This window comes from Micromonospora sp. MH33, from assembly GCF_003013775.1.
Classification (GTDB): Bacteria; Actinomycetota; Actinomycetes; order Mycobacteriales; family Micromonosporaceae; genus Micromonospora; species Micromonospora fulviviridis.
The window spans coordinates 1-48,326 of record NZ_MUYZ01000017.1 but is presented as its reverse complement, the minus strand read 5'-3'; the positions used below and the strand labels follow the sequence as shown (position 1 = coordinate 48,326).

Sequence of the window (48,326 nt, the reverse complement as noted above, 5' to 3'; positions counted from 1 at the left end):
CGCGGGGTGACCTCGACCGCGGCCGGGGCGACGGCAGCCGCCAGCCCGTCCGGCGGACAGCCACCCTCGGCAGGCTGTGATCCGTGGCGCAGCTTCATGTCGGTCGGCTCCTTCCGTTCCGGTGACGCTGATGGGGTGTGGGTGAGGTGATGACGGTGTCGGGGGCCGCGAGACCGCCGGGACGAGGCGGCCGGTAGGGGTCAGCGGCCGCGGCGAGCGCCGCGGTGACCGCCGGCCCGTCGAGGGCGCGGGTGGTGACGCCGAGACCGGCCAGGGCGCGGACCGTGTCGTCAGCGCGCCGTCGAGCCGTGTGCTCGCCACGCTCACCGGCGCTCGTGCCGGTGACGATGAGGACCTGCCGGCGCAGCGGATCCTTGCGCGCCGCGAGGTCGTCGAGGAAGCGGGCGTGGCCTCTGGCCGCGTCGGTCAGCGCCGGGTGCGGCAGCCGCATGGCCGCGTGGGCGAGGCTGCGGGCGGCCGAGTGCAGGTCCACCGGCTGCGCCGACACCACGATCTGCGTCGGGGTCGACAGGGAGTTCAGCCAGCGACCGAAGGTGTCGACCAGGGCCGCCTGCTCATCGCCGGTGCGCAGCGCAAGGTTGACGTTCGTCGTGGCGACCATCGCCGCTCGCGCGGCGCCGAGTCGGATCTCCCCTCCATCGTCGATGGCGTCGGCGGGCAGCTTCAGCGGCGCCGGCAGCATCACCCTCGTCGTCGGCGCCTGCACCCAGTCCGGCGTCTTCGACGTCGTGTCAGTTGTCGACAGCGCCCGCGGAGCCCGCGCGTGACGGACGGCGGCGAGCAGCCACCCGTCCAGCGGCAGGCCGTCGCGCCGGCCGACCGCGACACCGAAAACCAGGCCGCCGCCGACAACGGCGGCGCCGACGAGCACCGGCGCGGGCACGACCTGATGCAGGGCCCGCCCGACGCCGTAGAAGGCCAGGGCGGCGACGGCGAGGATCGCCAGCTGCCGGAACGTCAGCCCGTAGAGCACTTTGTCAGCAGCCTCGACGTCAGCGGGCATCCGCACCCTGCCTGGGTCGGCGTGGTCGTCGTGGCGGCTCATCGGCCGACCGCCTTCACTCCGCGGCCGAGGCCGGGAACGGCGCGGGTGGCCTGCTGCACGACGATGACCCGCACGGCGGCGCCGAGCATGTTCACGCCGCGGCCGCTGTTGCCCGTGACCACGTAGCGGCGCATCAGGGACGGCACGCGCAGCGTCGTCCAGAGCATGACCATGACCACGAACAGGTTGATCGCGCCGCCCGGATCCACCGGCAGCCCCAGCACGGGCAGCAGGTGCTCGGGGTCGGTGAGCATCCACTGGCCGGCGTAGAGAGTGAAGCCCTGCACCACGGGCACGGCGAGGATGCCGGTGTAGGACCGCCACCACATGCGGGCTACCGGCTCGGTCTGCGGCACGGCGTGGCAGGCGAGGGCCAGCGGCGCGAACGCGGTCAGGACGATGACGACGGCGAAGCGGACGATCACGCTGAACGCCGTGCCCGCGAGCAGGACGGCGATGATCGCCACGCAGATCACGAACAGCAGCACCGCCGTGGCGTCCTGCCCGGCGAGGATGTGCGACTTGATGGCGCGCAGCGCGCCGTCGCTGTCGCCCTCGGGTGTGGTGAGCGCGCCGGTCAGGGCGTTGGCCAGGTCGATGAGCATGCCGCACCACAGCTGCGAGAAGTGCGCGGCGACGAACCCGACGACCAGCCTCGGAACGAGGTCCTTGGCGGTGTAGCGGGTGGTTTCACTGCCGCCGGCGGTCATGGTGAGCACCCCGGCGGCCACGAAGGCGAGGACGAAGACGGTGTCGACGACGAGCACCGAACGGCCCGTCAGGGCCTGCACCTGCGGCAGGGCGGTGACCTTCGGGGTGATCAGCAGCGCGCTGCTGATCACCCCGAACAGCGCGTCCAGGCTCGCGAGGATCGCCGCCGCCAGCCAGTCCAGGATCTGGTCGAGTAGCCAGCTCATGGTCAGCCCCCGACGATGCCCTGGACGACCTGCAGCAGGACAGGGGCGAGGACGGCCAGGCCGTAGCCGACGAGGGCGTTTTTCAGTGCGCCCTTGGCCCGCTCGACCTGCGTCGGGTCACCCCCGGCGGTGGCCCAGTAGACGCCAGCCAGGACGAGGAACAAGGTGGCCAGCGCGGCGAGGATGCCGATCAGCCAGGCCCGCAGATTGGCGATGACAACCGGCAGCGAGTTCACCGCCACGATCGCCGGCGCACCAGGATCGGCGTGCGCGGCGGCCGGCGCCGCCACGACCAGGACGACAGTGACGGCCACCGTGACGAGGCGGCGGAGGAAGTGGGCGTTGGTGAGAGCACGAAGACGTGCCGAAATGCAGGACATGACTCTTTCACCTCCGGCCCCGCCGCCGTCCGGGGACGCGGCGGGGTGCTAGCGGATGGACACGGGAGACCGCCGCCGGGCCCGCAGACGGCACGCGCACGAACCAGACCGTCCCCGGGAGGAGCCCTTCCTCCCTTGTCGGGTAGCGGGTGTTCGATGAGGTGTCAGCGCACCAAGCACTGCGCGGCACCCGAGGCGGCCGGCACGGCGGGCGGCCCGACTAGGTGCAGACCCGGCGGCGGGCGGGATCCTCGCCACGCCGTGGGCGACGAGAAGTCCCGTACCCCCAAACCGCCGGTTGTGTGCTCTGGCGAACGCCCCCGGTTATCACCGCCACTCACAGCGGCACACAGCAACTCCATCTCGCGCCGATTGGGCTCCGCCTCGATGTGATGGCGGATGTCGGCCAGGGCGACCGACGCGCGACACCTGGTCGAGTCGTGGCGATGTCAGGCGCGGCTGTCAGACACGACGCACCACTGAAGGCCGCCCAAGTTAGCGATAGGCGCCGATGACACGGCGCGGACGACACCTCCTGTGACCATCGCCGCCGATGTCACCGATGCTTAGCCATCCTGCCGCTGACATGACCTCAGGTCTCGGTGTCAGACCGGCCTTGTGACGTCCTGGTGGCACTGACGTCGACGCCGCGTCGCGCCAGACGCGGCACCGGTGACATCGTCGTGGTCGCCCGATGTCACAGGTGCCGGGATGTGAGTCGTTGTGAGCGGCCGTGGGCGGCGGTGAGTGTCACCTCCGGCCGGCGGCAACCCCGTCGCGATCCATCCGGTTGTCGATGGCTCTGCCGTCGGCGGCCGGTGGCATCAGCGCCTGGCTTGTGTCACAGCCCAGCTCAACGGCACTGACAAATCCCAACGCCGACGACATGGCTCGATGTCGCGGGTTGCCTGCCTGTGGCGGTGTCAGAAGTGCCGGCGCCGCCCCGCAGGGCCGTGGCCTGCGCTGTGAGCGGGTTGTGTGACGGCCGTGGCCCAATCGGTGCCGCCGCGCCGCCGCGCCGCCGTGACATCGCGGCCTTGCCGAACCGGCGGTCATCTTCGACAGGGGGAGTTGTGACATGAGCGTGCCCGCCGCAACCGACTGGCCAACCTCGCCTCTCGCAGCCGCAGACGCCGCCTTCACCGCGCTGACCGGCGAGCCAGCACCCTTGACGCTCGACATCGGCGCCTGCGGCGTGCCCAACGCCGCCGGGTCGGGTGTCATGACACTGCCGGCGCTGCGCGACTGGCTTCTGCGTCACCCTCATGCATACGCGCTACGCGACGGCGTGTGGCGGGAGCTGATCCGCCGTGCCCGCTTGGACGGGCCGGGGTGGGTGATCGCCGCGGTCGGGATGGCCATGCCCGCCCTGCGCCGCTACGCCGGCCAGTTGTGCGCCGGCTACGACGGCGACCCCGACGATATCGACGCCGAGATCCTCACCGGCTTCCTCACCGCCTTGCGCGACCGCGTCGACCTGACCCGCGACGCCCCGTACGCGGCGCTGTGCCGGGCGGCGTGGCGCGCCGGGCGCCGGCTGCGCCTGCAGGCAGGCGAGTACACTTCGATCGCCGACGTCGACCACCTGCCCGGCCCCCGCACCCCCAAGGTGCCCTACGGACACCCCGACGTGCTCGTGCGCCGCGCCGTCGGCCTGGGCATCCTCGACCCGGACGACGAACAGCCCTACATCGACGTGCGGCTCGGGCGGCGGGCGATCGAGCCGATCGCCGCCGGACTCGGCATCACCGTCGACGCCCTACGCATGCGTCTGGGCCGCATCGACACCCGCATCGCCGACGCACTGCACAGGGGCCTGCTCACCGGCATCGCCTCCCCGCACGCCGCCGCCACCCTCGCGGCGCAAGCCGAACACCGAGCAGCCACTCGCGCCAGCCGGGCCACCACCAGCCGACCACACCTCGTGTCTGAAGCCGCGGCGGCCGCCTGAGGCGTCCACCGGCACGGCCCTGCCTGACCGACCCGAACCCGCAACACCCGGCGGCGCCCTCACCCTCTTCAGGTGAGGGCGCCGTCGCATGTCCCACCGCACAGCAGCCGAACGTGCGCCCCGCCCAGCTCGGGCTGAGCGGGGCGCACGCCACTGGAGCCAAAAGACGGGGCGCTCGCGAGCCCCTCACCAGCCCAGTACGGCTATACCGCCGCTGACCTGCGATGTGAGCGCAACGAACGCCTGACCGTGAGCGCTTGCGAGCCGCTGTGAGAACCGGGGGCGTTCGTCGGAGCACACAACCGCCGGTTTGGGGGTGTCAGCGCACTACCCGCGCGGCGCGGAGCCGACATCCAGATGAGCGAGCACACGCCGCAGCACCACGACCCCGCCCACCCCGTCGACCCGCATGTCGACCCGACCCTCATCGACCTGGTGGCCGGTGACCCGCCGGTCCCGATCACCGTGTGGCGCACCGGCCGCACCGACGCCGACACCGGTCGCGCGATCGGCGCCCGGCTGGCCTACCGGCTCGTGGCCGCCTACAGCCGCCCCGGCGACGCGGTCATCGACCTCACCACCGACCACGCCCTCACCAGCGCCTGCACCACGGGCGGGCGCCGACACCACCCCGGCTGGTTCACCGACGCGTCCAGCCTGATCATCGGCCCGCCGACCCGCACCGACCCGGCCGCCCAGTCCGACAACAGCGACCTGCCGGACACGGGCGCCTGGTTCGGTGACGACCTCACCGACGCCAACCTGCCCCCGTCCAGCAACCCGGCTGTCCCTGTACCCGACGGCGCGTCCCTGGCGGAGGCGACCAGCCTGGTCGTGGCCTGCTGGCCCCTCGACACCGTCGACGCGACCAACCGCATCCGACTGGCGTGGCTGTTGACCGCGTCCGCGCGGCTGCTGCGCCCCGGCGGCTGCCTGATCCTCGTGGTCACCGCCCCGGCCAGCGCGGCAGCCCCGCAGGACTTCACCCCCGTCGTGCAGGCGGCCGCCGCCGTCGGGCTGGGCTACCTGCAGCACATCGTCGCCGTCACCGCCGACACGTGCGGCGATGCCTTCGTCTACCACGTCACCGACGAGGAACTCCTTGCCCTCGCCACGCAGGCCGAGAAGCCGTGGGCGGTGGCGCACCTGCAGGTGCACGCGGACCTGCTGGTGTTCACCCATCACCAGTCCGCCAACGCCCAGCGGAACCCACGCTCGGAAGGCGGTCGCCGTGGCTGAGCACCTGCCCTTTCCCGCCGACCCGAACCAGCCGGCAAACCCGGCCGAGGACGCCCACCACGGCCAGCACCGCCTCTACGAGGGCCGCCACCGCGACACCGGCGGACGCCACCGCGCGCCGGGCGGACCGGAGGGCCTGTCGGTGTGGGCGACCGCCCAGCGGACCGGGCCGGTGCAGCGCCGCGGCCGCTACGTGCCCGAGTCTGTCAAACACCCTGCCCGGATGCTGCCCGCGATCGCCGCACACGCCATCGCCGCCTACACCCAGCCCGGCGACCTGGTCCTCGACCCGATGTGCGGGATCGGCACCACCCTGGTCGAAGCGATCCACGTGGGCCGCGACGCGATCGGGGTGGAGTACGAGCCGCGATGGTCGAACATCGCGGATGCCAACATCACCCACGCCCAGCACCAGGGTGCCGGCGGCCGGGCCTCCGTGGTCCGCGGCGACGCCACCCGCCTGCGATCGCTGCTGCCCGCCGCCCTCGCCGGGCAGGTCGCCCTGGTCGTCACCTCACCGCCGTACGGGCCCACCGTGCACGGCCTCGTCCGACCCGGCGCCGACGGGGTGGCGAAGTTCGACAACGCCTACAACGACGGCACCGACCGCGGGAACCTCGCCTACCGGGACCTCACCGGTCTCACTGATGGGTTCGAGCAGATCCTGTCCGGGTGCGCGGTGCTGCTGCGCCCCGGCGGCACCGTGGTGGTCACCGCCCGTCCGTGGCGCAAGAACGGCCAGCTCGTCGACCTGCCCAGCGCGGTCATCGCCGCTGGTGTCCGGGCGGGCCTCATCCCGACCGAGCGGTGCGTCGCGCTCCTCGCCGCGGTCCGCGACGGGCGGCTCGTCGCCCGACCGTCGTTCTTCCAACTTCAAGCCGTGCGCAAGGCCCGCACCGCCGGCACCCCGCTGCACCTGATCACCCACGAGGACGTGCTGATCTTCCGCCGGCCGGAACTACCCGCGGAGGTCGCCGATGACTGACGACCCCCGCTGGGCGCCAACGTCCGCACCGGCGCGTGGGAGGTGGCGTGAGTGACCACGTTCCCGGGCCGCGGATCGGATCCCTCTGCACCGGATACGGCGGCCTCGACTTGGCCGTCGAACTGGTGCTCGGCGGCCAGCTCCTCTGGTACGCCGAAACCGACCGGCACGCCCGCACCGTCTGCGCCCACCACTGGCCGCACGTTCCCAACCTCGGCGACATCCGCACCATCGACTGGGCGCGCGTGCCACCCGTCGACGTCCTCACCGCAGGCTTCCCCTGCCAGGACATCTCCAACGCCGGCAAACGCGCCGGCATCACCGGACCCCACTCCAGCCTCTGGCACCACATCACCACAGCCCTTCGCGTCCTTCGACCGCCACACGTGTTCGTGGAGAACGTTGCCGCGCTGCGCAGGCGCGGACTCGACGTCCCGGGACAACGGGGCTCCCACGGTGACCTCACCCTGCCGTCCGCTGCCCTGCGTTGTGCAACGCCTGCCCTACCGACGCCCCGGACCTCCGACGCGCGAGGCCCCGGACACCACGGCGACGGCGGCCCCGACCTACGCACCACCGTCGCCCAGCTCACCACCAGCAGCCTGGGAACACCCGATCAGGCGACCTGGGGGATCTACGCACCGGCGATCGCACGCTGGGAGCTTCTGATCAGCCGGCCCGTTCCCGCTCCCACCCAACCCGGCCAGCACGGCAAGCCCGTGCTCGCACCGCCGTTCGTGGAATGGCTCATGGGCCTACCCGCCCACTGGGTCACCGACCCCACCCTCAATCTCCCACGCACCGGCGCGTTACGCGTCCTCGGTAACGGCGTCGTCCCCGCCCAAGCGGCCACCGCCCTGCGTCTCCTGCTCTGCCGCCACCGCTGACAGCCACACCACGCGGAACTCTTCGCGGGCGGCCCCATGCGGCCGCCCGCGAAGAGCCGGCATCAGTCGTGGCCACCTCACCCAACGCTCATGGGAGCCATCGATGCCTTCAAACCATTCGCGGTCCCGGCACCGCCTACCGCCGCCCGCACCTCCAGCTGCCCACGGCGGCGATCAGTCCGACGATCAAGCCCCGCACCTCTACACCCCCGCGGAAGCCGCGGCGCTGCTGCGCGTCCCCGAATCATGGCTGCGCCGCCGCGCCGGCCGCCGCCAGATCCCCCGCACCTTCCTCGGCAAGCACCTGCGATTCTCCGCCGCCGACCTCGCCGCCATCATCGCCGCCGCCGCCGAACCCGCCACCGGCCGGCGACGGGCCAGGCGGCCGCGCCCACCGTCCACCGCCGACTTGACCCAGCCCCGAAGTCACGCGCCAATCACCGCCGCACCGCAACCGAACCGATCGGAGTAACCCATGGCCTGGGTGGAAAAGCGCGGCACCAAGTTCCGCGTCCGCCTCCGCATGCCCGACGGCACCGTCACCACCGACTCCACCCACGAACACCGCGCCGACGCCACCATCCGCGCCAAGGAAATCGACGTGGAAGTCTCCCGCGACACCTTCATCGACCCGCGCGGCGGACGCATCCCCCTCAGCGACTGGGTACCGATCTGGGAACAGACCCACCAGGCATCGCCCGCCACCTGGGCCGCCTACCGCAGCCACCTGCGGCTGCACATCCTGCCTGCCCTCGGTCCGCTGCCCCTGGTCGACATCCGCCGTCAACACGTCAAGGCCCTCGCCGTTGCCCTCGGCAAACGCCTGGCACCCCGATCCGTCACCGACGTGATCATGGTGCTCTCCATGATCCTGCAAGAGGCGGTCGAAGACCGACGGATCCCCTTCAACCCATGCCGAGGAATCCGCATCCCCAAAGGCATCCGCGCCGAACGACCCCACGCCACCGCCGAACAGGTCGCCGCCATCGTCGCCCGCCAAGCCCGTCCCACCGACGGACTGATGATCCTCACCGCCGCCTACACCGGCATGCGATGGGGCGAACTCGCCGGTCTCCACCGCGACAACCTCGACCTCAACCTCGGCAGCATCTACGTCCACCCCGACTTCGGCGCCCTCCACGAAGTCGAAGGCAAGCTATACCTCGGCCCACCCAAAACCAATGACTCCGTCCGCCACATCCGCCTACCCCGCTTCCTCACCAACCTCCTCGCCACCCACCTCGCCAACCACCCCCACGACACCGTCTTCCCCGGCGCCCGCGGCTACCACCAACGCCGCTCCAACTTCAACCGCCGCGCATGGACCCCGGCCGTCGCAGGCGACCCGAAACGCGGGATCCCGCCGATCCTGCCCGGGATGCACTTCCACGACCTGCGCCACACCCACAAGACCTGGCTCATCGAAGACGGCATCCCCGAAATTGCTCAGGCCCGACGGCTCGGACACCGCCTCGCCGGCGTCAGAGGCGTCTACAGCCACGTCACCGAACCCATGATCACCAACCTGATCGACGCGCTACAGCGCCGATGGGAAACCACCCAACGCCACGGCCCCGACACGACCGTCCACCGGCTGCGCCCCGCCGCGAACCACGCGCAACACTCCCACAGACACTCAGCAGCGGGGTCAGGCTGGTCGCAGCCGCTTCTCTAGCACCCGGCCACCCCCACCTGCGACACCTTGCTACCGCCCATCGCTGTGGCCAGCGGCAGCGGGTCCCGAGATCAACCGGCGTAGCTGGTCATTAAGCGGTGATGAGCCCTGCGGCGTTTGCCCCTGGAGATCGTGCCTTCACGTCGGCCGTTCCACCGCTGTTTGCCGCGCTGGTGCCGGCACGGAACCTCCCCATCGCCGGAGTCCGATGGAGGCCTTGGCGTGTACGCCGAGCTGACTCTGGCGTTCGCCCTACAGCCCGCGGGCGCCAACTTGCTCCTAGGGCGGCCGCTCCTCCTCCCCACTGAGTTGATCGACCAGGACGCGTCGCTGGCGCAGCACGTCGCCGCAGTAGCCGGGCACGGGCAGTCGCGCGACGCGGCGTTCTAGCGATATGTCCTTGACCACGAATCGGCCCGATCCCCGCGAGCATCGTGCGCAGTGCTCGCTCGGAATCAGAGCAGACTCGCCTACATTGAGGTCAACCAGGAGACGCTCATCGCCGCACGAGATTCGGCATGCGGGCGCGCGGACGTTGCTCTCCCGGTACATGCCGTGAAACCGTTGGCGGCGAGAACTGTATGTGATCTTGCGCGAGTTGAGTTGAGAGAGCGTCGGTTCTGTACGCTGGCCGCGGCTCTGGAGGTGGCTTGCGAATGGCGATGTCCGCCCTGCCCGACGACAGTTGGTGGGTCGACGACCCCATCGACGAGCAGACCGAGGACCTGTTCGGGCGCGGCCCGTTCGTGACGCGAGCGGTCACCCTACTCAATCAGATCGGTTCCCGGCCGAGCAGCACGGTGGTCGGGTTGGTCGGGCCATGGGGTAGCGGTAAGACCAGCACGATCCGGATGATCGTGGCGGGCCTCAATTCTGACCAATGGGGCGTCACTTGGATCAACCCGTGGGCCTTGTCCGGCCCCGACGCGGTCGTCACCGAGCTACTCAGCGCGATTCGCGCCGCAGTGCCCAAGAAGACAACGGCCGGCGCACGGGCTCGGCGACAGCTCTCCCGATACGGTGCCCTCGCCACGCCGGCACTATCGATAGTGCCAGTGGTCGGTAGTGCCGCGAGTTCGATGGCCAACGAAGCCATAAGGCGGCTTAACGACCAGGGAGCGACCCTCGAGGATCAGGCGGAACAAGTCCGTGAAGCGTTGCACGCGCTGGCCCGTCCGACGCTAGTCGTTCTCGACGATGTCGACCGGCTACAGCCCGAGCAACTCCTGGCGGTGTTCCGGGCGGTGCGGGTGCTGGGCCGACTGCCGTACGTGCACTACATCCTCGCCTACGACCAGGAAACCATCCTCGACGTGCTGTCTACGACCCCGATCGCCGACAAGCAGGGCGCCCGTGCCGTCGCGTTCCTGGAGAAGATCGTCACGTTACGCCTCGAGCAGCCGCCGGTCCGCCTAGAGCACGCTGAGACGCTGTTCAACATCGGCTGCGCTGGCGCATTCAGGCGGGCGTCCGCATCGGTGAGCGAGGACGCCCAACGCCGCCTGGTCGAAGAACGTGAAGCTCTGCTGCTGCGAGTCCTGACCGAGCCACGCAGCGTGGCTAGGCTGCTCACCCAGGTCGACATCTACCTGCCACTGATCGGTGCTGCCGAGGTTGATGTCGTCGACTTCATCACCCTGACATTCCTGCGCATCACCTATCCCCGCCTGTACCAGGCGTTGGCCATGCGCCGCAGCGCCCTAGTGGAAACCACAGCCCTCGTCGACAGCACCGACCTAGCCGACCTACGCACCGAATTCGACGAGCAGGCACTGGCCAGACTCGACGTCCCAGCGCCGCACACCCGCCGGGTCGCGGAAGCCCTGCGACGGCTCTTCCCGCGTCTGACAACCGACCCAGTGAGATCAGCGGTAGCCCAGCACCAGCGGCGCGGGCAGCGGCGGATCAGCGACCCCGACTACACCGAGCGGTACTTCGCCCTGACATCAATCACAGGTGAGGTCAGCGACGATAGCCTCGTCCGGGCCATTCGAGAGTTGGCTGACGGACGCCCTGGCATGGCGGCCGAAGACCTCACATTGGCGTTGCGACCCGACCTCACCGACGCCCAGGCGCGCGAACGGGCAGCCCGAACGCTCCGTCGGGCCGCATCGCTGTGCACAGAGCTGTCCGGCAGCGAGGCCGCCGCGATAATCCCCTACGTGTTCGACCAGATCGATCACCTCCGCGATCCGGCAGCGGGCGGGTTCGGTCCCGACGAGGAAGCCACCGTCTGGCTTGCGACGCTGATGCACCGAGCCGATAAGGAACCGCTGCCGGCCGCCGCACTGGGCGATCCCGTTCTGCTGCCGTACCTAATGAATGCGATCCGACTCGCGGTCCCCGAGCCGGCCGACGCCACCATTGCGCATCTCGCCACCCAATCTTCCGGGTCGTCGTGGCTCGCGGACGCGGTTCAAGCCACGTACGATACGGTTTGGGCTCGAGTCCAGGAGCACACGCGTCTTGGCGATAGCGCACCCATCGAGCCGGTGCGCCTGTACGTCGCCCGGCTGGAGTCGGCCTTCGGCGACGAGGACGTCAACCGGCGGATCAGAGCCGCCGTCAACGGTGGCCTCCCAATCGCGGATCTCGCGGCCCGCCTGGTCGACGTCGAGAATGTGTTCACGTCCACCGGCCCCCGCACCCGCATCGCTGGGTTCGACGCGACGGCATTCCTGCGGCGAATTGGACGCCAACGTGCCTCCGCGACGCGAGCGGACCTGGACAGCGCCGCGGCGGGCACTCGACCAGGCGCTCTCGACCTCGCCGACGTGTCGTGGGCGAACCGGCGCCGATACGCCGCAGGCACCCTCATTGAGGCACTCGATGCTGGCACCACCGAACCGGGATTGCTCCTGCCAACCCCGCCTGAGGAACAAGGGCATCCCTTCACTAACCACCGTCCGTCGTTGATCAGCGAGGGAGGCGAACCGTTCGACCTGACGCTGCAGGTCGCCGTGCTGTTGCCCGCGGGCGATGAACTCCCCGCACGCGTTCACAGCGGATGGGGCCCGCCGGCCGGGACACGCGAAGAAGCCCTGACCGCTGCGATGCGAAGCTCACCGATCAGCGATTGGATCCGGGCACGCCACTCCGACTGGGGCATAGCCATCGAATCCTGGACCATCACCGACCCCGACGGCCGGTACTACACCACCGCTCAGTCCGGGGCCCGGGCCGCTAAGCCCGGCGCGCTTGGCCTGCGTCAGGCATTGCCGCTCAGGGTCGGCGCCCAGCTCATCACCGGCCACACGGCGCAAAGCCCGAACCAGCAGTCGCTGCTGCTCACCGTCGGTATCGGATTCCACCTGGCCGAGCTCGACGAAAAGCACGAACCTGCGGAAGCGCGGTCTCGCACTGTGCCCCTCCCTGCAGCGTTCACCCTGCATGCCCTGTTCGAGCTCACCGACGCGCTCGTCGGCTGCGCGCAGACGGCGAAAGCGCTGTGGACGCAACTCGACGACCAGGCACCTCCACCCGAAACCGCGCTCCTGAACCTGTCACTGACCACGTCTGAAGGGCTTTCCGCCGTCGTCGATCTCACCACCTACCCGCGGCACGGCACTGCCGTCCGTAGCCAGTACTCCAAGGTCTACCAGTACCGGTCAGGGTCAAGTGATATCGCAGCTGCCGCACTACGGGACTGGCTGAGCGAGACCGGGTACCGGCGACATGAGCAGGCGATCCTGGACATGTGGGACCCAGCCCTTCAAGTGTGAATTGGCCGTTCTTACGAGCGAGACAGTCGAGGTCGTGGGCTGGCTTGGCATCGCTGATGACTGCCTGCAAACGACACGCGCCGAAGGTGGTTGTGTCGCTGCCAACGATGGTCCTGATCTTGGCACTGGCGCAGGGCGGCGGCGTGGCCGCGCTCTGTGATCAGCGCGAAGCGGGCCTGACCGAAGCGGCGGTCGAGCGGGCTGCCGTGACACCAGAGAGCGAGATCGTTCCCTTGTGGAGGTTCGGCAACTCGCCGTGAGGCACAATCACGTTATGGACCTCACTATGGTTGAACTCAATCGTCCACTGGGCGAGCGGCTTTGGTTCCCGTTCACGTACGAGGAGGCGGGCCTCGGGTTCAACGATCGATGGTGGTACAACAGTCCCGTCTATCCCGACTCCAAGAGCCTTTTTCTGCGAGTCCTACAGAACAACATCGAGGTCGCGCGGGTTCACCTCGATAACGAGGTCGCGATTGACCACTACGCCGACGTTCCGCCGCTGGGAGCCACCGCACTCGAGATCCAGCTCGTTGAGGTGCACAACGATCACCGCGGTCGCGGCATTGGCCGCACTGTCGTCAGTCTCCTCCACAACCGCTACCCAGACCGTAGACTCGTGGCCTTTTCCGAGGGCGCCGACGGCTTCTGGTCATCTCTCGGTTGGCGTCGGCACCTTCACGCGGACCCCGAAGAGGCGTCGTCCTTTCGACCGCTCTTCATCCAGCCGGAGGCGTAACGCATTGCCGTCGCGCGGACGAGGCTCCCGGTAGCTACCGGGCCTCATCGGCTCCCGCTGCCCCTGGGGTGCTCGGGCCGCGCTAGCGCGTGAGGATCCTGTACGTAGGCCGACGGCCCTCGTTGCCAGCGCTGGGCGGGATCACGCTGGGAGCGGCTTGGAGCACAGACGGCGATGAACAAAACCTGTATTCATGGCTGGATCCGAACTTTCCGCAGTTCGGGATCGTGTTTCTCGCTCCTCCTGCTTGACTGACCTCTTCGGGAAGACCGAAGACCTCAGCAGCCGGCGTCGTCGGTCAACTGGCAGTGCCCTCTCACGCGGTGGTCTTGAGTCCATCACTCCAGGTGATGCCGTTGCCGGACACCTCTCGTACTGCCCGTTTCGTCCTCTCAAGTTGTAACTGATCTTTACAGCCGATCATCGGGGCTTCTACAGTTCGGCCACTCATCGGATGTGATCAACGGGGGCCTTGGGTGGTTGCTGCATGTCTTCGCTCCGACGCTGGTGCGGGCGGGCGCGGTAGACGTCGAGTTCGGCTTGGGTCATTCCTAGCCGTGATGCTCTGGGCGGGTGCCGGCGCGGTCGCGCCGTTGACGGCGACGCCGGGTCCTGCCGCCGCAGCCGCTGCGGATTGTTCGGCGGCGGGTCTTGAGGATGTTCGGGCGGCGGCGCGGCTCGCGGTGGATTGTGGCAAGAGTGTCGAGGTGCTCGGCGAGCGGTCGGAGACCACGCAGGTCTTCGTGAACGCCTCGGGAGTGGGCCGGTTGGAGTCGGCGGCGGTGCCGCAGCGCGTGCACCGGGCGGACGGCAGCTGGGCAGCCATTGACCTGGCGTTGCGGTCGGTTGCAGGGGGGTTCGCTCCGGTCGCCTCGACGGCGGACATGACGTTCTCCGGTGGTGGCACGAGCCCGCTGGTGACGTGGCGCGAGGGCGATTCGACCTTCAAGCTGACGTGGCCGGGTGTGCTGCCTGCGCCACGGATCGACGGTGACACGGCCATCTATGACGACGTGCTGCCGGATGTGAATCTGCATGTCACCGCTGGTCGGTCTGGCTTCCGGCATGTTCTCGAGGTGTTGACGCCCGAGGCGGCAGCTAATCCGGCGGTGCGGCAGATCCGCTACGGGCTCGGCGGGACTATGCGGCCTACGCGTACTGCCGACGGTGGGCTGAATTTGGCGGATGCGGCCGGCACGGTGCTCGTGCAGGCATCCCCGGCGGTGATGTGGGACTCCTCGATCTCGCCAGATGCGATCCAGCCCGCTCCGCTGCCCACGTCTCAGAAGGCTACGGCCACCACTTTTGGAAGTGACGCGACGAGCGTGGGGGACGGCGGCGGTGGCTCGCTGGACGTGACGGACCTGGTCTCGAACGCGCAGCGCCCGGGTGAGTTGGCGTCGTCGGCTCAGGTCGGGGTGGCGGTGTCCGGGGATGATCTGGTGTTGACGCCGGATGCGCAGATGCTTTCGGCGCCTTCTTCGGCGTTCCCCCTGTTCATCGATCCCGCGTTCAACCGGGGGCGGTCGCAGTGGGCATACGCGACGAGCAACGGTGAGAACAACGACACGACCACGGCCCGTGTCGGTCTCAACCCCGAGACGGGTGCCCGGTACCGGTCGTATTTCAGCTTCAACACCTCAGCCATCAGTGACACGACCGTCCTGACGGCGGAGATCCAGATGAAGCTCGACCACTCTTACTCGTGCGACCCCACGTGGGTACACCTGTACCGGACGCCAACCTGGTCCACGACCAGCGGCCGGATCAGCTGGACGACAGCGCCCTTGGGCTCGGCGGCCACCTGGCTGGATTCATGGGAGGGAAACGCCAACCAGGCCGGCGGTTGCGGAGCAACTCAGCAGAACGCGGACGCGGTGTTCGAGGGTTCGTCGCTGCTCACCGATCTTCAATCGCAGGTGCAGTCGACCAGTTCGTACTGGGTGGGGCTGTGCGCCTGCAACCCGGATAACCAGTACGAGACGGACCAGCAGCGGTGGAAGAAGTTTTTCACCGACCAGACATACCTCATCGCCACCTACGACGTTGCTCCCGTCCCGCCGGTAGGTCTGGCCTTCACCACCACCACGGACTGTTACAAGCAGTGTGCATCTCCGGCGGTATTGCGGAGTTTCACCCCGACGCTGCAGGCGCAGGTGCAGGACCGGTTCGGCGGCGTGCTGGAAACGGCGTTCGAGATCCGCACGTCGGCAAGCCTCACCGGGACGATCGCGGTCAGCAGCACCACGATGCCTCGCGCGTTCGTGACGACGGTCGGCAACGCCACCGGTATCGCGACCTCGAAGGTGCCATCAGGGTCCCTGGTGGCCGGGGTTACCTATTACTGGCACGCGACGAGCAAGGACGAGGCGGGCCTGTGGAGCGGCTGGGGGTCTTGGTACAGCTTCAGCATCGACAACACCCCACCGACCCTGTCATCGGTGGTCTCGGCCGAGTACCCGTCCAGGGCTTGGGGCGCCACGGTAGGCGCCCCGGGAACGTTCGCCTTCACCGCCTCCGGCGCTAATGAATACGTGTGGAGTGTCGACGGCGGCAACGCCACGACCACCGCGTCGACGACGGCCACGTACACGCCGGCGACCGACATGGTGCACACCATGCGGGTGCAGGCCAAGGACAACGCGGGCAACATCAGCGGGGCCCTCGACTACCAGTTCTGGGTGTCACCGGTACCCAACGCCTACTCCCTGTGGACCTTCGATGAGGCTGACCCGTCGAAGACGGCGGCCGACACCGGTAGCGGATTCACCGCTCAGAGCCCTGGCGCACTCGGAGGAGGCGCCCACTTCGTGGCAGGGAAGCTGAACAACGCGGTTCGTCTCACCGGCGCGACGGGAGACGAGGTCAAGACGAGCGGCCCGGTGCTGGACACGACGAAGAGTTTCACCGTGATGGCCTGGGTCCGTCCCACCGACCTCAACGGCCAGTCGGTACAGACCATCTTGGGGCAGGACGGGGCCACCGCATCGCGTTTCCAGCTCCAGTTCCGCCAGGACGCCAACGGCGGTGCGGGCGGCTGGTGCTTCTCCATCGCAGGTGATAACACCGGCGGCAGCAGAGCCGTCGCGTGCGCCGGCCAGACGGTCGGCAAGCCGACGAACAACGACTGGGTGCACGTAGCCGGCCGATACGACCAGGTCACCGGCAAGATGCGCGTCTACGTCATGGGCGACCCCAACAGCTGCGCCGGCGAGGTCAGCGAGGCGACCGCCCCGGCGTCCTGGTCGGCCATCGGCCCGTTCGTGATCGGTCGCGCCCTCAGCGTGAGCGCCGGGCTGGCGTACTGGCGAGGTGACATCGACGACGCGCGTGCCTACCAGCGGGTGCTGTCCGACACCGAAATCTGCCAGCAGGCATCGCAATGACACGGCTTGAGGTAGCGGGCCGTAACAACTGCCAGCCCGCTGCCGCGCGGTGGGCGCTCACAGAACGAGGCGACAACACAGGCGGGCACACCACCCTGTGCAGCACTTGTAGCAGCAACGCGAACGTCATGAATTTCTACCTGCGCGTGGGGAGCGTCTGGTGAGCAGAAGAACCCGTCCGAGTTCCTTGAAGCTGTTTAGCCGTCGTGTCGGGCGGTCGGTGCTGCTGGCCGGCGGCCTGTCAGTGGCCTTGGTAGCCAGCGGACTCGGGCAGCCGCTGCAACGCGCCGAAGCCGCCCCGAAGTGGAAGCCACCGACGCCCAAGGAAGCCGCCGGCGTGGTGGTCGCCAAGGCCAAGCCGGGAACGAGCCACTCCACCCACGCGTCGTCCCGGGTAGTGACCGCCCCTAAGAAGATCGCGTGGCCCGAGGGTGCCGGCATCGCGGACCTCCGCAAGGCGCAGGCGGCCGCGGCGAAGGCGGCCAGCACGCGCGCGGGTCTGACCGGGCCCGTCCGCGCCCGCGCGGGCACCCTGCCAGTGACCATCTCCGCATCCGCAGGCGAAAGCGGCAAGAGTGCGGCGGAGTCCGTCGCCGCGGTCAAGGTCACCGCACACGACCGGGCGACCACAGACAAGCTGCGGGTGCAAGGTGTGCTGCTGTCGGTCAGCCGCGCCGACGCCGACCCGAAGCTCGGGCGTGCCGCCCTGGAGCTGGATTACGCCGGGTTCGCCGACGCCTATGGCGGTGACTGGGCGTCCCGCCTGCGGCTGGTCGAGTTGCCGGCATGCGCGCTGACCACACCCGAGGTCCCCGCCTGCCAGAAGCGCACCAGCCTGGCCACGACCAACGACACACCTGAGCGCACGCTCACCGCCACCGTCGCCCTCACCGCCAGCACTCCCATGCTGCTCGCCGTCGAGGCCGGCGCGTCCGGCGACAGCGGCGACTACACCGCGACCAGCCTGTCACCGGCAGGGCAGTGGCAGGTGTCGACCCAGACCGGCGACTTCTCCTGGTCCTACCCGCTGCGCATGCCGCCCGCACTCGGCGGACCCGCCCCGAGCGTCAGCTTCTCCTACTCCTCGGGCAGCATCGACGGCAAGACCGCTCTGACGAACAACCAGGGCTCCTGGATCGGTGACGGCTGGAATTCCTGGCCCGGGTTCATCGAACGCAAATACCAGTCCTGCGCCGACGACAACCCCGACCACAAAACCGGTGACCAGTGCTGGTTCACCGACAACGCCACCCTCTCCCTGAACGGCCACGCCGGCGAACTGATCAAGGACGGATCCGTCTGGCGGCTGCGCAACGACGACGGCACCAAAATCGAGAAGCTCGCCAGCTCCGCCCGCGACAACGGCGACAACGACAACGAGTACTGGAAGGTAACCACCACCGACGGGGTCCAGTACTTCTTCGGCTACCACAAACTGCCCGGCTGGGCCAGCGGCAACGCGGTCACCGACTCGGTGTGGACGGTGCCGGTCAACAGCAACAACAGCAACGAACCCTGCTACAACGCCACCTTCGCCAACGCCTTCTGCAATGAGGCGTGGCGGTGGAACCTCGACTACGTCGTAGACCCGAACTCCAACACCATGGCCTACTTCTACGGCAAGGAGACCGGCGCCTACGGCCGCGACAACGACCCCGCCAAGCGCACCACCTACGACCGCGGCGGGTACCTCAAGCGCATCGAGTACGGCATGCGCGAGAACGCCGAGTACGCCCAGGCCGCGCCGCTGCGGGTCGTGTTCGACACCGCCGAGCGGTGCCTGACCGGTTGCTGGACCGGCACCGCATGGACCTCAGACCCGGTGAAGGCCCAGTGGTTCGACACTCCGTGGGACCAGTTCTGCAAGGCCGGTGACCAGTGCACCGAGCAGGGCGCGCCGACCTTCTGGACCGCCCGCCGCCTCACCAAGGTCACCACCCAGGTCCGCAACGGCACCACCAGCTACGCCGACGTCGAGTCCTGGTCGCTGCGGCAGGAGTTCATCAACGCCGGCACCGGCGAATCCACCCCGATGTGGCTGCGCGGCATCACCCGCACCGGCCACGTCACCACCGCCGGCGGCGCCGCCGTCTCCGACCCGGAAATCACCTTCGACACCGGCTCCCAGCCACTGCCCAACCGCGTCGACGGCCCCGCCGACCAGCGCTCCGCCCTCAACCGGTGGCGGATCAAGACCGTCCACACCGAAACCGGCGGCGACATCATCGTCAGCTACTCCGGAGCCGACTGCACCCGCGACACCCTCCCCACCCCGGCCAGCAACACCAAACGGTGCATGCCCTCCTACTACGCCCCCGGCGGGCAGCAACTAAGTCTGGACTGGTTCCACAAGTACGTCGTCACCCGCATCGACCTCGACGACACCGTCACCAACCAGACCCCCGAGGTCACCCAGTACGACTACGACACCCCCGCCTGGGCCTACAACAACGACGAACTGACCAAGGACAAGTACCGCACCTGGAGCGACTGGCGCGGCTACGGCAAAGTCACCGTCCGACACGGCGACCCCGCCGGCCAGCAAACCGCTGTCGAGCACCGCTACCTGCGAGGGTTGGACGGGGACAAGGCCGCCAGCGGCGTCAAAGACGTGTGGGCCAGCGACTCCTGGGGCGGCACCATCGAAGACCACGAAGCCCTACAAGGCTTCGAACTACAGACCATCACCTACAACGGCGTCGGGGGCGCCGAAATCTCCTCCACCCGCAACGACCCTTGGATCAACGGCCCCACCGCAACCCGCAGCCGCGACGGAATCACCACTCGGGCGTGGATGACCAACACCGACATCGCCCGCACCCGCACCGCCCTCTCCGCCGGCGGCTACCGCTACACCAAGACCATCACCAGCTTCAACCCCGACGGTCTGCCCACCAATGTTGAGGACCAGGGCGACGAGTCAGTCACGACCGACGACACCTGCACCCGTACCACCTACGTCCGCAACGACGACAGCACCAACGACGGCGTATGGATGCTCGATCGCATCGCCCAGTCGGAAACGCTGTCGGTTCGCTGCACCGGCGCGCCGAGCCCCGCGGATCCCACAACCGTGCTCAAGCGGTCGCGCTCGTTCTACGACACCTATGTCGACGACAGCTCCTTCGGACGGACGCCTACTCGCGGCAACGTCGTTCGCACCGAGGAACTTGACTCGTTTAACGGCAGCACCCCTGTGTACACCCGCACAGCGACCACCGTTTACGACGCCAACGGCCGAGTCACGTCGATAACAGATCCCCGGGGCTACTCCACTACCACCGACTACACCACTGCCAACGGCGGATTGGTCACGAAGACAGAGGTGACCAACCCGAAGCAGCACACCGTCACAACCATCGCGGAGCCAGCCTGGGGAGCGCCGGTGAAGGTGACCGACGCCAACGGCGCGGTCACCGACCTCACCTACGACGGACTCGGCCGGCTCACTAACACCTGGGCTCCCGGCCGTGACAGCGCCGCACAGACGCCCAGCATGAAGTTCACCTACAAGATGCGCAAAAGCGGTGCGCCGACCGCAGTCGTCAGCGAAACGCTGCTACCGACAGGGACGGCGTATCGGAAGTCGGTGAACCTCTACGACGGATTCCTGCGGCTGCGACAGACCCAGTTGCAAGCAACCGGCGGCGGACGGACGATCACCGACACACTGACCAACAGCCTCGGCGCAACCGACTGGACGTCAGCCCCCTACTACGACGTCACCAACAGCGCCGTCGATGACGGCGCTCTCGGACGCCCCCAAGGTCAGATCCCGTCGATCACCCAGTACGGCTACGACGGTGCCGGACGGCAGACCGCGCAAATCCTCCTCGCCAATGGCGCGGAGAAGTGGCGCACCACCACCACCTACGGAGGCGACCGGGTCCACAGCACCCCACCCACCGGCGGCACCGCCACCACCACCATCAACGACGCCCAAGGTCGCACCGTCGTTCTCCGCCAGTACAAGAACCCCGCGGATGTCGGCAGCGACGACACCACCAAGTTCGATAAGACCACCTACAGCTACACCCTGCTTGGCCAGCTCAAATCGGTCACCGACGTCACTGGTTCAAACGTCTGGTCCTACAGCTATGATCTTCGGGGTCGGAAAACCCAGACCAAGGATCCTGACCGGGGAACCACCGACACCACCTATGACGCCGCAGGCAACGTCGCCACCACCACAAGCCAGTTCAACACCGGCACAGCCGTCCTCGCCTACACCTACGACGAACTCGGCCGCAAGACGACGGTCCGCGACGACAGCGCCACAGGCCCTATCCGGGCCAAGTGGGAGTACGACACCCTTGCCTACGGCAAGGGCAAACTCACCTCCTCCACCCGCTACGCCGGTGGCAACGCCTACACCAGCCAGATCGACGCCTACGACCAGTACGGCCGCCCCACATCCACATCCGTCGTGCTGCCGGCGGCGGAGTCGAATCTGTGCGCTGCCGCGACGCCGAACACATGTACTTACACCACTACGAGCAGCTACCGCGCGAATGGTCAGCCGTACCAGGTCACCATGCCTGCCGCCGCCGACCTCACCTCGGAGAAGTTGACTGTCGGGTACACCGACGTTGGCGATCCCGGCGGCCTACTGTCGGCGGCGCAGATCTACGTCTATGACGTCACCTACGACAAGCTCGGGCAGCTCACTCAACGTCAGCTTGGCGCGTTCGGGTCCCGTGTCGTTATCAATTCGACGATCGATGAGCCAACCCGGCGGGTCAAGAGTGTCAATGTTGTGCCGGAACTGAAAGCAGAAGCGGCGAACTACAATTACACCTACGACAGAGCTGGCAACGTAACCGAAATCCACGACACCCCCAACGGCGGTGTCGCCGACCACCAGTGCTACACCCTTGACTACCTGAGCCGCACGACCGAGGCATGGACCCCGGAAAGCGGCAGCTGCACCACCAAGCCCACCGCGTGGAGCCAGATCGACGGATCCGCCTACCCCTACTGGCACACCTGGACCCTCAACCCCGACGGCAACCGCAAGACCGAACTCCGCCATGGAGCCACCAACACCACATACACGTACAGCTATCCGACGCCAGGATCCGCCCGGCCACACGCTGTCAGCAGCGTCACCGCCACTGGCGGAGCTGCATGGACACGCGGCTACACCTACGACAACGCTGGCAACACCAAGACCCGGCCTACCACCAGCGGCACCACCCAGACTCTCAACTGGGACCGCGAAGGAAGCCTCGACAGCACCACCGGCGCCACGACGAGCAGCTACATCTACGACGCCGACGGCAACCGACTCGTCCGCACCGACGCCACCGGCAAAACCCTCTACCTCGGCGGTGGCACCGAAGTTCGCTACACCACCAGCGGCGCCACGAAGAAGGCCACCCGCTACTACACCCACGCCGGCCAAACCATCGCCGTACGCACCGCCGCCGGCCTCAACTGGATTACCAGCGACCACCACGGCACCGCCGAACTGACCATTAACGCCTCCACCCTCGCCGTCGCCAAACGCCGCAACCTGCCTTTCGGGGAGCAGCGCGGCGCTACCACCGGCACTTGGGCCACCGGCATGGACAAGGGCTTCGTCGGCGGAACCCAGGACCCTACTGGCCTGACTCACCTCGGTGCCCGAGAATACGACCCCGCCATCGGACGTTTCATCAGCGTCGACCCGATCATGGACATGACTGACTCCCAACAATGGAACGGCTACACCTACGCCCACCACAATCCGGCAACGTCAAGCGATCCCTCCGGACTCATTGACACGGACTGCCTCACCTTTGCAAGTTGCCCCGACTATCAAATGGGCAACGAAAAAGGCAATCGCGAGAACAAGGCAAAGGACAGCAAAGGTTGCTGGCCGCGCTGTAACGGATTTAAGAGCCTGGCTAAGCTGCCCAACGCGGGGCCCGCGCCTGCTCCCAAGTGCGGCGCGCCGACTTGGGAGTATTGCCATGCGCCAGGTACGCGACGTGAGACGCCAATGGATCTCGGATGGCGGTTCGCAGCCGGCGAAGGGTGGGTTTATAACCCGAGTACAGACTGGCCGTGCGGTGCCCTGACTCCGTGTGTCGATATGCAATTCTTCCGAGAGGGCGACTTGATGACCGAGTTGCTGAGGAGATCTGAAAGCTTCGCCGTGGTAATGCTGGAAATTTCCCGGCAGATCGCTGCAGGTGAGGCTGGAGGGGTTGCCGACTTCCATTACAAGTCGATGCCACCGGAGGAGCGTCAACTGCACTTCCGTGCAGATGCCGCGAGCGTCTTGTCGCAGGGGAAGCTGGGCGGCGATCTCGTTGACGCCTTCCTTGGATCATACGACGTAGATTATAAGATAATAGGAACTGATTCAGGCGGACGTAGGGTTATCGAGATTCATGTCCAGAATGCGACGACGCTTAGTTCAGGCACCACAAATCCATTCGGGAAGCAGTATCCTGGGGATGGTCACGCCGGATCAGGGGCGGACTCGTCTCCGGGGGAGCACTACCAGGTGCAGAGCTTCAGATTCAGGGTTACGGGCTAGCTCGGCCGAATTAGCCTAGAGACGAGTTGTATCTTGGGCCGACGGGTGCTGAAGTCCGCACCCGTCGGCCGATCTGGAGGTGTCGCTCGCGCGTGGTCTATCGTACAATGCCTTGGTGATGGAAGGTTTTTTTTGGCTAGTCGGGCTAATTCTATGCCCCGGGATTGGCTTGCTGCTAATCTGCATCGTTGTGGCGGCCTGGGCAAACTGGTCCAAACCGGGGAGTGGTGGCCGGTGATTGGGTCACAATCCAATCGCCGGGCCAGCGAGCAGCACCACGTATGCCTGACCGTACGCCCGGTTCAGACGCTCGGTGGCCTAAGGGACGTCTCGTAACCCCGATGTCCGTCTGATGGGGACGATCATCGAGGATGCCTGGGTGCAGGTGATCTCCTCAGCCCGGCCGGAGTGGATCTTCCCGTTCACCGGGCTGCAGCCCGCCCAGTTCCGCCGGCTGGTCCGGCTGGTCGCCGAACGTGGCGGGGACGCCATCGCTGACGGCCGGCCGGGCCGGCAGTGGGCCCTCGACCTGCCCGACCGGGTGCTGCTGGTCGCCGCGTACTGGCGGACCAACCTGACGATGCGGCAGATCGGGCCGCTGTTCGGGGTGTCGCACTCCGCCGCGCACCGGGTCATCGACACCCTCGGCCCGCTGCTGGCCCTGGCCCCGGTCCGTCGGCGCCCGGTCGATCAGATCGCGATCGTCGACGGCACGCTGATCCCGACCCGGGATCACCGGCTGGCCGTGCCGAGCAAGAACTACCGCTACTCGACCAATCTGCAGGTCGCCATCGATGCGAGCACCCGCCTGGTCATCGCCGTCGGCGACCCGCAGCCAGGCAATCGGAACGACACGATCGTCTACCGCACCTCGGGCATCGACCAGAAGCTGAACGGGCGGCCGGTCATGGCCGACGGCGGCTACCGCGGCAACCCCGGCGTGATCATCCCGTACCGCAGAAACCGCGACGGCAGCCCACTGCCGGACTGGAAGCAGGAGCTCAACGCTCAGCACCGCACCGTCCGCGCCCAGGTCGAACACGCCCTGGCCAGGCTGAAGTGCTGGAAGATCTTGCGCGACTACCGCCGCGCTGCGAGCACATTGACCGACACCGCTTCAGCCATCGCCCATCTCCACAACATCGCCCTCGTCGGGTGAGCACCGACCCGGTCACGGGCAACGCCTTCACCGAGTTACGAGACGGCCCTTAGGCTGGCGATTTGGCTGAATTCCTGGCGGATGAGAGCGGAACTCCGCCTTAGTCTTCGGACCTCCGCCGTCCACGTTGCCGTCTTCGCCGATCGAAGCCGGCTCCTTCAGGTGAATTTCGGACCGACCATCGACGTACTCGCGATGGAGGCGTTGATCCGGCGGGCGCTCGGCGAGCCACGTCGATCATCGCGGGTGACAGGTCGATGCCGAACGCGTCCAGGCCGATGCTGTACAGGTGGGCTGTGATCCTGCCGGGGCCGCAGCCGACGTCGGCGACGGCCCGTTTCCTTGGGAGTGGATCAGTTCGGCGAAGAGAGCGAGGATGCCCCGCTGAAATGGTTCGCGGGCGAGAGCGTCGCGGAGCAGGTCGGCGTAGCTGGTCGCCACGGTGTCGTAGGAGGTCCGGGTGTCGTCGAGCTAACCGGGAACGCGCATGCGGTGAGCCGCTGGTTGACCTCCGCGAACTCAGCCTCGAACTTAATCGAGCCGCAGAGCGTGATGACCTTCGCCTCACCCTCGGCTGACTGCGGCGCCTGCTGGTCCTCCATGAGGTTCATGATCGGCGAACGGGCAGGACAAGTCTATCGCCGCCCCCTGGACGTCCGCTCACGCCGCCGTCAAGGCGTGTTGACCGTCAAGGACGGCTGGCGATCCTGATGCACGTGGAGGGGTCTACCCCGTTCGGTCGGGGCCGGCGAACTATCGAGCAGGGCGCCCAATCGAGCGGCGGATTCGTCGGTCAGACGATAGACGCCCTGGAGGCTGACGGAGCGTTCGAGGCGACCGTCGACGACGTACTTCAAGGTGCGCTGTTCTCCGCGCCGGTTGCGCCAGGTCAGCGCGCCGAGCAGGTCGCCGGGAACGGCGACGTCGAAGCGGATCGGTGTCGCCTCGACATGCACCGGGCTCGCCCCGCATCCGCCGGCGCCGAGCATCGTCCAGTCGTCATGACCCGGATAGGCCGGGTCGCGCCACGTTGCTGGAGCAGCGCCGCAACAGGCGCGCCGCTGCTTGTCGACGACCCGGAGACGGCTCACCACGTAGACCACGCATCGGTTGACATGCAGCGCGAAGACATCGTCGCCGACACCGACGCTGGTCCAGCTGGGCAGAGACTGGTGCACCCCGCTGAACGCCACCGGCGGCCGCTGGCCGACGCAGTGCCTGCGCAGCTCCCGGCAGACGTCATGGGTCCACAAGGTGGTGAAGGCAGCCGACATGGCCGTGATCATAAGAGCGACGACCGACAGTCTCGGCCCAGCCCGTGGGGTGCGTTGATGAACCGAGCCGGCATCCGGATCTGCCGCCTGAGCACGTGCGACCCCCTACCAACTAGAGGTGGTCGCAATACGGAGAGCAACGACGGCCAAGGGCGTGGCGCAGGTCGCGCAGAAGAGTGCCCAGGCGCTCGGCCTCCTCGGTCGTGGGCGGAGTGATGGCTGCCCGGGCCGCGATGTGCTCTCCGGCCTCGTACAGCGCGACGTGCAGATCTTCCGCGGTGGTGCGGTCGAGCCGCAGAACAACGTCATGTCGCATGGCAGACCCTAATCGCACGTCTCGCGGCACCGGTTGGGCAAGGTCGGGTGCGCGGATCTGCCGCTGATAAGGCGCGGCATACCGGAGCATGTCGGGTTGACAACCGGGCCGTGGGAGCGGATCGGGAGCAACTGAGCCCATCGGTCGCTGACCGGGCGTCGGCGTCAGCCAGGACGTTTCGGGCAAGCGGCCACGGTGTCTGACGAACGACGTGCAGGACGGTCCGACGCAGCCTGGACGCAGCAGCCCGGTCGCGAGCCCCTGATCGGGGGAGCAGGTTGGGAGCAGCAGGGTGCACTGAACGGCCCTGAACCGCACCGAACGGCAGCTGATCGCACCCAACTGCACCCGCCCCTGCCTGCGGCTTCGCGTTTTCGCAGGTCAGAGTCGGTGCAGCGTCCTGCTTCACACCGGAGTGCTCAGCCAATTTGAGCAGCAGTCGACCGCAATCTATGTCCCTGACAGGGGAGTATGCGCAGGTCAGAGCGGTAAGGAGCCGCTGAGTGCCTTGGCCTTGCAAGTGGGGAGCAGATTGGGTGCAGGTTGGCGAAGTGGTCACCGCGCCCGAAGTGCTCACCGAGGCCGGGCAGAGCGGAGGGCTCTGACCTGCGATGATGCGGGCGAGCGGTCCGGCGTGACCTCCCAGAGAACACCGAAGTGGTCAGGGTTCGCTGCGCCCCGCCTGGCTGATGCCGGCGGTCGTTTCAGGGTTCGCTGACGACGGTTAAGAAGATCTTGCGCATTGACGCGCGGCTCTGGGTTTCGCCGCCCTGGTGTCGGTATGGATCCCGGGAGCTGAGACTCGAATCCCACCGGTAGCCCTCTGACCAGGCCTTCCTGTTCGGTGACCTCTTCGGCGGCCCCGAAGTCTTCAACACCCGCAGCTCTCGCTGGCCGGCCGGGCGAGACTCTACGACAGGTGGTGTCCGAGTTTGGTCGTGGGCGCGCGGCCCGCTTGGTTGGTGGGGTACGGAGCGTGTCGACTGTGTCCGGTTCGCGAGGTTGAATGATCGTTTGCGCTCACCATTTGTGATCTTCTATTGACCGCTCTTCCGGGGCTGGCTAGGTTTCGCTCACTCTTGATCGCATGGGGACGGGGGAGGGCGGTCGTGGACCAAGAGGTCGCTTCGTCGCGGGTTATCGCGGCTACGAGGTGGATGCTGCGTCGGGGTTCGCTTGCTGCGACTGTGTTGTTGACAGTGACTCTGTTGCCGTTCGTGCCTGCTTACGCTGCGCCGTCTCGCGCGGCGACCGCGGCGAGGGACCGCTCGGTTCCGGTCTCGCGGGTGGCTTCGCGTAAGCCGGTGGTGTCGCAGTCCAGTACGCAGCAGTGGAAGCCCTCACCAGGGCGGGTCACGTCTGGCGGTACGGCGGACCTTGAGGTCGCTTCTGCGTCTTCGGCTGCCAATCGGCGGCGGGTAGACGTGGGGGCCTGCCGGTTTCGGTCGTGGCGGACGGGTTGGCTCCGGCTCCGCGCGGTGTGCACGTGCAGGTGTTCGAGCAGGGGCAGGCAGACAAGGCAGGGGCTGCGGCGATCGTTCGGGTCGCGGCCCGTGATTCGGCGGCAGCTCGTGCCCGCACCCGCGTAGAGATTGATCATTCGGGGCTGACGGGTCTGTATGGCGCGGCGTGGGCGTCGCGGGGTTTGCACCTGGTGGCATTACAGGGTTGCCTAACCGACGCGACCGGCGACTTGACCTGCCGGCAGGCAACACCATTGTCGACACGTCACGACCGGGCAGGGCAGGTGGTGTCTGCCGCGGTGGACGTGCCGGCACGCAGCGCGCTGAGCCCGGAATCGCCCGAGGTGCAGCCGCTGGACGGGGCGATGGTGGCTCTGGTGGCGGGGGCCGCGGGCCAGACCGGCACCTTCCTGAAGACGTCGCTGAGCAGCTCGGCGAACTGGGCTGCAGGCGGCCAGGCGGGTGACTTTTCCTGGTCATATGACATGGAGGCGCCCGAGTCCGCGGGTGGGTTGGACCCTGAGATCAGCTTGAGTTACTCCTCCGGGCGAGTCGATGGGCAGACCAACGGCGAGAACACGCAGACGTCGTGGATCGGTGAAGGTTGGGACTACCACCCCGGGTACATCGAGCGGTCCTACCGGACGTGCAAGGAAGACCTGGCGAACGCACCCGCCTACACGAACGCCACGGGCGACCTGTGCTGGCGCGACTACAACGCCACCCTGATGTTGGACGGCAAGTCCACCGACCTCGTCCTCGACGACACGACCAAGACGTGGCGGTTGGCCGACGACGACGGCTCCAAGATCGAGTATTTGACGGGTGGCACCAGCAGCACCCGGAACTGGAACAATGAGCGGTGGCGGCTGACCACCCCCGATGGCACCCGCTACACGTTCGGCGCGAACTGGGTCGACAACCGGGAAACGTTCTCCGTCCAGGGCGTACCGGTGTTCTCCAACCACGCCAGCGATCCCTGCTACAAGACGGGCGGGTTCGCGGGGTCATGGTGTGCGACGGGATACCGATGGAACCTCGACCTCGTCGAGGACACCAGCGGCAACGTGATGTCGTACTTCTATTCCAAGGAGTACAACAAGGCCACGCTGGCGGGTAATGGCAGTGCCCTAGCCACCTACGACCGTGCCGCGACCCTGTCGCGGATCGAATATGGCTCGCGCGGCTTCCCCCAGCCGACCACGGCGCCGATGCAGATTGTCTTCTCGACCGCGCCTCGCTGCCTGTCGTCCTGCGGCACGGAAGCGAGCCCGACGAAGGCGAACTGGCCAGAAACGCCGTGGGACCTCACCTGCTCGGCCGCTCCGTGTACGGTCTCCGGTCCGACGTTCTGGACGGCGCGGCGGCTGCAGTTCATCACCGCGCAGGTCCGCCGCGGCACGGGCTATGTCGATGTCGACAAGTGGGAGCTTGTGCACCAGTTCCCGTCCACGGGTGAAGACCCTGCGCTGACCTCGCCCGCGCTGTGGCTTGCCAGGATCCGCCGCACCGGGGGCGACGGCACAACCACGCAGACTCTCCCGGATGTCACGTTCGGTGGCACCCGGTACGCCAACCGCACCGACCACAACGTCAGCGCGGGAGTACCAGTCACGAACAAGTACCGGGTCACTGCCGTCGGGGATGAGACCGGCGGTGAGCTGCTCGTGACCTACGAGGGCTCCGACTGCACCGTCACCTCCGTTCCCGCAGACCCGGCGCAGAACACCAAACGCTGCTTCCCGCAGTACTACACCCCTCCGGACAACGTTGGCGGCTGGTCGTGGTGGAACAAGTACCGTGTCACGCAGGTGGTCGAGCGGGACAACGTCGGCGGATCACCCAACGTGACCACCGCCTACGCCTACGCGACCACCGCGACCGTGAATTCCGTGACGGTCGGGTCGGCAACGAACGTGCTCTGGCACCACAACGACAACGCCTGGGCATCGCCCTTGGAGAAGCGCAGCTGGTCGGAGTTCCGTGGCTGGCCCATCGTCACCGTCACCAAGGGCGCCAGCGGCGAAACCCAATCCCAGTCGATGTACGTGTACTTCCGTGGCATGTACGGCGACCGCACCGACGCCGGCGAGAACACGCGCACAGCGACTGTGGTGGCCTCTGACAACTGGTCGCTTACCGACTTCAACTCCTACGCCGGATTGCTGCGCGAACGTATCGACTTCGCCAGCCCAGGCGGACAGCCCGTGCTGCGCCAGATTTACGGCCCCTGGCAGGGTTTGACTGCCAAACGAGTCGAGCCTGTTGCGTACGCGCAGCCGACCACCTTCCAGGCGTTTTTCGCCCAGCAGCGGGTCTTCCAAACTCACGAGTGGATCGCCGCCACCGGCACGTGGCGCAGCTCCGAGGTGTACCACCGGTTCGACACCACCTACGGCACGCCCACCAGCACTACCGACAACGGCGACACCTCCGTTACGGGCGACGAAACGTGCACCACCTACACGTATGCCCGCAACACCACGCCCGGCTTCTGGCTGACCGAACTGCCCGCTGAGGAAACCACCACCGACTGCACCGCCAATCCCGCGCCGGCGAACATCCTGGCCGGGACCCGTACCTACTACGACGGCACCACCACCGTCGGCGCCGCCCCCACCAAGGGCCTGGAGACCCGCGTCGACGAGCTGGCCTCCTACACCTCCACCACCCCGAACTGGATCACCACCGAAACGACCACCTACGACGTCCACGGCCGGGTGAAGACCAGCGCTGACGGCCTCAACCAAACGACCAGGTTCGACTACGTGCCCGCCACCGGCAGCCCGGTCACCGGCGTAACCGAAACCAACCCCGCCGGGCACGCCACCACGGACACCCTCGACCTTCGCGGACAGCCCACGTCATCCGTCGACGCGAACACCAAGACCACCACGGCTCAGTACGACCCCCTTGGCCGGCTCACCAAGGTCTGGCACCCGGGCCGGACCACTGCCCAGACGCCGAACACCGAGTACGCCTACAGCGTCACCAAGACCGCACCCACAACCGTGCAGACCAAGACGCTTGGCCCGAACGGCAATCAGATCAGCTCATACGAGATCTACGACGGGCACCTGCGCCTGCGGCAAACCCAGACCACCGCCCCCGACGGCAAGCGCGTCATCAGCGACACTCGCTACAACACCCGTGGTCTGGAAGCGGCCGAGTCCGCGTTCTACAACAACGCCTCCGCCCCAGCCGGGACTCTCGTCGCCTTCGCCGACGCTGACGTCAGCACCCAACGCCGTTACACCTACGACGGTCTTGAGCGCCCCGCCGGCGACGCCGTCTGGGCACAGAACGTCAAGAAGTGGGAGACGCTCGTCGCGTACGACGGCAACCGCGTTGACGTCACCCCGCCGGCCGGCGGCACCCCCGTCACGCTGATCAAGGATGCGCAGGGCAACACCACCGCCAAACGGCAATACCACGGCAGCAGCCCGAGCGGCACCTTCGATGAAACCACCTACGGCTACGACCGGCTCGACCGGCTGACCTCGGTCACCGACGCCGCCGGCAACACCTGGACCCACACATACGACCGGCTCGACCGACTCGTGGCCAGCACCGACCCCGACTCCGGCGACTCGTCCTACACCTACGACAACGCCGACCAACTCACCACCACCACCGACGGCCGCGGTGAAATCCTCTACCGCGCCTACGACGCCCTCGGTCGTCCCACCGAACTGCGCGACGACAACGCCACCGGCACTCTGCGCGCTAGCTGGACCTACGACACCCTCGCCAAGGGCTACCCCGCCTCAGCCACCCGCCACGACACCTCCGGCGCCTACACCCAGCAGGTCACCGGCTACAACGACCTCTACCAGCCCACCGGGCAGACCACCGTCCTCCCCGGCAGCCAGGGCGCCCTCGCCGGCACCTACACCACTGGATACAGCTACCAGCCGGACGGGTCACTGGCCACTATCGACCTGCCCGCTAAGGGCGGCCTGTCCGCCGAAACCGTCACCAACACTTACACCGACCAGGGCTACCTCACCGGCGTCACCGGCCTGGACACCTACCTCGCCAGCGCCCAGTACTACTGGCACGGCGCCGTCAAACAACAACTCCTCGGATCCGGCACCACACGGGCCCGCTTCACCACCACCATCGACGACGCCACCGGCCGACTCACCGCCTACCAAGCCGAAACCGAGAACCAAACCACCCCCGGCAGCTGGGACGAGAAACTCACCGAGCAATACACCTACGACCCCGCCGGGGACATCATCGGCATCGCCGAAACCAACGCCAGCACCGTCGTCGCCAACCAGTGCTTCGGCTACGACTACCTCCAACGCCTCACCGAAGCCTGGACCACCACCGCCCCCACCTGCCAAAGCACCCCAAGCCAAGCCATCATCGGCGGCGCCGACTCGTATTGGCACAGCTACACCTACGGCAAGACCGGCAACCGCACCACCGACACCCGCCACACCGCCGACGGCGACGCCACCCGCACCTACGCCTACTCCAACCCGGGAGCCGCTCGTCCGCACGCCCTCAACGGCGTCACGACCAACGACGGCGGACCGGCCAGCAACTTCACTTACGACAACGGCGGATACCTCAAGACTCGGACCGCCACCGGCAAACCCGACCAAGAACTCAGCTACGACGCCGAAGGCCACCTCGCCCAACTCGTCAACGGCGCCGACACGCACACCTACATTTATGACGCCGCCGGCAACCGGCTGATTGCCGACAACCCGGGCACAGACAAGACCCTCTACCTCGGCGACACCGAGTACCACCTGAACCACACCACCGGACAGGTCGCCGGCACCCGCTACTACCCTGACGCTGTCCGCACACCGGATGGCCTGATCTGGACCGCCGCCAACCACCACGGCACCAACCAGGTCGCCATCAACAGCAGCACCCTCGCGACCACCCGCCGACGCCTCACCCCCTTCGGCGAAGACCGCGGAGCGCCCCCCAGCACCTGGCCCGACAACAAGGGCTTCGTCGGTGGAACCACCGACCCCACCGGCTACACCCACCTCGGCGCCCGCGAATACGACCCCACCACCGGTCGATTCCTTTCCATCGACCCCCTCGTCGACTACTACGACCCCCAACACCTCAACCCCTACGCCTACGCGGAAAACAGCCCCGTCACTCAAGCCGACCCCGACGGACTCGTCCCTTGCAAGGACTGCACTGGCGGCGGTGGCGGCGTTGCCGGCAGCGGGCGAGGAGGACTCAGGATTCCGTCGCGCGTCGGTGCCCGCGGCGGCGCATCCAGCGCACGGGGAGGCAGCTACCTCGGATCCTCTCCCAGAATGGAGGCCCGCCAGCTACAGCAAATGAAGCGGAACGCCCGCCAGCAGCAACTGCGACTCCGTGCGCGGGCATCACAGCCGAAGCCAACCAGGCCCAATCCCTCGCGAGGAAATCGGCCGGCCCCGGCCACGAAAATCAAGCCCAAGCCCAAGCCTTCCCCTCGGCTGAATCCGAAGCCGAAGCCGAAGCCGAAGCCGAAGCCGAAAGCGCCGAGCCGCACCACTCCGAAGAAGCGTACCTGCAATGGCTCCTGCGGCAACGGAAACTTGCGGCCAGGGGACAACCCTGATGCCGCAAAGGGAAGGGAGATTCACAACAGTCAAGAGTGGCAGGACCATCTAGATTCCATTGGCTATAGTAGGGGACGTCCTGTCACTCCGAGAGATATTCCTGACGGCTTTACCGATAATGGCTTTCCGGTCGAGCTGAAGCGGGATGGGCAGAGTGGCATCCGTAAGGGAACCCGGCAGCTTCGGAGGTACATGAATCAGATGGGCGTAGACTACGGAGAGGTTTGGGTCTGGAAGGTGGAGGTTGGTGGAAGCGTCACCTTCCGTCTCGCGGCCGTGCCAAAGAGTCCGTTCAGATGGTTCAAATGGTAGGTTGACGTGACAAGAAGCCTGACTCCCGTTGCTCTCTTAAAGGCGGCAATTGCCACCGAGGCGATACCGGCCTCTGCTCAAATATACAGGAAGGGCTACGCCTCTTGGTCAACGCCAGACTTTGAGTTGACAGCCGTGATCAGCGGTCAGCCAGGTGGTCAACTGGAGTGGCATCTTTTTGTGAATGACGCTCGACTGGGACCAGCGATGTCAGACTTTGGTGGAATGTCTGTCAGTGTGAGTTCGGCTGACGGTAACGCTATTCCCCGCAACGGCGTTGACATCAACTCCGAGGAGGCGGTGAGCTTTCTGCACAACGGAATTGGCGCCGCCAAGTCCTTCGTGCGGGACCGAGCAGACCTCGCCCGCCTCCTGGCGTCGCCAACAGATGTCCAGCGAGGCGAGCTGATGGCTTGGCTTCCAGCAGCCAATTACCCGGCGCGTCTTGTCAAGGCACTCTTCGTTGCTCGCGACGCGGAGCTATCCGAACTCATTTCGGAAATTGATCAGAAGTTGAAGGCCGGGAGCATCCTCTTGCCCGGGGGAGAAGAGCTGCAAATCCGTCCTTCGGCCCGGCGGTGGGCAAGGGAGTATGCAAAGAGGCTGGGAGTCGAGGTCCCAATAGGCTAGCCAGCCTGCATCCCGCCGATGATCGGACATCCGGATCTGCCGCTGATAAGGCGCGGCATTCCTGAGCGCGTCCGGTTGACGACTGGGCCGTGGGAGCGGGGCGGGAGCGACTGAGCCTGACGGTCGCTGGGCGGGCGTCGGCGTTAGCCAGTGCTGCTCGGGCAAGCGGCCACGATCTCTGACGAACGACCTGCAGGACGGTCCGTCTTAGCTTGGCCGCAGCAGCCGCGTGAGCCCGGGGTCGGGGAGCAGGTTGGGAGCAACAGGGTGCACTGAACGGCCCTCAACCACCGAACGGCACCGGACGGCACGCAACTGCACCCACCCCTGCCTGCGGCTTCGCGTTTTTGCAGGTCAGAGTGGGTGCGGCGTCCTGCTTCACACGGAGTGCTCAGCGGTTTTGCGCAGCAGTCGACAGCAATCTATGTGGCCTGGCAGGGGAGTATGCGCAGGTCACGGCGGTGTGGAGCCGCTCAATGGCCTGGCCTTGCAAGTGGGAGCAGATTGGGTGCAGGCTGGCGAAATGGTCGCCGCACCCGAAGGGCTCACCGACACCGGACAGGGACGACGGCTTTGACCTGTGGTGATGCGGGTGAGCGGTGCGGCGTGACCTCCCAGAGAAGACCGAAGTGGTCAGGGTTCGCTGCTCCCCGCCTGGCTGGTGCCGGCTGTCGGCTTGGGGCCGGCCAACGTCGATCACGAGGGCCATGCCGCATCGACGTACGGCTCTGGGCGCCGTCGTGATGGCGACGGTATGGATCCCGCGAGTTGAGACCCGAATCCCACCGGCAACCTCCTGGCCAGGGATTCCTGTCCGGTGACCTCTTCGGCGACAGCGAAGAGGTCGGACGGTTGGGGGTGGGCCTTGGCCGGCGTTGCCCGAGGCGCGGAGGGCCGTGTTCGATGGTTGCGTCGTTGTGCCGAGTCGCTGTGTACTTGACGGATGATCTAGCTTCCAGAGCTGGACGCCACCGGCAAGTACCCCTGGCCGCGCCGGCCCGGCCAGCGCAAGTTCGGCGTGTACGCCGACGACATGCCGGTCTTCGGCTGGCTGCGCCGGGGCGCGCCCGGTCAGGCCCGCTGCCTGGAGGCGCAGGTGATGGACTGGGCCGACGACGTCGCCTACTCGGTGCACGACGTCGAGGACGGCATCCACGGCGGCTATCTCCGGATCGGCCTGTTGGTCCAGGACGCTGCCGAGCGGGCCGCCCTCTGCGCCGACGTCGCCGCCGAATACTCCGCCGAGCCGGTCGACTACTTGGCGGCGGTGCTGGTCGACCTGCTCGCCGACCCGCTGCTGGCCCCGCTGGCCAGCTACGACGGCAGCCATCGGGCCCAGGCCGCGGTCAAAGACGACCACCGCCGTCCTGGTCGGACGGTTCGTCGCCGCCGTGGGTGGAGACGACCCGGCAACGCTCCGTTCCGGGCCCACTTCGCCGGTACGCCGCCGACCTGATCGTCCCCGGCCGATCCGTGCCGATTGCCCCTGCTCAAGGGGATCGCGCTGCGCTACGTCACGCGCCGGGCCGGTGCCGAGGACCGGTATGCCCGGCAGCGCGACGTGCGCGCCGACCTGGTGCACGCCCTGACCGTCCGTGCCCCGGACGCGCTCGATCCGATCTTCGGCCCGCTCTGGCGGGCCGCCCCGGACGACGCCGGCCGGCTGCGGGTCGTGATCGACCAGGTCGCCTCGTTGACCGATCCGGCCGCGGTCGCCTGGCATCGCAGGCTGGTCGGCGGCTGACCGGCCAGCGCCCTCGCGTGGAGGCACTCGCAGCGTCGCCCAGCACCACCGCGGGCGGACCGACCAGCGACCGAAGCGGGCACGATCCGGGCGGGATGGCTCCCCATTCGGGCAGCCGTTTGGCGATAGAAGTTGGCTTTTGCCCCGTCTCCACGGCCCGATCGGGCCGCCCATTCGGGCAAAGGCAGAGCGAACCGTCTCGGCTGTGAAGCTGGTCACAAGGTTCCGGGAATGTTAAAAATTGACCAGAGTAGGTGCCACCGGGAGCCGTGGGAGGTGCGGGATGGGCGCGGAGGAACGCCAGCAGCGGATCCTGGCCCTGGCCCGCAGTCGCGGCGACGTCGACGTTGGCGCGCTCGCGGCCGATCTCGCCGTCGCCCCCGAGACCATTCGCCGCGACCTGCGCCAGCTCGAGCAGCACGGGCTGGTCCGGCGGACGCACGGTGGGGCGTACCCGGTCGAGACCGCCCGGTTCGAGACCACCCTGGCCGTCCGGACCACCCGCCGGGTGCCGGAGAAGCGGCGGATCGCCGCCGCGGCCGTCGGGCTGCTCGGTGACGCCGAGACGGTCTTCATCGACGAGGGGTTCACCCCCCAGTTGATCGCCGAGGCGCTGCCGACCGGCCGCCCGCTGACCGTGGTTACCACCTCGCTGAGCACCGCGTCCGTGCTGGCCACCGGGAGCCCGGCCACGGTCCTGCTGCTCGGCGGCCGGGTCCGCGGCCGCACCCTGGCCACCGTCGACCACTGGGCGACCCGGATGCTGGCCGACTTCGTCATCGACCTGGCCTACATCGGAGCCAACGGGATCTCCCGGAAACACGGCCTGACCACCCCGGATCCGGCGGTCGCCGACGTCAAGGCGCAGGTGGTCCGGGTCGCCCGCCGGAAGGTCTTCGCCGGCGTGCACACGAAGTTCGGAGCGAGCAGCTTCTGTCGCTTCGCCGACGTCTCCGACGTCGAGACCATCGTCACGGACACCGCACTGCCGGTCTCCGAGGCGCACCGCTATTCGCTGCTCGGGCCCACCGTCCTGCGTACCTGACCCGCGCCCCTCACCCCGCCACGCCAACCGGTTCGACCAGTACTGGAGGTTTGCTGTGCCCAAAATGCTGAGAAGGAAGCGCCTGTTGGGCGTTGGGATGGCCATGGCGTTGGCCTGCTCCCTCATGGCGTGCTCGTCGGGAGCCGTCTCGGACAAGTCGACGGGGGCGCAGGGCGGTCCCGTGACGCTCAATCTGGCGACCGTGAACAACGGCCAGATGAAGGACATGGAGCAGCTCAAGGCCGAGTACGAGAAGGCCAACCCGGGAGTGAAGGTCAACTTCCAGGTCATGGAGGAGGGTGACCTGCGCAGCGCGGTTACCGCCGATGTGGCCAGCGGCGCCGGGCAGTACGACGTCGTGACCATCGGGGCCTACGAAACGCCGCAGTGGGGCGCCAATGGTTGGCTCCGGGACCTGACACCAGACCTGAAGTCGGACTCGTCGTACGACGTGGACGACATCCTGCCGCCCGTGCGGGATGCGTTGACCCATGACGGGAAGCTTTATGCCGTTCCCTTCTACGGCGAGTCGTCGATCCTGATGTACAACAAGGATGCCTTGGCCAAGGCCGGCGTGACGATGAGCAACAACCCGACCTGGCAGCAGGTGGCTGACGCGGCCAAGAAGGTCAACAGCAGCAACATGGCCGGCATCTGCATGCGCGGCAAGCCCGGCTGGGGAGACCTCTTCGCCCCGCTCACGACGGTTGTGCAGAGCTTCGGCGGGAACTGGTATGACAACCAGTGGAACGCCACGGTGAACACGCCGGAGTGGAAGAACGCGGTCACCTTCTACAAGACGATGCTGGACCAGTCCGGCGAGAAGGACCCGGTCTCCTACAGCTTCAACGAGTGCCTCACGGCGCTCAAGGAGGGTAAGGCGGCCATGTGGGCGGACGCCTCGGTCGCCGCGTCGATGCTCGAGGCATCCGACTCCCCGGTGAAGGGAAAGATGGGCTACGCCCATATGCCGGTCGACAAGACCAAGGAGTCCGGCTGGCTGTGGAGCTGGAACCTTGCCATCCCGAAGACGACCAAGCACAAGGACGCGGCCGTCAAGTTCGTCAAGTGGGCCACCAGCAAGGACTACATAAAGCTGGTCGGACAGAAGATCGGCTGGTCCAACGTCCCGCCAGGGTCGCGCACCTCGACCTACGAGATCCCGGAGTACAAGGACGCGGCCAAGGCGTACGCCCCCATCACGCTCGAGGTGATGAGCGCGGTCAACCCCAAGCAGCCCGGGGTCAACCCCCAGCCGTGGGTCGGGATCCAGTACGTGTCCATTCCGGAGTTCCAGGACGTGGGCAACAAGTGCGCGCAGTACGTCGCGGATTACCTCGCCAACCGCTCGTCGGTCGATGATGTCCTAGGCAAGTGCCAGGCAGTCGCCAAGGCGGCCGGAGACAAGCACAAGTGATCCGCAACCCGTAGGACGTGCTGCCGGGCCCGGACGAGGGCTCACCCCCGGGCCCGGCAGCACGGAACACGGTTGATGCGTCTCACTCGCCCTGCCAGATTGCACAGGGTCGGACAAGGGAGTGTCGACATGACAACCATCACCGAGCCCAACCAGCCGAACCTTGACCAAGTCGAAGCACGGACCGCCACAGAGCGGCGACGCCTACAACGCAAGCACGCGTGGATGAACCGGGGGCTTCTTCTCCCCGCCGTCATCTTCCTGATCCTGCTCACCCAGATCCCCTTCCTCGTCACCATCGGTTTCTCGACCATGAAGTGGAACCTGCTGTACCCGAACGACCGGGGCTTCAGTGGGCTGGACAACTACAAGTCGGCCCTCACCTCCGGTGAGCTCTGGCCCTCGATCGTGGCGACCGTGCTAATCACCGCATTCTCCGTGGTCTTGTCGCTTCTCTTCGGGATGCTGTTTGCGATCCTCCTGGACCGCAAGCTTCCCGGGCGGGCGATTGCTCGGACCTTGATGATCACGCCGTTCCTCATCATGCCGGCCGCAGCCGCGCTCATTTGGAAGTTCTCGATGTTCGACACGAACATCGGCATGATCAACTGGCTGCTTCGCACGCTGGGCCTGGACTCCATCTCGTGGAGCACCGAACACCCCATGGCCACCGTCGTGATCGTGTTGACTTGGCAATTCACGCCGTTCATGATGCTGATCCTGCTCGCCGGCCTCCAGGGCCAGGCCAAGGAAACGCTGGAGGCTGCACAGGTCGACGGAGCCGGCCCTTGGCGCACGTTCACGTGGATCACGCTGCCGCACCTGCGGATGTACGTCGAGATCGGCGTGCTGCTCGGCTCCGTCATCATCCTACAGGTCTTCGACCCCATCGCCATTCTCACCAAGGGCACCGGTGGGACGAAAACCCTCGCCTATCTGCTATACGAACGGGCCTTCATCGGGCTCGACGTCGGCCAAGCGGCGGCCTACGGCGTCGTAACCGTCATCCTGACGATCATCGTGGCAACGGTGGCACTCAAAACACTTTTCAAGGTCTTCATGTCAGGAGGAAGCCGATGAGCGCTCCACTGAAGAACGTCCTCATCAACGTCCTTACCTGGGCGCTCGTGCTGATCTTCTTCTTCCCCGTTTTCTGGATGTTCATCAACGGATTCAAACCCGAGTCCATCGCTTCCTCAGTCAACCCCAAGGTCTTCTTCACCCCGGTCACCGAGGGCTACCAGCTCGCCATGCAGCGCGGGATGGCCGGCTACCTGCAGAACTCGCTCACCGCGGCGACTACGGCGACGATCATCTCGGTCGCGCTTGCCATCCCGGCGGCCTACGCGCTGAGCATCCGACGAGTCAAGGCTGTCGAGGGATCGCTGTCCTTCTTCATCTCGACACGGTTCATGCCCCTCGCGGCAGTGGTGCTGCCGCTGTTCATGATCCTCAAGACCGTCGGCCTGCTGGACAACATCTACATGCTGGCCATTGTCTATGGGGCCGTGAATCTCCCGGTCACCGTGTGGATGATGCGGTCCTTCTTCCTGGAGGTCCCGTTTGAGATCGTCGAAGCCGCCAGAGTCGACGGTACCGGTCTGTACCGGGAGATCGTCCGCATCGTCCTCCCGCTGGTCCTACCAGGAATGGCGGCAGCGGCACTCATCAGCTTTATCTTCGCTTGGAATGAGTACTTCCTGGCCCTCTTGTTGACAAGCTCCTCGGCGCGCACCACGCCGCCCTTCCTCGGCAGCTTCGTCGACGGCCGGGGACAGTTCCTCGCCGTGCTCTCCGCCGCAGCCACCATCGCCGCACTTCCCGTCATCATCGCCGGATGGGTCGCCCAGAAGCAGCTCGTCAGGGGCCTCTCCATGGGCGCCATCAAGTGAGCAATCCGCACGCAATCTCAGAAAAGACGACCCTGTGAGCATCCTCGAGCGCAGTCTTCAAGACACCGTTGTTGCAGTCACCGGAGCCGGAGGTTCCATCGGCGGCGCTCTCGCTCGGCACCTCCTCAGCAGCGGCGCCCGAGTGGTAGCCGCTGACCTCCGCCCAGAATCCCTGGCGTCGCTTCGCGAGGAATGGCATGAAGACCGGCTCGTGACCAGCGTCGGCGATATAAGGCACGAAGCAACATCTGAGGCAATCATCGGTGCAGGGGTCGAGGCCTTCGGGCAGGTGGACTCCGTTGTCGCCAACGCAGCTATCGGCTTCTATGGAGGTCTCCTCGACTACTCCGCCCAAGAGGTCGACCTCATGGTCGATGTCAACGTCAAGGGAACCGTCTGGCTTGCTCGAGCCGCGGTGCAGCAGTATCGCGCTCAAGGTTCTGGCGGCGACATCGTCATCATCGGATCCGTGGCCGGGCTTCTGATCGGCGGCGGAAAGGAGGCCGTGTACTCCGCCACCAAGGGTGCTCAGATCAATCTGGGATACGCGCTCGACCGCGAGCTCCGAGGAGAAGGCATCCGCACGACCACCATCGCGCCAGCAGGAGTCAACACCCCCTTCGCGGCCGCTGATGGACGGTTCGGTGACGTGGACCCCTCACAGGGACCCTTCATGGAGCCGACAGACATCGCGAGGGCCGTCGACTACACCCTTCGTCAACCACGCCGCATGCGGACTGAACTGTGGACCACGTGGAGCATGGCCGAAGAACACTGAGGCACGGACCGTTATCGATGACCGGCAACCGTTGGGCAATGACCAAGCATGGATCACTCGCCCGCGACCAGGTCTCTTGCGGCCTTGCAGCATAGTTTTCCGGACACTGTAGAAGTTGAGGACGAATGCATGAACAGTGAAGTCACTGGGGCTGTGGCTGCAGACCGAGCCGCCTTTCGGCCGACTATCAAAGACGTCGCCCGAGTGGCAGGACTGAGTTTCAAGACCGTTTCAAGAGTACTGAACGACGAGCCCGACGTGAGAGACGAGACTCGCGCGCGTGTCACCAGCGCCATCTCTTTGCTGGGCTATCCGCGCAACGAAGCGGCTGCAGAACTCCGGCGACCCCGCAGAAACCATGAGGTCTGATGGGAGTCGCAAGAGGTAACTCGAGTGATGAGCTGCTGAGCCGCTGGTCAGTGCTTGAAGCAACTCTCCGATCATCGCTGCCGGTGGGCAGAACACCTTGCCCGGTGCCTCCACATCACGGGGCGTCCGGGTGGTTGCAGCTGCGCACCGTGAGCTCGTCCCTGTCGCAGTGTCCAAGGCTTGAGCGGGTGGCGCCATGAGTGCACACCTGCTCGTGATCGGTGAGGCACTCATCGACCGCGTCCGCGACGCCGACGGCGACGTCGTCGAGCACGTGGGCGGCAGCCCCGCCAACGTGGCCGTCGGCCTAGCCCGGCTCGACCACCGAGTCGACTTCGCCACCCGGCTGGGCCCCGACGTTCGCGGCACCCGGATCGCCCACCACCTGACCCGGCACGGCGTCTGGCTGTTGAGCACCACCGTGGGCGAGCAGCCTACCTCGGTCGCGCAGGCCCACCTCGACGCGACCGGCGCCGCCGAGTACACCTTCGACCTGCATTGGGACCTGCCCCAGCTCGAGGTCCCGGCCGGCACGACGCACGTGCACACGGGGTCGATCGCGGCGGTTCTCGAGCCGGGTGCACGGTCGGTGGCGGCGGCTCTGCGCGACGCCCGGGAGCACGCCACGGTCTCCTACGACCCCAACATCCGGCCCGACATCATGGGTGACCTCGACGTCGTGCGCGGGCACGTCGAGGAGCTCGTCGGCCTCTCCGACGTCGTCAAGGCCAGCGAGGACGACCTGCTCCTGCTCTACCCCGGCTCGGCGGTCTCCGATGTGCTGCGCCGGTGGGGCATCCTCGGCCCTGCGCTCGTCGTCGTGACGCGCGGGCCCGACGGCGTGGAATTCGGCCTCAGCACCACTGGCGAGGCCGCGTCCGCGCCCACCCTGGCGGAGGGGGTCGTCGACACGGTCGGCGCAGGTGACTCCTTCATGGCCGGGCTGCTCTCCGGGCTGGTCTCGGCCGGCCTCACCGGTTGCAAGGGTCGGAAGCGGCTGGCCGACGCCACCCTGGCCGACGTGCGACCCGCCATCGACCGCGCGCTGGGCTGCGCCGCCGCCACGGTCGCCCGCGCCGGCGCCTACGCGCCCAGCCTCGACGAGCTCCGAAGCCGCGGCAATGGTCGGTCACCCCGCCACGTCGCTGGTTCCACCACTTGCCAATTTGCGCTGTCGGCTTCGCCGCCCCAACAAGCTCAGCCCGGAGCTGTCGATGCGCCGCCCAGTGACTTCGACGCCAAGTCAGCGCTGACCGCCTGATCACCGCCCACCAGACCGCAGGAGACCTTCACCATGACCCCCTCCCCTGTGCCCCTGTCCGACGACACGCTGGGTGAGCTCGACGACCGGGTCGGCCGGCCGGCATACGACCGGTCGCAGGTGCGCGCCGGGATCGTGCACTTCGGCGTGGGCGGGTTCCACCGCGCCCACCAGGCGATGTACCTCGATCGCCTCATGAACGACGGCAAGGCCCTGGAGTGGGGCATCTGCGGAGTCGGCGCCCTGCCGCACGACCGCAGGATCATCGACACACTGCGCGCGCAGGACGGGCTCTACACCCTGGTGGTCAAGCACCCCGACGGGCGGCGCGAGCCCCGGGTCATCGGCTCGATCGTGGAGACGATGTTCGCGCCCGAGGACCCTGCCGCGGTCGTCGACCGGCTCGCCGACCCGCGCACCCGGATCGTTTCGACGACGATCACCGAGGGCGGCTACCTCGTCAACCAGGTCACCGGCGAGTTCGACGCCGAGGACGCCTCCATCCAGCCCGACCTAAGGGCCGACTTCGCCGGCGGCGACTGGCCCACCACGGTGTTCGGCTTCATCGTCGCCGCCCTCGACCGGCGTCGCCGGGAGGGACGTGAGCCCTTCACCGTGATGTCGTGCGACAACCTGCCCGACAACGGCGACGTGGCCAAGGCGATGATGTGCGCCTTTGCCCGGCTGAAGGACCCCGCGCTGGCCGACTGGATGAAGCGCGAGGTCGCCTTCCCCAACTGCATGGTCGACCGGATCACACCGGTCACCTCACCCGACGACATCGCGCTGCTCGAGAGCGAGTTCGGCGTCGGGGACGGCTGGCCCGTCGTCTGCGAGCCGTTCGAGCAGTGGGTGCTCGAGGACCACTTCGGGCAGGGCCGTCCGCCGTTCGAGGAAGCCGGGGTGCAGGTGGTCGACGACGTCGTTCCCTACGAGCTGATGAAGCTGCGGCTGCTCAACGCCAGCCACCAGACGCTGTGCTACCTGGGCTACCTCGCCGGGTACCGGTACGCGCACGAGGTCTGCCAGGACCCGCTGTTCGTCGACTTCCTGCTGGGCTACATGGAGCGCGAGGGCACACCGACCCTGCCCGAGGTGCCCGGGGTCGACATCGACCACTACCGCCACCAGCTCATCGAGCGGTTCGCCAACCCGGAAGTACGCGACACCCTCGCCCGGCTGTGCGCCGAGAGCTCCGACCGCATCCCCAAGTGGCTGGTGCCGGTGATCCGCGCCAACCTCGCGTCAGGCGGTGAGATCGACCGCTCCGCCCTGGTGGTCGCGTCGTGGGCCCGCTACGCCGAGGGCGTCGACGAGCAGGGCGAGCCGATCGAGGTGGTCGACCGACTCAAGGACCGGGTGATGGCGGCCGCGGCCCGTCAGGGCGAGGACCGGCTGGCGTTCCTCCGCGACCGGGACCTGTTCGGCGACCTCGTCGACGACCAGCGGTTCACCTCCGCCTACACCGCAGCACTCGACGCGTTGCACAGCCAGGGCGCCCGAGCCACGCTGGAGGCCCTGGCGGCGGAAGGACTGGGGGAGGCGTGATGCGGGCTGCGGTGCTCAACCGACCCGGCCAGGTCGAGCTCGTCGACCGGCCGGAGCCGGAACCGGGCCGGAAGAGGGTTGTACACCCGTGCTGGCGCCGAACCGGGTTCACGCGCACTTCCCGCTACCGGAACGGCCGAAGGCGCTAACCAAGCGAGGGCGTCGACGGTCCTGGCCTGTGCCTGCGCAGCTACGCTGCAGTTGTAACGGGCCGTCCCGTCGCCGACGCGTCACCTCGGACCCTGCCGTCAGAATGGTTCGGCGATATCGCGCACACCCACCGTGCGATCGATGATGCTCGCGGCTACGCGCACCTGCTAGGTTTGCTGCTCCGACGAGCTCGGACGCTCCAGGGTCGGCTGGTTGAAGGCACCCGCGACGACGCTTCGCGACGCTCCCGAGCAGCAGGGTCACGTGCACACTTCTGCCGCTGACAAAGCGCGGTGTCCGCGAGGGCGCTCGTCACCGTCCGTTCCCCCTGTCGCCGGGTCGCTCGCCTCGTACCCGCGGGGCGGACCTGCGTTAGGCAGGCTGTCCCGGCTGACCGCATGAGGCGGGAATCGGGGGAGCAGGTTGGGAGCAGCCGGGTGCACTGAACGGCGTTGAGCTGCACTCAACGGCACCGAATGGCGCCCAACGGCGTACGTCGCGACCTGCGGTCTTGCGTTTTCGCAGGTCAGAGCAGGCGGAGCGTCCTGCTTCACACGGAGTGCTCAACGGTTTTGCGCAGCAGTCGACAGCGTTCTATGTCGCCTGGCAGGGGAGTATGCGCAGGTCACGGCGGTAAGGAGCAGCTGGATAACCTGGCCTTGCAAGTGGGAGCAGATTGGGTGCAGGTTGGCGAAGTGGTCACCGCGCCCGAAGTGCTCACCGAGGCCGGCAGAGCGGAGTGGCTTTGACCTGCGATGATGCGGGCGTGCGGTCCGGCGTGACCTCCCAGAGAACGCCGAAGTGGTCAGCGCTGGCTGCTCCCTTCCTGCCCTACTGCCGGCTCGTCGTCCTGGGCCCGCTGACGCCAGTCGCCGGACCATCTTGCATCGACGTGCGGCTCTAGATCCGCCACGGAGGAGTTGGTAGGGATTCCAGTAGCTGAGACTCGAATCCCACCGGCAGTTATCTGACCAGCGCTTCCTGTTCGGTGACCTCTTCGGCGTGCCCGAAAGTGTCAGCTGGGTCCGTGGGTTGCACACACGGCGAGCCGTTCTGGCGAGTCCCATCTGAGGCTTGACGTTTCCGTTCCAGCTGATGGAGTGGCCTAGGGAAGATTTGGTGGGCTCATCGTAGACGGGTTTGGGGTTGGGTTAGATCGATGTGATGCTCGACTGGGCGATGTGTTGGTCCGGTGTATTCGGTGAGGGTGAACCGGCGGTGGTCGTCGGTGGGGTGGGCGGTGACGGCGACGGTGCTTCCGTCTTCGAAGCGCAGCGTGAAGACGGGGTCTTGGTCGCAGAGGAACGCGAAGGCGTCGCGGTCCTCGTCGGTGTCGGTGGTCAGGCGGCCGTGGGCGTCCCAGCCGGTGTCGCTGGCGGTGATCACGACGGCCACTTCGACACTGCCGAGAAGGGTCGAGGTGTTGGCCCACCAGTCCAGCCAGCAGCGGCCCTCGAAGCGGTCCATGCCGTCACCTCTTTGAAGGTCAAACTCTGGCCGGAAGATGGTCGGTCTTGCGTGGTCGGTGGGCTTTGATGCTGCGGACCGGCTGGTCGTTGGTCCGTCGGAATGTGCGGGGGCCATCGTCGCATTCGACGGTGAGGGTGGTGTCCGTGACGTCGATGGTGACGGTCTTGCCAGCGTGGACCCGGCCGAGGGCGACCTTCTGGCCGACGACCATGACGACTCCGCTGTTGGAGGCCCGCCGCTGCACCCGGGTGGGTCCGGTGGCGGGTTGGGGCGGGGGACCTGCCGGGCGGGCACCGCGCAGCCGGATCACTTCGTCGGGGGTGAGCGGGTTGGGGCGGGTGCGCAGGAGTTCGCGACTTTCCGAATGGAAAAACGTCAGGGTGGTGGCGTCGACGCGGATGCCGACGCGACGGCCGCCGAGGATCTCGGCGGCGAGGATGATGTGCTGGCCAGGAGACGCTGCCGCTGCGGCTGACGGTCTGTTCGACCCCCACCACGCCCGGACGACCCGCTGAGCACATCGTCCCCCGTACAATTGCCCGTGCCACAAGCCTGCAAAGAGGCGTACCTCGATCTAACATCGCCGCGTGAGGAAACGCCTGTGGGTCATCCTGGGACTGGCCGTGGCTGGCGTGCTCGCCGTACCGGTCGCCGTTCTCGGCGTCTATGCCACCCATCCTCGTGACGAGGACGGATACCTGGCGTACCTCAAGCAGTACGGCGACCGGCAAAGCGACGAGCCGCTGCAGGTGCTGCCGCCGACCGCAGATCTGATTGCCGAGGGTGACTTGGCATGCGACTGGCTGCGCGAGCAGCCGTACGCCCTCTGGCGGCACGACCCGCAGTACCGCGAGTTGGCGATCTATCAGCGCTACCTCGAGCAGGTCGGCGACCGCTCGCCGAAGTGGGGCAATACGCTGCCAGATTTGGGATCGGTGACAGGGGCTGCTTGGAACTACCTCTGCCCGGCAGACCGGGAGCTACGGCAACCCCGCCGCCACCCTTTCGCCCCCAAGCCAGATTGAACGACGCAACCGACCTGGTCGTGCGCCTCTGGACGGAAGCGGTGGGCGTTGGCTGTACAGCCATCCGTACAGCCAAGGCCACCTGCTGACGCCGACCCCGACCGACAACGCTAGACGGGCTGACCAAGGCAGCACACGCCTCGCCAGCCATCCGCGATCTTTCTTCTAATCCCGAGGCCCGCTTACGGGCGTCCCTCATCTGCCGACGCCCCGGATGCTGCCCACGGGCCGGCCGATCGCGTACATCACCTGGCGCGCGTTGAACTCCTCGAAGGCGTCGACCCGGACCATGCCCAGGGCTTCCAGGAGACGGACCGATCGGCCGTTTGCCTCCTGAGTGACGGCGATCAGCCGGGGCGCGTCCGGGAACCGGTCGAAGGCCAAACCGATGGCCGTCGTACATGCCTCCCGGGCGTACCCACGTCCCCACCACTCTGGCAGGAAGACGTACGACAGTTCCAGATCTCCCGTCCGGTACCGGCCGAGGTGGCACCAGCCGACGATCTCGCCGGAACTCCTCGTCACCATCAGCCCGCCCGTGTGGTCACCCACCCGCCGTTCGGCCGCCACGTCGTCAGACACCGGGCCGCCGAGGTAGCGCCGCATCACCGGGTCTTGCCACATCCGCTCAAGCACCGGCAGGTCGGACGATCGAACATCCCTTAGCACCAGACGTTCCGTTCTGGCCAGCGCTTCACGAGACTCGGTGCTCATCGGGCCATCCTCCACCAGGCCCCACTCATCCGAGTGCTCTGCCGATCATGTCGTTCATGGTGTCGTCGCCGCCGTCGACGAAGTTGGCGTAGACGCGGAGCAGGAGCAGCGTCTGGCCGAGCAGGTCAGCGACACCCGCCGACGTGGGTCGACAAGCGTCTTGATCTCTGCAAGGCAGGGATCCACGACGCACCCGGACAAGCGGAATCAGCCACTCCCATCCCCACGCCATGTCGTTGCCTCCGTCCGTGCCCGGCCTCGCGTCGAGCGCCTACCGTGTCTGTTCGACACGTCCGCTTGCCTGGAGGAGACCGTCGTGCCCCGCACCGCCGCCACCAAGCCCATCTCGACCGGCATCGGATGGGCCGGTGCCTTGGTCGCAGTCGCCGCCGGCCTCTACCCGGCGATGCACGGCGTGTACTGGGCAATCCCGCTCACCATCGCCGCGGTGGGCGGTGCGATCGGCATCTGGCGGGCTGTCGTTCTGCTGGGCATGGTCATGAACCATCTGCACTGGCGGGACATCGAGGTGCCCGCCGCCGACGACGACTGACCTGGGCGGCCCGGCCCGGGTCACCCCCTACGGCCGACACGGGCGCGACCGCTCGTCTGAGTCCTCATTTAGGGCGTGTCTCAGATGGACGGTGCGGTAGCTGCGGCATGATCTACGTTTCGTGACAGCGATGGTCGATGACATG

Annotated in this window: 34 protein-coding genes and 3 pseudogenes; 27 read left to right on the top strand and 10 right to left on the bottom strand. The window is 67.2% G+C overall.

What is annotated here, in order from left to right:
- Positions 1–94 precede the first annotated feature (94 nt).
- From B0E53_RS05395 to B0E53_RS05385, 3 genes are read right to left on the bottom strand one after another with little or no spacing between them, the layout of a single operon-like run.
- Entirely contained in the window at positions 95–1,066 is a 972-nt protein-coding gene (locus B0E53_RS05395) for a PrgI family protein (RefSeq protein ID WP_107074959.1), read from the bottom strand.
- Positions 1,063–1,983 carry a hypothetical protein gene (locus B0E53_RS05390; protein ID WP_107074958.1) on the bottom strand — a complete coding sequence of 307 codons (921 nt, stop codon included), beginning with the start codon at positions 1,981–1,983 and terminating at the stop codon, positions 1,063–1,065. The genes B0E53_RS05395 and B0E53_RS05390 overlap by 4 nt, the downstream gene beginning before the upstream one ends.
- Positions 1,984–1,985: 2 nt before the next feature.
- On the bottom strand, positions 1,986–2,363 hold the full coding sequence (locus tag B0E53_RS05385; RefSeq protein WP_107074957.1) for a pilin: 378 nt from the start codon (positions 2,361–2,363) through the stop codon (positions 1,986–1,988).
- Between the two features lie 1,078 nt (positions 2,364–3,441).
- On the opposite strand from B0E53_RS05385, the gene B0E53_RS05380 reads away from it, so the two are divergent.
- The 13 genes from B0E53_RS05380 (at position 3,442) to B0E53_RS05330 (ending at position 24,632) form a co-directional block, all read left to right on the top strand.
- Positions 3,442–4,314 (top strand): hypothetical protein, encoded by an 873-nt coding sequence (locus tag B0E53_RS05380; RefSeq protein WP_107074956.1) that lies wholly within the window; start codon positions 3,442–3,444, stop codon positions 4,312–4,314.
- 357 nt (positions 4,315–4,671) lie between these two features.
- Positions 4,672–5,553, top strand: coding sequence for a hypothetical protein (locus tag B0E53_RS05375; protein WP_107074955.1), 882 nt, complete (start codon positions 4,672–4,674; stop codon positions 5,551–5,553).
- A complete protein-coding gene (locus tag B0E53_RS05370; RefSeq protein ID WP_107074954.1) occupies positions 5,546–6,538 on the top strand; it encodes a DNA methyltransferase in 993 nt (330 codons plus the stop codon). Before B0E53_RS05375 ends, B0E53_RS05370 begins: the two co-directional genes overlap by 8 nt.
- 47 nt (positions 6,539–6,585) lie before the next feature.
- On the top strand, positions 6,586–7,425 hold the full coding sequence (locus B0E53_RS39100; protein ID WP_107074953.1) for a DNA cytosine methyltransferase: 840 nt from the start codon (positions 6,586–6,588) through the stop codon (positions 7,423–7,425).
- Positions 7,426–7,528: 103 nt separating this feature from the next.
- Positions 7,529–7,897: a helix-turn-helix domain-containing protein gene (locus B0E53_RS05360; protein WP_107074952.1), complete on the top strand. Its 369-nt coding sequence runs from the start codon at positions 7,529–7,531 to the stop codon at positions 7,895–7,897.
- Positions 7,898–7,900: 3 nt separating this feature from the next.
- A complete protein-coding gene (locus B0E53_RS05355) occupies positions 7,901–9,100 on the top strand; it encodes a site-specific integrase (RefSeq protein WP_246835252.1) in 1,200 nt (399 codons plus the stop codon).
- 222 nt (positions 9,101–9,322) lie between these two features.
- Positions 9,323–9,490 (top strand): hypothetical protein, encoded by a 168-nt coding sequence (locus tag B0E53_RS37350; protein ID WP_168215230.1) that lies wholly within the window; start codon positions 9,323–9,325, stop codon positions 9,488–9,490.
- A gap of 266 nt (positions 9,491–9,756) precedes the next feature.
- Positions 9,757–12,822 (top strand): P-loop NTPase fold protein, encoded by a 3,066-nt coding sequence (locus tag B0E53_RS05350; protein ID WP_107074951.1) that lies wholly within the window; start codon positions 9,757–9,759, stop codon positions 12,820–12,822.
- Positions 12,823–12,866: 44 nt separating this feature from the next.
- Positions 12,867–13,082: a hypothetical protein gene (locus B0E53_RS36900; protein WP_146167595.1), complete on the top strand. Its 216-nt coding sequence runs from the start codon at positions 12,867–12,869 to the stop codon at positions 13,080–13,082.
- Positions 13,083–13,096: 14 nt separating this feature from the next.
- Positions 13,097–13,561, top strand: coding sequence for a hypothetical protein (locus B0E53_RS05345; protein ID WP_210405932.1), 465 nt, complete (start codon positions 13,097–13,099; stop codon positions 13,559–13,561).
- A 560-nt stretch (positions 13,562–14,121) separates the two neighbouring features.
- Positions 14,122–16,947, top strand: coding sequence for a LamG-like jellyroll fold domain-containing protein (locus B0E53_RS05340; RefSeq protein WP_246835253.1), 2,826 nt, complete (start codon positions 14,122–14,124; stop codon positions 16,945–16,947).
- A 160-nt stretch (positions 16,948–17,107) separates the two neighbouring features.
- Complete coding sequence (locus tag B0E53_RS05335; protein WP_246835251.1) at positions 17,108–23,473, top strand: RHS repeat-associated core domain-containing protein; 6,366 nt, start codon at positions 17,108–17,110, stop codon at positions 23,471–23,473.
- Between the two features lie 379 nt (positions 23,474–23,852).
- On the top strand, positions 23,853–24,632 hold the full coding sequence (locus B0E53_RS05330; protein ID WP_107074961.1) for a transposase family protein: 780 nt from the start codon (positions 23,853–23,855) through the stop codon (positions 24,630–24,632).
- Between the two features lie 100 nt (positions 24,633–24,732).
- On the opposite strand, the pseudogene B0E53_RS39095 reads toward B0E53_RS05330, so the two are convergent.
- From B0E53_RS39095 to B0E53_RS05315, 4 genes and pseudogenes are all read right to left on the bottom strand, one after another.
- A pseudogene (locus B0E53_RS39095) lies at positions 24,733–25,073 on the bottom strand (class I SAM-dependent methyltransferase).
- Positions 24,986–25,234: a hypothetical protein gene (locus B0E53_RS39090; RefSeq protein WP_246835254.1), complete on the bottom strand. Its 249-nt coding sequence runs from the start codon at positions 25,232–25,234 to the stop codon at positions 24,986–24,988. The pseudogene B0E53_RS39095 and the gene B0E53_RS39090 overlap by 88 nt, the downstream one beginning before the upstream one ends.
- A 69-nt stretch (positions 25,235–25,303) precedes the next feature.
- Positions 25,304–25,906: a hypothetical protein gene (locus B0E53_RS05320; RefSeq protein ID WP_107074960.1), complete on the bottom strand. Its 603-nt coding sequence runs from the start codon at positions 25,904–25,906 to the stop codon at positions 25,304–25,306.
- Between the two features lie 112 nt (positions 25,907–26,018).
- Complete coding sequence (locus B0E53_RS05315; protein ID WP_107074948.1) at positions 26,019–26,222, bottom strand: hypothetical protein; 204 nt, start codon at positions 26,220–26,222, stop codon at positions 26,019–26,021.
- A 1,486-nt stretch (positions 26,223–27,708) separates the two neighbouring features.
- Here B0E53_RS05315 and B0E53_RS05310 point away from each other — a divergent pair.
- The 11 genes and pseudogenes from B0E53_RS05310 to B0E53_RS05265 all read left to right on the top strand — a co-directional run bounded on the left by B0E53_RS05310 (position 27,709) and on the right by B0E53_RS05265 (position 44,269).
- Entirely contained in the window at positions 27,709–33,585 is a 5,877-nt protein-coding gene (locus B0E53_RS05310) for an RHS repeat-associated core domain-containing protein (RefSeq protein ID WP_146167594.1), read from the top strand.
- 6 nt (positions 33,586–33,591) lie between these two features.
- Positions 33,592–34,215, top strand: a complete 624-nt coding sequence (locus B0E53_RS36895) for a hypothetical protein (RefSeq protein ID WP_146167593.1) — start codon at positions 33,592–33,594, stop codon at positions 34,213–34,215.
- A gap of 961 nt (positions 34,216–35,176) precedes the next feature.
- A pseudogene (locus B0E53_RS05305) lies at positions 35,177–35,959 on the top strand (deoxyguanosinetriphosphate triphosphohydrolase); the annotation flags it as partial.
- 283 nt (positions 35,960–36,242) lie between these two features.
- Complete coding sequence (locus B0E53_RS05300) at positions 36,243–37,004, top strand: DeoR/GlpR family DNA-binding transcription regulator (RefSeq protein ID WP_107074946.1); 762 nt, start codon at positions 36,243–36,245, stop codon at positions 37,002–37,004.
- A gap of 64 nt (positions 37,005–37,068) precedes the next feature.
- Positions 37,069–38,421 (top strand): sugar ABC transporter substrate-binding protein, encoded by a 1,353-nt coding sequence (locus B0E53_RS05295; RefSeq protein WP_107074945.1) that lies wholly within the window; start codon positions 37,069–37,071, stop codon positions 38,419–38,421.
- A 129-nt stretch (positions 38,422–38,550) separates the two neighbouring features.
- Positions 38,551–39,501, top strand: coding sequence for a sugar ABC transporter permease (locus tag B0E53_RS05290; protein ID WP_107074944.1), 951 nt, complete (start codon positions 38,551–38,553; stop codon positions 39,499–39,501).
- Entirely contained in the window at positions 39,498–40,313 is an 816-nt protein-coding gene (locus B0E53_RS05285; RefSeq protein WP_107074943.1) for a carbohydrate ABC transporter permease, read from the top strand. The genes B0E53_RS05290 and B0E53_RS05285 overlap by 4 nt, the downstream gene beginning before the upstream one ends.
- Positions 40,314–40,347: 34 nt before the next feature.
- Positions 40,348–41,091 (top strand): SDR family oxidoreductase, encoded by a 744-nt coding sequence (locus B0E53_RS05280; RefSeq protein WP_107074942.1) that lies wholly within the window; start codon positions 40,348–40,350, stop codon positions 41,089–41,091.
- A gap of 129 nt (positions 41,092–41,220) precedes the next feature.
- Positions 41,221–41,412, top strand: a pseudogene (locus B0E53_RS05275) (LacI family DNA-binding transcriptional regulator); the annotation flags it as partial.
- Between the two features lie 244 nt (positions 41,413–41,656).
- Complete coding sequence (locus B0E53_RS05270) at positions 41,657–42,721, top strand: carbohydrate kinase (RefSeq protein ID WP_107074940.1); 1,065 nt, start codon at positions 41,657–41,659, stop codon at positions 42,719–42,721.
- A gap of 33 nt (positions 42,722–42,754) precedes the next feature.
- Positions 42,755–44,269, top strand: coding sequence for a mannitol dehydrogenase family protein (locus B0E53_RS05265; RefSeq protein WP_107074939.1), 1,515 nt, complete (start codon positions 42,755–42,757; stop codon positions 44,267–44,269).
- 1,275 nt (positions 44,270–45,544) lie between these two features.
- Here the strand turns inward: B0E53_RS05265 and B0E53_RS05260 are convergent.
- Positions 45,545–45,886 carry a hypothetical protein gene (locus tag B0E53_RS05260; protein ID WP_107074938.1) on the bottom strand — a complete coding sequence of 114 codons (342 nt, stop codon included), beginning with the start codon at positions 45,884–45,886 and terminating at the stop codon, positions 45,545–45,547.
- Between the two features lie 37 nt (positions 45,887–45,923).
- Between B0E53_RS05260 and B0E53_RS05250 the strand changes: the two genes are divergently transcribed.
- Together B0E53_RS05250 and B0E53_RS05245 are read left to right on the top strand one after the other, a co-directional pair.
- On the top strand, positions 45,924–46,364 hold the full coding sequence (locus tag B0E53_RS05250) for a hypothetical protein (RefSeq protein WP_146167592.1): 441 nt from the start codon (positions 45,924–45,926) through the stop codon (positions 46,362–46,364).
- 112 nt (positions 46,365–46,476) lie between these two features.
- On the top strand, positions 46,477–46,914 hold the full coding sequence (locus B0E53_RS05245) for a hypothetical protein (protein ID WP_246835250.1): 438 nt from the start codon (positions 46,477–46,479) through the stop codon (positions 46,912–46,914).
- 195 nt (positions 46,915–47,109) lie between these two features.
- Here the strand turns inward: B0E53_RS05245 and B0E53_RS05240 are convergent, their stop codons facing one another.
- Both B0E53_RS05240 and B0E53_RS37345 read right to left on the bottom strand, forming a co-directional pair.
- A complete protein-coding gene (locus tag B0E53_RS05240; protein ID WP_107074935.1) occupies positions 47,110–47,628 on the bottom strand; it encodes a GNAT family N-acetyltransferase in 519 nt (172 codons plus the stop codon).
- Positions 47,629–47,653: 25 nt separating this feature from the next.
- Positions 47,654–47,821 (bottom strand): hypothetical protein, encoded by a 168-nt coding sequence (locus B0E53_RS37345; RefSeq protein ID WP_168215229.1) that lies wholly within the window; start codon positions 47,819–47,821, stop codon positions 47,654–47,656.
- Positions 47,822–47,944: 123 nt separating this feature from the next.
- Between B0E53_RS37345 and B0E53_RS05230 the strand changes: the two genes are divergently transcribed.
- A complete protein-coding gene (locus B0E53_RS05230; RefSeq protein ID WP_107074933.1) occupies positions 47,945–48,181 on the top strand; it encodes a hypothetical protein in 237 nt (78 codons plus the stop codon).
- The last annotated feature ends 145 nt before the right edge of the window (positions 48,182–48,326 follow it).

Coding starts and splice junctions, on each gene's coding strand:
- B0E53_RS05395 (WP_107074959.1), bottom strand. CDS start 1,066: ATGAGCCGCCACGACGACCACGCCGACCCAGGCAGGGTGCGGATGCCC.
- B0E53_RS05390 (WP_107074958.1), bottom strand. CDS start 1,983: ATGAGCTGGCTACTCGACCAGATCCTGGACTGGCTGGCGGCGGCGATC.
- B0E53_RS05385 (WP_107074957.1), bottom strand. CDS start 2,363: ATGTCCTGCATTTCGGCACGTCTTCGTGCTCTCACCAACGCCCACTTC.
- B0E53_RS05380 (WP_107074956.1), top strand. CDS start 3,442: ATGAGCGTGCCCGCCGCAACCGACTGGCCAACCTCGCCTCTCGCAGCC.
- B0E53_RS05375 (WP_107074955.1), top strand. CDS start 4,672: ATGAGCGAGCACACGCCGCAGCACCACGACCCCGCCCACCCCGTCGAC.
- B0E53_RS05360 (WP_107074952.1), top strand. CDS start 7,529: ATGCCTTCAAACCATTCGCGGTCCCGGCACCGCCTACCGCCGCCCGCA.
- B0E53_RS05355 (WP_246835252.1), top strand. CDS start 7,901: ATGGCCTGGGTGGAAAAGCGCGGCACCAAGTTCCGCGTCCGCCTCCGC.
- B0E53_RS05350 (WP_107074951.1), top strand. CDS start 9,757: ATGGCGATGTCCGCCCTGCCCGACGACAGTTGGTGGGTCGACGACCCC.
- B0E53_RS05345 (WP_210405932.1), top strand. CDS start 13,097: ATGGACCTCACTATGGTTGAACTCAATCGTCCACTGGGCGAGCGGCTT.
- B0E53_RS05340 (WP_246835253.1), top strand. CDS start 14,122: ATGCTCTGGGCGGGTGCCGGCGCGGTCGCGCCGTTGACGGCGACGCCG.
- B0E53_RS39090 (WP_246835254.1), bottom strand. CDS start 25,234: ATGGAGGACCAGCAGGCGCCGCAGTCAGCCGAGGGTGAGGCGAAGGTC.
- B0E53_RS05320 (WP_107074960.1), bottom strand. CDS start 25,906: ATGTCGGCTGCCTTCACCACCTTGTGGACCCATGACGTCTGCCGGGAG.
- B0E53_RS05315 (WP_107074948.1), bottom strand. CDS start 26,222: ATGCGACATGACGTTGTTCTGCGGCTCGACCGCACCACCGCGGAAGAT.
- B0E53_RS05300 (WP_107074946.1), top strand. CDS start 36,243: ATGGGCGCGGAGGAACGCCAGCAGCGGATCCTGGCCCTGGCCCGCAGT.
- B0E53_RS05295 (WP_107074945.1), top strand. CDS start 37,069: ATGCTGAGAAGGAAGCGCCTGTTGGGCGTTGGGATGGCCATGGCGTTG.
- B0E53_RS05290 (WP_107074944.1), top strand. CDS start 38,551: ATGACAACCATCACCGAGCCCAACCAGCCGAACCTTGACCAAGTCGAA.
- B0E53_RS05285 (WP_107074943.1), top strand. CDS start 39,498: ATGAGCGCTCCACTGAAGAACGTCCTCATCAACGTCCTTACCTGGGCG.
- B0E53_RS05270 (WP_107074940.1), top strand. CDS start 41,657: ATGAGTGCACACCTGCTCGTGATCGGTGAGGCACTCATCGACCGCGTC.
- B0E53_RS05265 (WP_107074939.1), top strand. CDS start 42,755: ATGACCCCCTCCCCTGTGCCCCTGTCCGACGACACGCTGGGTGAGCTC.
- B0E53_RS05260 (WP_107074938.1), bottom strand. CDS start 45,886: ATGGACCGCTTCGAGGGCCGCTGCTGGCTGGACTGGTGGGCCAACACC.
- B0E53_RS05250 (WP_146167592.1), top strand. CDS start 45,924: ATGGTCGGTCTTGCGTGGTCGGTGGGCTTTGATGCTGCGGACCGGCTG.
- B0E53_RS05240 (WP_107074935.1), bottom strand. CDS start 47,628: ATGAGCACCGAGTCTCGTGAAGCGCTGGCCAGAACGGAACGTCTGGTG.